Origin of the sequence: Lactiplantibacillus paraxiangfangensis, from assembly GCF_036246185.1 — a bacterium.
Lineage (GTDB): Bacteria > Bacillota > Bacilli > Lactobacillales > Lactobacillaceae > Lactiplantibacillus > Lactiplantibacillus paraxiangfangensis.
In genome coordinates, this window is record NZ_BTPW01000016.1 from 1 (window position 1) to 57671 (window position 57671).

56 protein-coding genes, 2 pseudogenes and 1 riboswitch (1 of these 59 running past the window's edge) are annotated in these 57671 nt (G+C 46.0%); of the genes and pseudogenes, 34 read left to right on the forward strand and 24 right to left on the reverse strand.

All coding sequences use genetic code 11. The features are described from left to right. From AAA939_RS09690 to AAA939_RS09700, 3 genes are all read right to left on the reverse strand, one after another. A partial coding sequence (locus AAA939_RS09690) for a transposase family protein (protein WP_338230860.1) occupies positions 1 to 337 on the reverse strand: 337 nt, incomplete at its 3' end. 196 nt (positions 338 to 533) lie between these two features. Beyond that, positions 534 to 731, reverse strand: coding sequence for an LBP_cg2779 family protein (locus AAA939_RS09695; RefSeq protein ID WP_057705508.1), 198 nt, complete (start codon positions 729 to 731; stop codon positions 534 to 536). A gap of 120 nt (positions 732 to 851) precedes the next feature. Next, positions 852 to 2501, reverse strand: coding sequence for a phosphoenolpyruvate carboxykinase (ATP) (locus tag AAA939_RS09700; protein ID WP_338230861.1), 1650 nt, complete (start codon positions 2499 to 2501; stop codon positions 852 to 854). A 378-nt stretch (positions 2502 to 2879) separates the two neighbouring features. Here AAA939_RS09700 and AAA939_RS09705 point away from each other — a divergent pair, with 378 nt between their 5' ends. The 3 genes from AAA939_RS09705 (at position 2880) to AAA939_RS09715 (ending at position 5506) form a co-directional block, all read left to right on the forward strand. Continuing rightward, complete coding sequence (locus AAA939_RS09705; RefSeq protein ID WP_338207814.1) at positions 2880 to 3548, forward strand: TetR/AcrR family transcriptional regulator; 669 nt, start codon at positions 2880 to 2882, stop codon at positions 3546 to 3548. Positions 3549 to 3717: 169 nt separating this feature from the next. Further along, on the forward strand, positions 3718 to 4215 hold the full coding sequence (locus AAA939_RS09710) for a MarR family winged helix-turn-helix transcriptional regulator (protein ID WP_338225868.1): 498 nt from the start codon (positions 3718 to 3720) through the stop codon (positions 4213 to 4215). Positions 4216 to 4390: 175 nt separating this feature from the next. After that, positions 4391 to 5506 carry a DUF4767 domain-containing protein gene (locus tag AAA939_RS09715; protein WP_338207816.1) on the forward strand — a complete coding sequence of 372 codons (1116 nt, stop codon included), beginning with the start codon at positions 4391 to 4393 and terminating at the stop codon, positions 5504 to 5506. A 140-nt stretch (positions 5507 to 5646) separates the two neighbouring features. Here the strand turns inward: AAA939_RS09715 and AAA939_RS09720 are convergent, their stop codons facing one another. After that, positions 5647 to 6618, reverse strand: coding sequence for a DUF1002 domain-containing protein (locus AAA939_RS09720; protein WP_338207817.1), 972 nt, complete (start codon positions 6616 to 6618; stop codon positions 5647 to 5649). 178 nt (positions 6619 to 6796) lie between these two features. On the opposite strand from AAA939_RS09720, the gene AAA939_RS09725 reads away from it, so the two are divergent. The 4 genes from AAA939_RS09725 (at position 6797) to AAA939_RS09740 (ending at position 9206) form a co-directional block, all read left to right on the forward strand. Continuing rightward, positions 6797 to 7120: a hypothetical protein gene (locus tag AAA939_RS09725; protein WP_338207818.1), complete on the forward strand. Its 324-nt coding sequence runs from the start codon at positions 6797 to 6799 to the stop codon at positions 7118 to 7120. Positions 7121 to 7138: 18 nt separating this feature from the next. Next, positions 7139 to 7708 carry a TetR/AcrR family transcriptional regulator gene (locus tag AAA939_RS09730; RefSeq protein ID WP_338207819.1) on the forward strand — a complete coding sequence of 190 codons (570 nt, stop codon included), beginning with the start codon at positions 7139 to 7141 and terminating at the stop codon, positions 7706 to 7708. A gap of 2 nt (positions 7709 to 7710) precedes the next feature. After that, positions 7711 to 8229 (forward strand): O-acetyl-ADP-ribose deacetylase, encoded by a 519-nt coding sequence (locus AAA939_RS09735; protein WP_338207820.1) that lies wholly within the window; start codon positions 7711 to 7713, stop codon positions 8227 to 8229. A 143-nt stretch (positions 8230 to 8372) separates the two neighbouring features. Next, positions 8373 to 9206 carry an undecaprenyl-diphosphate phosphatase gene (locus AAA939_RS09740; protein WP_338207821.1) on the forward strand — a complete coding sequence of 278 codons (834 nt, stop codon included), beginning with the start codon at positions 8373 to 8375 and terminating at the stop codon, positions 9204 to 9206. 92 nt (positions 9207 to 9298) lie between these two features. On the opposite strand, the gene AAA939_RS09745 is transcribed toward AAA939_RS09740, so the two are convergent. The 3 genes from AAA939_RS09745 to AAA939_RS09755 form a co-directional block, all read right to left on the reverse strand. After that, positions 9299 to 15751, reverse strand: a complete 6453-nt coding sequence (locus AAA939_RS09745) for a BspA family leucine-rich repeat surface protein (protein WP_338230862.1) — start codon at positions 15749 to 15751, stop codon at positions 9299 to 9301. Between the two features lie 511 nt (positions 15752 to 16262). Continuing rightward, positions 16263 to 16727 (reverse strand): threonine/serine exporter family protein, encoded by a 465-nt coding sequence (locus tag AAA939_RS09750; protein ID WP_338207823.1) that lies wholly within the window; start codon positions 16725 to 16727, stop codon positions 16263 to 16265. Between the two features lie 12 nt (positions 16728 to 16739). Beyond that, entirely contained in the window at positions 16740 to 17474 is a 735-nt protein-coding gene (locus tag AAA939_RS09755; RefSeq protein ID WP_420914909.1) for a threonine/serine exporter family protein, read from the reverse strand. 208 nt (positions 17475 to 17682) lie between these two features. On the opposite strand from AAA939_RS09755, the gene AAA939_RS09760 reads away from it, so the two are divergent. Further along, positions 17683 to 18543, forward strand: a complete 861-nt coding sequence (locus AAA939_RS09760; RefSeq protein WP_338207825.1) for an aldo/keto reductase — start codon at positions 17683 to 17685, stop codon at positions 18541 to 18543. 573 nt (positions 18544 to 19116) lie between these two features. Here the strand turns inward: AAA939_RS09760 and AAA939_RS09765 are convergent. Continuing rightward, positions 19117 to 20667 (reverse strand): bifunctional metallophosphatase/5'-nucleotidase, encoded by a 1551-nt coding sequence (locus AAA939_RS09765; protein WP_338207826.1) that lies wholly within the window; start codon positions 20665 to 20667, stop codon positions 19117 to 19119. Positions 20668 to 20907: 240 nt separating this feature from the next. Here AAA939_RS09765 and AAA939_RS09770 point away from each other — a divergent pair. Next, positions 20908 to 23503: pseudogene (locus tag AAA939_RS09770) on the forward strand (cation-translocating P-type ATPase). Between the two features lie 235 nt (positions 23504 to 23738). Here AAA939_RS09770 and AAA939_RS09775 read toward each other — a convergent pair. The 4 genes and pseudogenes from AAA939_RS09775 to AAA939_RS09785 form a co-directional block, all read right to left on the reverse strand. Beyond that, positions 23739 to 24410 carry a Fic family protein gene (locus AAA939_RS09775; protein ID WP_338207828.1) on the reverse strand — a complete coding sequence of 224 codons (672 nt, stop codon included), beginning with the start codon at positions 24408 to 24410 and terminating at the stop codon, positions 23739 to 23741. Between the two features lie 82 nt (positions 24411 to 24492). Beyond that, positions 24493 to 24810 (reverse strand): AbrB/MazE/SpoVT family DNA-binding domain-containing protein, encoded by a 318-nt coding sequence (locus tag AAA939_RS09780; protein ID WP_338207829.1) that lies wholly within the window; start codon positions 24808 to 24810, stop codon positions 24493 to 24495. Between the two features lie 38 nt (positions 24811 to 24848). Further along, positions 24849 to 25052, reverse strand: a pseudogene (locus AAA939_RS15255) (IS982 family transposase); the annotation flags it as partial. Between the two features lie 55 nt (positions 25053 to 25107). Further along, entirely contained in the window at positions 25108 to 25581 is a 474-nt protein-coding gene (locus tag AAA939_RS09785) for a nucleoside 2-deoxyribosyltransferase (protein ID WP_338207830.1), read from the reverse strand. Between the two features lie 203 nt (positions 25582 to 25784). Between AAA939_RS09785 and AAA939_RS09790 the strand changes: the two genes are divergently transcribed. Further along, positions 25785 to 26240, forward strand: a complete 456-nt coding sequence (locus AAA939_RS09790; protein WP_338207831.1) for a DUF1836 domain-containing protein — start codon at positions 25785 to 25787, stop codon at positions 26238 to 26240. Between the two features lie 26 nt (positions 26241 to 26266). Then, positions 26267 to 27205, forward strand: a complete 939-nt coding sequence (locus AAA939_RS09795; protein WP_338207832.1) for an alpha/beta hydrolase — start codon at positions 26267 to 26269, stop codon at positions 27203 to 27205. A gap of 68 nt (positions 27206 to 27273) precedes the next feature. Here AAA939_RS09795 and AAA939_RS09800 read toward each other — a convergent pair whose 3' ends face one another. After that, positions 27274 to 28509, reverse strand: a complete 1236-nt coding sequence (locus AAA939_RS09800) for an MFS transporter (protein ID WP_338207833.1) — start codon at positions 28507 to 28509, stop codon at positions 27274 to 27276. 127 nt (positions 28510 to 28636) lie between these two features. Between AAA939_RS09800 and AAA939_RS09805 the strand changes: the two genes are divergently transcribed. Both AAA939_RS09805 and AAA939_RS09810 read left to right on the forward strand, forming a co-directional pair. After that, on the forward strand, positions 28637 to 30004 hold the full coding sequence (locus AAA939_RS09805) for a cytosine permease (RefSeq protein ID WP_338207878.1): 1368 nt from the start codon (positions 28637 to 28639) through the stop codon (positions 30002 to 30004). Between the two features lie 48 nt (positions 30005 to 30052). Continuing rightward, entirely contained in the window at positions 30053 to 30439 is a 387-nt protein-coding gene (locus tag AAA939_RS09810) for a DUF1398 family protein (protein ID WP_338207834.1), read from the forward strand. Positions 30440 to 30822: 383 nt separating this feature from the next. Here AAA939_RS09810 and AAA939_RS09815 read toward each other — a convergent pair whose 3' ends face one another. Then, positions 30823 to 31413: an NAD(P)H-dependent oxidoreductase gene (locus AAA939_RS09815; RefSeq protein WP_338207835.1), complete on the reverse strand. Its 591-nt coding sequence runs from the start codon at positions 31411 to 31413 to the stop codon at positions 30823 to 30825. Between the two features lie 99 nt (positions 31414 to 31512). Here AAA939_RS09815 and AAA939_RS09820 point away from each other — a divergent pair, with 99 nt between their 5' ends. Next, positions 31513 to 32076 carry a Crp/Fnr family transcriptional regulator gene (locus AAA939_RS09820; protein WP_338207836.1) on the forward strand — a complete coding sequence of 188 codons (564 nt, stop codon included), beginning with the start codon at positions 31513 to 31515 and terminating at the stop codon, positions 32074 to 32076. 100 nt (positions 32077 to 32176) lie between these two features. Here the strand turns inward: AAA939_RS09820 and AAA939_RS09825 are convergent, their stop codons facing one another. The 5 genes from AAA939_RS09825 to AAA939_RS09845 form a co-directional block, all read right to left on the reverse strand. Then, the gene (locus AAA939_RS09825) at positions 32177 to 32950 is read right to left on the reverse strand and encodes a CPBP family intramembrane glutamic endopeptidase (protein ID WP_338207838.1); all 774 of its coding nucleotides are present in this window, start codon (positions 32948 to 32950) and stop codon (positions 32177 to 32179) included. A 161-nt stretch (positions 32951 to 33111) separates the two neighbouring features. After that, complete coding sequence (locus AAA939_RS09830) at positions 33112 to 33405, reverse strand: hypothetical protein (RefSeq protein ID WP_057705483.1); 294 nt, start codon at positions 33403 to 33405, stop codon at positions 33112 to 33114. A 10-nt stretch (positions 33406 to 33415) separates the two neighbouring features. Next, positions 33416 to 33607 (reverse strand): hypothetical protein, encoded by a 192-nt coding sequence (locus tag AAA939_RS09835; RefSeq protein WP_338207840.1) that lies wholly within the window; start codon positions 33605 to 33607, stop codon positions 33416 to 33418. A 140-nt stretch (positions 33608 to 33747) separates the two neighbouring features. Beyond that, positions 33748 to 35190 carry a DHA2 family efflux MFS transporter permease subunit gene (locus AAA939_RS09840; RefSeq protein WP_338207841.1) on the reverse strand — a complete coding sequence of 481 codons (1443 nt, stop codon included), beginning with the start codon at positions 35188 to 35190 and terminating at the stop codon, positions 33748 to 33750. Between the two features lie 114 nt (positions 35191 to 35304). Further along, positions 35305 to 35721, reverse strand: a complete 417-nt coding sequence (locus AAA939_RS09845) for a zinc ribbon domain-containing protein (protein ID WP_338230863.1) — start codon at positions 35719 to 35721, stop codon at positions 35305 to 35307. Positions 35722 to 35858: 137 nt separating this feature from the next. On the opposite strand from AAA939_RS09845, the gene AAA939_RS09850 reads away from it, so the two are divergent. The 8 genes from AAA939_RS09850 to AAA939_RS09885 all read left to right on the forward strand — a co-directional run bounded on the left by AAA939_RS09850 (position 35859) and on the right by AAA939_RS09885 (position 44308). Beyond that, entirely contained in the window at positions 35859 to 36134 is a 276-nt protein-coding gene (locus AAA939_RS09850; protein WP_338207843.1) for a hypothetical protein, read from the forward strand. 223 nt (positions 36135 to 36357) lie between these two features. Further along, entirely contained in the window at positions 36358 to 36786 is a 429-nt protein-coding gene (locus AAA939_RS09855; RefSeq protein WP_338207844.1) for a CopY/TcrY family copper transport repressor, read from the forward strand. A gap of 216 nt (positions 36787 to 37002) precedes the next feature. Continuing rightward, positions 37003 to 39030 carry a heavy metal translocating P-type ATPase gene (locus tag AAA939_RS09860; protein ID WP_338207880.1) on the forward strand — a complete coding sequence of 676 codons (2028 nt, stop codon included), beginning with the start codon at positions 37003 to 37005 and terminating at the stop codon, positions 39028 to 39030. A gap of 747 nt (positions 39031 to 39777) precedes the next feature. Next, the gene (locus AAA939_RS09865) at positions 39778 to 40764 is read left to right on the forward strand and encodes a choloylglycine hydrolase family protein (RefSeq protein ID WP_338207845.1); all 987 of its coding nucleotides are present in this window, start codon (positions 39778 to 39780) and stop codon (positions 40762 to 40764) included. Between the two features lie 299 nt (positions 40765 to 41063). Then, the gene (locus AAA939_RS09870) at positions 41064 to 41741 is read left to right on the forward strand and encodes a VIT1/CCC1 transporter family protein (protein ID WP_338207846.1); all 678 of its coding nucleotides are present in this window, start codon (positions 41064 to 41066) and stop codon (positions 41739 to 41741) included. A 27-nt stretch (positions 41742 to 41768) separates the two neighbouring features. Continuing rightward, positions 41769 to 42467 (forward strand): VIT1/CCC1 transporter family protein, encoded by a 699-nt coding sequence (locus AAA939_RS09875; RefSeq protein WP_338207847.1) that lies wholly within the window; start codon positions 41769 to 41771, stop codon positions 42465 to 42467. Positions 42468 to 42625: 158 nt separating this feature from the next. Further along, positions 42626 to 43534, forward strand: a complete 909-nt coding sequence (locus AAA939_RS09880; RefSeq protein ID WP_338230867.1) for a DMT family transporter — start codon at positions 42626 to 42628, stop codon at positions 43532 to 43534. Positions 43535 to 43687: 153 nt separating this feature from the next. Further along, positions 43688 to 44308 (forward strand): uracil-DNA glycosylase, encoded by a 621-nt coding sequence (locus AAA939_RS09885; RefSeq protein WP_338230864.1) that lies wholly within the window; start codon positions 43688 to 43690, stop codon positions 44306 to 44308. A 73-nt stretch (positions 44309 to 44381) separates the two neighbouring features. On the opposite strand, the gene AAA939_RS09890 is transcribed toward AAA939_RS09885, so the two are convergent. Then, positions 44382 to 44840 (reverse strand): GNAT family N-acetyltransferase, encoded by a 459-nt coding sequence (locus AAA939_RS09890; RefSeq protein ID WP_338207849.1) that lies wholly within the window; start codon positions 44838 to 44840, stop codon positions 44382 to 44384. A gap of 215 nt (positions 44841 to 45055) precedes the next feature. Then, positions 45056 to 45694, reverse strand: a complete 639-nt coding sequence (locus AAA939_RS09895) for an SDR family oxidoreductase (protein ID WP_338207850.1) — start codon at positions 45692 to 45694, stop codon at positions 45056 to 45058. A gap of 167 nt (positions 45695 to 45861) precedes the next feature. On the opposite strand from AAA939_RS09895, the gene AAA939_RS09900 reads away from it, so the two are divergent. From AAA939_RS09900 to AAA939_RS09930, 7 genes are all read left to right on the forward strand, one after another. Further along, on the forward strand, positions 45862 to 46005 hold the full coding sequence (locus AAA939_RS09900) for a hypothetical protein (protein WP_003642964.1): 144 nt from the start codon (positions 45862 to 45864) through the stop codon (positions 46003 to 46005). Positions 46006 to 46144: 139 nt separating this feature from the next. Beyond that, entirely contained in the window at positions 46145 to 46483 is a 339-nt protein-coding gene (locus AAA939_RS09905; RefSeq protein WP_338207851.1) for a hypothetical protein, read from the forward strand. A gap of 100 nt (positions 46484 to 46583) precedes the next feature. Then, positions 46584 to 47027, forward strand: coding sequence for an Hsp20/alpha crystallin family protein (locus AAA939_RS09910; RefSeq protein WP_057705471.1), 444 nt, complete (start codon positions 46584 to 46586; stop codon positions 47025 to 47027). A gap of 229 nt (positions 47028 to 47256) precedes the next feature. Further along, positions 47257 to 47763, forward strand: a complete 507-nt coding sequence (locus AAA939_RS09915; protein ID WP_338207852.1) for a putative immunity protein — start codon at positions 47257 to 47259, stop codon at positions 47761 to 47763. Between the two features lie 33 nt (positions 47764 to 47796). Then, positions 47797 to 48165 carry a hypothetical protein gene (locus tag AAA939_RS09920; RefSeq protein ID WP_338207853.1) on the forward strand — a complete coding sequence of 123 codons (369 nt, stop codon included), beginning with the start codon at positions 47797 to 47799 and terminating at the stop codon, positions 48163 to 48165. A 70-nt stretch (positions 48166 to 48235) separates the two neighbouring features. Continuing rightward, the gene (gene mutY, locus AAA939_RS09925) at positions 48236 to 49336 is read left to right on the forward strand and encodes an A/G-specific adenine glycosylase (protein WP_338230865.1); all 1101 of its coding nucleotides are present in this window, start codon (positions 48236 to 48238) and stop codon (positions 49334 to 49336) included. Between the two features lie 90 nt (positions 49337 to 49426). Further along, entirely contained in the window at positions 49427 to 49750 is a 324-nt protein-coding gene (locus AAA939_RS09930) for a hypothetical protein (RefSeq protein WP_338207855.1), read from the forward strand. Between the two features lie 125 nt (positions 49751 to 49875). Here AAA939_RS09930 and AAA939_RS09935 read toward each other — a convergent pair whose 3' ends face one another. Further along, positions 49876 to 50514: a DNA-3-methyladenine glycosylase gene (locus AAA939_RS09935; RefSeq protein WP_338207856.1), complete on the reverse strand. Its 639-nt coding sequence runs from the start codon at positions 50512 to 50514 to the stop codon at positions 49876 to 49878. 39 nt (positions 50515 to 50553) lie between these two features. Between AAA939_RS09935 and AAA939_RS09940 the strand changes: the two genes are divergently transcribed. Beyond that, positions 50554 to 50928, forward strand: a complete 375-nt coding sequence (locus AAA939_RS09940; protein WP_338207857.1) for a DUF488 domain-containing protein — start codon at positions 50554 to 50556, stop codon at positions 50926 to 50928. A 211-nt stretch (positions 50929 to 51139) separates the two neighbouring features. After that, positions 51140 to 51544, forward strand: a complete 405-nt coding sequence (locus tag AAA939_RS09945; RefSeq protein ID WP_338207858.1) for a Spx/MgsR family RNA polymerase-binding regulatory protein — start codon at positions 51140 to 51142, stop codon at positions 51542 to 51544. A gap of 121 nt (positions 51545 to 51665) precedes the next feature. On the opposite strand, the gene AAA939_RS09950 is transcribed toward AAA939_RS09945, so the two are convergent. Then, positions 51666 to 52166, reverse strand: a complete 501-nt coding sequence (locus tag AAA939_RS09950) for a phosphatidylglycerophosphatase A family protein (RefSeq protein ID WP_057705459.1) — start codon at positions 52164 to 52166, stop codon at positions 51666 to 51668. Between the two features lie 217 nt (positions 52167 to 52383). Between AAA939_RS09950 and AAA939_RS09955 the strand changes: the two genes are divergently transcribed. After that, a complete protein-coding gene (locus AAA939_RS09955) occupies positions 52384 to 53280 on the forward strand; it encodes an alpha/beta hydrolase (protein WP_338230866.1) in 897 nt (298 codons plus the stop codon). Between the two features lie 671 nt (positions 53281 to 53951). Continuing rightward, positions 53952 to 55394: a Na+/H+ antiporter NhaC gene (gene nhaC / locus AAA939_RS09960; protein ID WP_338207860.1), complete on the forward strand. Its 1443-nt coding sequence runs from the start codon at positions 53952 to 53954 to the stop codon at positions 55392 to 55394. A 101-nt stretch (positions 55395 to 55495) separates the two neighbouring features. Here the strand turns inward: nhaC and AAA939_RS09965 are convergent, their stop codons facing one another. Beyond that, complete coding sequence (locus tag AAA939_RS09965) at positions 55496 to 56593, reverse strand: SIS domain-containing protein (RefSeq protein ID WP_420914907.1); 1098 nt, start codon at positions 56591 to 56593, stop codon at positions 55496 to 55498. Between the two features lie 153 nt (positions 56594 to 56746). Continuing rightward, positions 56747 to 56845, forward strand: a riboswitch (purine riboswitch). A gap of 69 nt (positions 56846 to 56914) precedes the next feature. On the opposite strand from AAA939_RS09965, the gene ade reads away from it, so the two are divergent. Then, positions 56915 to 57671, forward strand: the start of a protein-coding gene (ade, locus tag AAA939_RS09970) for an adenine deaminase (RefSeq protein WP_338207861.1). The gene runs 923 nt beyond the window's last position; 757 of the gene's 1680 nt are visible here — the first part of the coding sequence; its start codon is at positions 56915 to 56917; the stop codon falls past the right edge of the window.

Consider the following 57671-nt stretch of genomic DNA (forward strand, 5'->3'; position numbering starts at 1 on the left):
AGATAATCATTTGCTTCGTATCTTCTGATATCTGGCAATGCGGTTTAACTAATGATGTTTGTGCGCTAAAAGTATGCTTACAGGATTTACACCGATAACGTTGCTTACGCAATTTTAAAATAATTGGCCGTTCTTTGACTGGGGGCATTCTGACATTAATTAGATTAGTCCCAAAACGTACTACTTCTGGCTGGCCACAAAGTGGGCAGTTCTCTAAAGGATAGGTCAGTTTGGCGTGAACAACCTGTTTGCTTGGATCACTACTATCAATATCAGTACAAATAATATTTGGGTCTTTAATTTGAAGAGTATCTTCGATAAAATGGTTTTGGGACATCTTTTCTCACTTGCCTTTACTTTTACTTTGGTCGGTGCTAGTGGTGCATTGAGGAGATTTGTCCTTTTTATTTTACACAAAAACTGGGTGTTGATGGAAATCCATCAACACCCAATATTCTAGAGCCAAAATAATTCATGATACAAAACACCCCGCAGTTCAGCTGCGGGGTGTTTGTTTGTAAATAATTTAAAGGTTAAGCTTTAGCCTTACTGTTTATGAATTTCTTCAATAATTGTAGCTCTTCTTGTGTTGGTGTTACTTCACCGGATTTAATGTTGTGAATCCGTTCAACTGATAGTTGACTGCCAAAGGCCAGATCATTATCCGTGAAGTGGTGATCACGTTCAAACGCAATGATCTTTTCTGATAATTGACTTAATGGTAGTTCCATGCTCCTCACCCCGATTGTTAGAATTCGTAAAAGTTCAGTGCTCTGTAACTGATACTTTTATTATAACCTTAATTCATTTAAAACGGGGAATGAATGCCATCCGAGTTATGGTTTTACAAATTATTGAAGCAGTTGCTTGTGCAATTTCATCAAAACATCTGTGATTTCGTGTGGTAGTTGGTCGTTATTACTATGCTGATATTGATCGACGAAATTAGCCCGAATAGCTAAGCGCGCAGCGACTAATTTACGATAATCGCGATTGTCGTAGTCAACGGGAAAATCGGCCAACTTCAAGTTTTGCATGTGGTCTAAACCGGCAAAGGATTCCCACTCAGTGCTTTCATTGACGATTGCTTCCAAGGCGCCCAAGGTGATTTCCTTAGGAATCTTTTTATCGCCGAAGAAACCGGTGTTAAGGAGGTAACAATCAAGGTGCCGTTCTTCTAGTAAGGCTTTGAAATCGTGATAGTCTTCCGAAAGTGGGTAGACCCTAAATGGATTGGCAAATGGTTCAATGACTAGGGCGTCACGATCCACGTCGCCGATGATGTTTTCAGCGGTACTCCGCTTAGTGGCCAAAGTTACCCCGAACGTTGCGGCTAAGACCGGATCGTCCACTTTGATAACGGGTGGCAGGCTGTCGTCCTTCATAATCCAAAAGATGGCGTTAATTGGGGCATTTTCCTTATCAACCCGATTAGTGGAAGCGTAACGCGATTTGATGGTCCGGCCATTCCCGTTACGGAGGTCTTCAGTAACGAGAACTTTGCGGTTGTTGGCATCCAGCGTTACCCCAACGTTTTGAACGGTCATGAAATACTTAGTTTCGTTCGAAGTCATCGGGTAATCGTTGGTTTTATCAAAGTAAGACGGTTCCAAAGCAACGGAACGACCAGTCTTTCGGTTAATCACGAACGCATCGTCGTGTAAAACGGTGATGTCATACTTATAACCGTGTTTAGCGTGGGTCAGGGTCGATTTACCAGAACCCGACAGTCCAAACATTGCGAAGACTTGGTCCTGTTTGTCTTTAAAGTGGAAGGCTTTTAGGCCACCGTGGCAAGAAACGTAGCCGTGGCGGTGCGCAATTGACCAAGCGAGGGTCAACGTTGATTTTTTGAGCTCGCCAAAATAGGACATGCCTAAAATGGCCGCAACGTTATGTTTGGGATCGAAGATGGCTAAGCCGTCCGGGTAATCGGGATCGTGGTACGTGGGGTCAGCGTAGATATAAATGTCGCCTTCAGGATACGCCACGGAATCGGCAAACATCTTCTTGTAGGCATCTGTCAGCGGCTGAAAGTTCAGCATGTAAGAGAGCAGGTTGTTGGCAAATCCTTCAGGAACGGCTAAGTGTGCCCGGACGATGAAGTCTTCGTCAAGACCGACAAAAACGTCGGTTTTAATGAACTGTTGTTGCCGACTGGCATAGATGGCTTGTCGCAGACGACCCGCCATGTCGGCTTCGTCCACCCCAGCGTTGCCGAGAATGCGGCGAGCTTGGGCCGTACGACCAACCACTTTACCGGTGTTGGCGACGAGCATCTTAGCGTCTTCAGGCAGGCCTAAATCAGTTGGCCGATAGATCGGTAAGTCGGTTTTGACCGTACCGGGGTCCTGAGTCGCTAACTCGTAGGCGGTGGCGACGTCAGTAATGTGGGTCATGTTGTTTCCATAGAATGCCGTTTCAACCGTGGAACGAATTTGTGAAAAAATGGGGTTGCTACGGCCGATATCGGCTAGTGGGTATGAATTATCAGTGCTCATAGTAAGTGCCTCCCTGTCTCAGTTGATAGATTAATCTTATCACAAAAAAGCAGATGTGAAAGCGCTTTATTTATTATTATAGAAGACATTTGTTATGATCTAAAACCCGAAAAATCGCAAGTGGAAAACAGTTATTGACCAGTCAAAGATATGAATTTGAAAGATTGTGCAAAAGGTATTATATAATAATTTTATATCAATAATAAATTAAATTTTACGACAGCCCTTAAATAGTACTTGCGTTGAAAGCTATATTAGTATAGTTTATTTAGTGGACGTAATTATAAGGGTCATTTGATTTCTAATAACCAAATCGAAGATGATTGGGACTTGTTACGGCGGTGATAAGTGCTAATCATGATTGGAGATGTGCCATTCATGCCACGAAAACGGAATACGCAGCGGCGAATGGAAATTGTGAACGCTGCATTTCGATTATTTGCCGAGCAAGGCTACGATAATGTTCAGATGAAGGATATTGCAGATGAGTGTGATATCAGTAAATCACTGCTACAGCACTATTTTCCTAAGAAAATTGTCTTGCTAAGTACCATGCTGAATGAATTAATGCTTAGCGCGTTTGTTTACGGAAATGAGCAGCTGACGGCACTTTCAGCTGAACAACGGACCATGATCCAAATGGGATTTTTACTGCGGATGCTGGATGAGAACCCGACCATCGAACATTTTATTAAAGATGTGTTTGAAAGTCCGGAGCTGACGACCGAAATTGTCTTGGTGACCTTGGATTGGCTCGAAGCCATCGGGGTTGACGGTGAGACCTTGACGATTCGTTACGCCACCAATTTTGCCGTATCTGGTGGGATGGCTGTGTTCTTTAAGCGTAAGCTGCTTAGAGCTAGTGTCGAGGGGATTGCAGAGAATATTGATCACGCGTTCTACCTATTATTAGGTGAGGATTCACAAAAGATTAATCAGATCTACTTGAGTACGGCTAAGTATTGTACGGATCGGTATTATCAAGCGTTTATTACCAATTTACACGAACATTCCACGATTAATTTACGTGCTGAAATACAAATTTAATATTAAAAGTAACCTTAAAAACTTGTATTCCTTAAAATATACTAGTACACTTTAAAGCGGGGAAATGATAAACGACGCTTACTAATTTTTTAGAAAAAGCTATGGGGCGAATTATGAAGGGTTTGTTTGAGTAATAATTCGACTTTTAGATTGAAAGGGAGACTTGAAAATGAATGACGATATGGAATTTTTTAACCGATTTAGCCATATGTATTTACATGGCTTTAAAAACTTGTCGGATATGTTTGCAGAGCCAGCTACAGAACACGGGATTACGTTAGACGAATTTTACATCTTATACGATATTGCAGAAGCTAAGGGTAAAATTCGTTTGATGGATATCGCTGAAAGTCATGGCGTAACTCGGTCAGCTATCTCACGGTTAATTGGCCGCTTATTACGCAAAGACTACTTATACCAAGAAGCCGAAGATCATGATCGGCGTAACAAGGTATTGAAGTTAACGCCAGAAGGGGCACGGGTTGAACACGAAGTCTTTACTGAACTGTTACAACGGAACCGTGAATGGCGTCAGTCTTTCAATTTAGCTAAGCAGTACCAAACATTAGACTTAGTTGATGAATTCATGGACAAGTTTGTTAACGAAAACGCTAGCAAACAAACCAAGAAGACGACTTATACAGACATTAAACGCGCAGAAGCGTAATGCATTTAAAATGGCTCAGCAATTTGTTGCTGGGCCATTTTTTTAGATTGGGGGTACCGGTTGGATCACAGTAGTGAACACGGTGACCAAATTAGGTTCAATCAAAATTGAATTGCTAATTTTAAAGTGTTTTAATAAAAATGTAAATCAATCTATTTAAAAGGGGTTCACAAAAATGCGGAAGGGTATCATTATTGCGGTCAGTGTCTTAAGCGGTTTACTGGCGGCTTGTAGCAATCAGGGGAGCACGTCGTCACAGCCTAAGTCCAGTTCATCATCGAAGGTGGCCAAAAGTAAGTCGTCGTCCGTTGGTAAGCTAGCTGCGCGACCATCAGTATCGAACGAGCACAGCACAAGCCAGAAGAGCGGTCCTTGGAACGATGAGAAGAGCCAACAATTGTCTTCCTTCATGGATAGCTGGGGGACGACGATGAAGCAAGAGTACGACAGCTACGGTCCGAATAATAATACGGACTTTTATGGGTTGAAGTATCCGGCGCAATTTAAAAAGGATAATTTAATGGCTAATAACCAGGCTGCGACTTTTGCTTGGTCCGATAATGGGAAGGGCCCGGTCGATTACGAAGTTGTGGCGATCTATTCGGACTCAGAACATGAAAATTCAATGGGCTCACACCTCTACCTGTTTACTTTGCATAAGGGGGAGCCAGTGGTTTTGATCACTGAACAAAACCAGGGTAATGAAGAAAATAAAGTTTACTTTAAAACTACAGAAAATACGGATTTAGCCGACGGGTTCAGCAAAATCGTGAATGGTCAGTCAGCAACGACGTCGACTAAGAGTCAGAAGACGACAACTAAGGACAGTAGCAGTGATAGTAACAAGCCAAAGCCGTACGACATCAGTTCAGCAATGCAGGGAACCTGGTACTCAGTTGATGACAAGGGTAAGATGACCAAGACAACCTTTACGGCACACACGATTACATTTCCAGGTGCGGGTGATAAGCCATATACGAGTACTTGGTATATGGATGATGACAGTGATCCCGATGATCGGTCTAACGTTCATAACGACTGGGATCGGGTTGGCGGCGTGTATAATCGCGACGGCATCGAGCTGATCAACGTGCGTGGTTGGAATCAGAGCGCTGGTGCCGGTTCGTATTATGGTGTTAAGCAAGAGACCGTTAATGGTAAGTCAACGGACGTATTAATTAGTGCTGGGGGTGCGGACGTCTTGTGTTACATGACATCTTACCGTACGGCGGCGATGGCAAAACAGCAAGGAACCAAAAAGTTTGATGATATTACCTATGATGAAGATTAGACTTATCTAGAATTGATAGGATTTTTTTGAGCCTTAAAAAATTTGTACTATGAAAAACAGACGTACAGCCAAAAATTTGGTTGTACGTCTATTTTCAGTTATAAGGGCCTTTTAGGTCACAGCCCTTTATTAAGGATCAATTACCCAAAGATGGATTTAAAAATCGAACTGAAGAAGTTCACAATTGCGTCCCAAATCTTTTGGAGTAAGTTTTGATTTTCCTTGGTATTGAGTTTACTGAAAACACCCTTAGCGTTAGACTGGATGTTTTTCATGAGGGAGCTCGCTTGGTTCTTGAAACTCGATGAATCTAACGCACCCGAGTCTCTGACCTTAACTAGTAAATTAATAATTTGGGTCTTTTGATTGTTAGTAATGACATTAGTTAAGTTATTATTGGTGATTTGTTGGTTAACAATCGTTGTAATTTCGTTTTTAGTGACGTTGCTACCCTTTTTAGCCATTTCTTGCTTGGCGCCAGCCACCGCGTTGTTTAACTGCGCATCGGTATAGCCGTCTTTGTTCTTGTTGTCCTTCGTAATTCCACTCAGTGTCCCCAATTCGTCTTGGGCGGCACTGACTTGCTTGGCGTTTAAACTATTGCCGTTCTTAGCATAGGCGGCGTAAATTCCGGCAAGGGCACCCGAACCATCAATCGGTGTAGCGGACGTGATGTAAATGTTGGCATCCGCAATCCCCGCGGTTAACGCCGCGTTCTTATATTGATCAGCCGTAATGGTCGTGATGTTGTTACTCCCATTGTAGTCGAGAATTTTAACGTTGATTCCTGAACCAGAACTGGTCTTTTCAATCATTGCACTGGACCAAACACCCGAACTACTCGTGAAACTTTCACCGGCTGGGTTCAAGTATTTGACCAAGGTGTCCCCGTTGACCGTTAAAGTTTGGTAGTTGTCGGCATTACTTAAAGCACTCGTTAACGTCTTGATGGTGCCTGTTTTTTGACTACTGGTTAAGCTACTTCCCAGCGTGACAATCGGTTCGTCGCTGGTATCGTCGGCGTGTGCCATGGCCTGCCAGCTGCCTAAACTAAATACTAGGGTGGCGAGTAACGCGACCCATTTAAAGTTAAAACTAATTCGTTTCGCCATGATAATTTCCTCCGCATCTTAACTAATGCGACTTAATTATAGCAGATTCACCCAACGTCTTTTGAGTCGGGCAACGAAATTTGAGAGACTTCTAACCTTTTTAAGTTATCTTTATCATTTGCGAGTGGTGGGTGGGTTCGCTATACTCGGATTAAAAGGGATGAAGAGGGGTTTAATAATGACCAATAATCGCGTAATTAATAGTTTAAGCTATCTGAGTATTATCTTTTTACCCGTGCTGTTTCCACTAATCGTATGGCTACTGACGGGTAACAATCCGGACGCACACCGGGCTGCGGGTAAAGCGTTCTGGTTGCATTTATTACCCGTAGTGATGGGCATCATCTTTGTGATCATTCTCGGTGTGACGGGGATGGTCATGAATAACTTTGTCAATAGCGGTTGGTTAGCCGTTGTCTTAATGGCGGTCCTAGCCATTGCCGCGTTAGGCAGTTACTTATGGTCAATAGTGCGTGGAATTCAGTATTTAATTGCAGACTAAGTGATTGGAGGAATTTGAATGGCATCAGTAGAAACGACCGCTAAAACGGCGATGATGGTTCAATTTTGGCAAGCGGGTTACGGTCAAACGACGGTCGCCGATTTGGTGACGGCTAGCGGCTTATCGCGCTCGCAATTTTACCGGCAGTATCATAGTAAGGCGGTGGCGTTACGCCAATGCTTACAGTTATACCAAACGACTTTGGATGCGCAACTCACGCAGTTGATCGAACGGGACCGGGCGCGTCAGACGCCATTATTTGCCGTGTTAGCGGACTGCTTATTGATGCCTTTTCAAAGTGAACAGTGGCCAGCAGGCTGTCTGATGGTTAATCTAATGGCCGAAGTGGGGGCACGGGATGCGGTAGTGGCCGCGCAACTCCAAACGGTTTATACGAATTTACAATCGCGCTTAGCCGGTCTATTGGTGCCGCGGGCCAACCAGTTACCAGCCACGGCGGCCGAGGTAGCGGCGAGCTTGATGCAGGTTCGGAGTGGTCTCCAGCTGCTAGCCAAACAAAATCCGGGTGCCGCCCAACTGAAGCGCCAGGCGCAAATGAGTGTCCGGCTAATTTTAGGGGAGGCTTAATCATGGTGACGATTAAAATTATTCATGGCGACATTACCAAAGTTGCGGTGGATGCCATCGTTAACGCGGCGAATACGAGTTTGCTAGGTGGTGGTGGTGTGGATGGCGCCATTCATCGTGCGGCTGGTCCCGAGTTACTTGAGGCTTGCCGCGCTCTCCATGGTTGTGAAACGGGTGAAGCGAAGCTGACGAAGGGCTATCAGTTGCCTGCCAAGTACGTGGTGCATACGCCCGGTCCCATTTGGCGGGGTGGTCAGCATAACGAGGTGCCGCTGCTGGCGAATAGTTACCGGAACAGTTTGAATGTCGCGGCTGCCCAAGGGTGTCAAACGGTGGCGTTTCCATCGATCAGTACCGGGATTTATCGGTTTCCACTAGCGATTGCCGCTCCCTTAGCCTTGCAAACGTTGCAGCAGACGGCCACAAGTACCGCAAAAAGTGTTACGTTGATTGAGATTGTTTGTTTTGATGATCAAACTCAAGACGCCTTTGAATCAGCGTTGGCAGCGCTACCTAAGTAATCTTTACGAAAAAGATACCCTTGAATGCTATTATCTCAGATAGTCGCTTGCTATAATGTGAATAAGCTGACAGTCAAAATGACTGCCAATTTAATCTGCGCGGTTTTAGTGAACCGGGCCTTTAAAAAGAAAGGAATTCGCTTGTGTTAGATATTTTTAAAGCGGTAATCTTGGGGATTGTTGAAGGGATTACTGAATTCTTACCAATTAGTTCGACGGGTCACTTGGTGTTAGTTGATGAATTCATCAAGATGCAACAGTCCACGCAATTTACGGACATGTTCAACGTGGTGATTCAATTAGGGGCCATCATGGCGGTCGTTGTCTTGTACTTCCATAAGTTGAATCCGTTGTCACCGCGCAAAGATCGTACTGAAAAGCGCGATACGTGGGTGTTATGGAGTAAAGTGATCCTTGCCGTGATTCCATCGGTGATCGTTGGGTTACCATTGAATGACTGGATGGATGCACATTTAATGAACTGGGAAGTGGTCTCCGCTGCCTTGATCGTTTATGGGATCCTCTTCATCGTGATTGAAAACCACAACAAGGCGTTAACACCACGGTTCGCTGATTTGAAGACGTTACCTTTTACGACGGCTTTATTCATTGGGTGTTTCCAACTCTTATCATTGGTACCGGGGACGTCACGTTCTGGGGCAACCATTTTAGGGGCCATCTTGATTGGAACGTCACGGTACGTTGCGACTGAATTCTCCTTCTTCATGGCGATTCCAACGATGTTTGGGGCGTCACTCTTGAAGTTAGTGAAATTCTTCGCCCACGGGGGTTCCTTAGCCGGCCTACAAGGCGTGGTCTTAGCCGTTGGGGTCATCGTCTCCTTCGTTGTGGCCTACTTAGCCATTCGTTTCTTACTGGATTACATCAAGAAGAACGACTTCAAGATCTTCGGTTGGTACCGAATCGTCCTTGGGGTAATTGTGATTGCTTACTTTGCCGTAAAGACTTTGATTTAGTATTAATATTTGAAAAAATAGCTATTAACTAAAGAATCCCGTGAATGAACAACCTAAATTGGTTGCTTATTCACGGGATTTTTTAGTCTAACTTATTTGTTTTGACGGCGGGTTCCAGCAAGGCTGACCAAGCTTGTTAAGCTAATGATCAGAGCGCCAACAACGGTCCAACCGTTGCCTGACCGTTCGTCGGTCTGTGGCAAGGTTGTTGCCGAGTTGTGTGCCGGTTTCTGGTCCGTCGTGTTCTGGTTCACGTGATCGGTAGTAGCATGAACGGTCAAACCGTTATGCGACGACTTGGTGGCCTGTGGCGAGGCAGTCGCTGGTTTATTCGCCAGTTTCTGGGTCGTTGCGGGGTTTACGTGGTCAGTATCAGATTGAACAGTCGAGCCGTTATCAGACTTCTTAACATTCTGCGGCAAGGTTGTTGCCGGTTTGTTAACTGTATTCTGGTGCACATCGTCGGCAGTAGGCTGGTCCGTCGAACCGCTAGTCGCTGGTTTATTCACCGGTAGTTGGGCCGTGTTTCCAGGAGTCGGGTTACCGGTATTCGGCTTAGTTGTTGCGGTCGGCGTTCCAGGTTTCACGGTGTGAGGATTGTCGGGGGTAGTCGTCGGGTGATCGCCGGTTCCTGGCTTATTGGTCGTTCCGCCAGTGATGGAATTTTGACCGGTGACCGTAACGAGCGCAATCGTTGTGATGAGGTTGCCCGCGGCGTCCGTGTAGTGATAAATAGCCTGATAATTGCCAGCGTGGCTTGTATCCACGTTGTTGGTGACCGTAACTGACGCTAGCGCAACGGTTTTGCCGGTTGCATCCGTCGCACTGACGAAACTATTGGCCGCTGTCCAGGTTTGGCCAACTTTCAGCGTTAGGTTTTTAACGACGATGTCAGCTTTAGTGGCAACGACGTGAACGAGGGCTGGCTTGGTGATTTGGTGGCCAAACGCGTCGGTATAGCGGTAGCGGACCATATACGTGCCGATTTGATGTGTGTTGACATCTTCAGCGCCCGTAACGGTGATGGCATTAAAGCTAACTGCGTTTCCATACGCGTCGGTGGCGCTCACAAAGTTATCACTTGGTTGCCACGTTGCGTTGACGCCGACCGTGATAGTTTGGTCAGTCACGTCAAGGGATGTTTGGGCAGCTAAGACGGTCACGGTTGATGCTTGTTGCGCCGCGTTGCCGTAACAATCTTGATAGCGGTAGGTCACCGTGTACTGGCCAGCTTGGTCGGTGTTGACGTTGCCCGTAACCGTGACACCAGTTAATGGTACGTTTTGACCCGTTGTATCGGTAGCGCTGATAAAGCCAGCTGCCGGTGTCCAGGTTTGCCCCTGCATGAGGGTGACGTCCTTGGCTTGGACTGTGGCTTTAGAGGCGACAACGGTGACCTTAATGGTTGCTGTTGCCGTCATGCCGTATTGGTCCGTGTAGGTATACGTGACATTTTTAGTACCAGGTTGACTAGAATCAACGGTCTCGCCGCTGACAGTCAATTGCTTAAAGGCGAGTGGCTGACCATCGGCACCGAGGGATTGGTCGACGGCCGATTCGGGTTGCCAAGGCTGATTTTGGGTCAAAGTGACGTCATGGGCAGTAATGGCGGTGCCATCAACAACCACCATGTGCGTCGTCGTTGCATCGTTACCGAATTCGTCGGTGAACTGATAGGTGACGTAATAGCTACCAGCTATAGTAGTATCAACGTTGTCGGTGACGGTAGCAGCATCTCTAGCAACCGTTTTTCCAGTAAAGTCGGTGATTTGATCCAGGTTGTCACTAGCTTGCCAAGGCGTGCCCACTTTGATGACACTGTCGTGACCAGTGACGCTAACTTTAGACCCAATCACGGTTAGCGTTGCTTTGGCCGTAACGGGTTTACCGATTGCGTCGACGTACGTGTAAACCAATTGATAAGTCCCGGGTTTAGTCGTGGTTGGGGTAACTGAATTGTCGCTGTCATCCGTAGCGGTAACGACGATCAGACCGTCAGCGGGTAAGTCATCCCCAAAAATATCGGTGGCTTGATCAAGGTTGGTTGCAATCGTCCAAGTGTTGGCTGGTGTCTGGTTGACGATGGCGTTTTTCGTTGTCAGGGTCGTCTTATCGGTTTGCCAAACGTAGGTATCGGCCATGGTTGCACCGTCGTATTTAGCCATTAAGTCCTTGGAAGTATAAATTTGTTTAGCCGTGTTGACCCAGTGACCATCATACTGGTCATTGTCTGGCACGTCGTTGAGGTCGATGTTGGTGTCGGTACCGGTTAACCGGGCATTTTGTCCTAAAACTAACGTACTCAAAACGGGAGTGTTCGTTAGCATTGGCGCAACCGTGGTCAAGGCACACATGTCAAAGCTGGAAATATCTAAGTCGGTTAGGGATTTATCGCTAGTGAACATGTTCCCCATGTCGGTAACTTTGCTAGTATCCCAATTAGTAAAGGCAAGCTTGGTTAACGCATAATCGCGACTGAACATTTCATAAGTATTCGTTAGGTTTGGCGTATGCCAATTAGCGACGTCCAGCGTTTTAACTGAAAAGTCATCATCAAACATGTCACCGGCATCTGTCAGCTGACTAGGATTCCAATTAGCCACATCTAATGTTTCTAGGGCATGATCATCAGCAAACATGGCATAGGCGTTTTGAAGATTGCTTAGTTGCCAGTTGGCGGTGTTTAAAGTACTTAAGACGTTATCTCCATCGAACATCGCGAAGCCGTTTTGTAAGTTTGCCAAGTTCCAATTAGTGACGTCTAAAGCCGTTAATTTGACGTCTTCGTAGAACATGTTGACACCGTTCGTCAGTTGATCTAAGTGCCAATTTTGAGTTGGCAGGCTGGTTAGACTGCTCATCGTACTGAACATCGCGAAGCCGTCTTGTAAGTTTGCCAAGTTCCAATTAGTGACGTCTAAAGCCGTTAATTTGGCGTCTTCGTAGAACATGTCGCCACCGTTTGTTAGTTGATCCAAGTGCCAATTTTGAGTTGGCAAGCTGGTTAGACTGTTCATCGTACTGAACATCCCATCGGCAAGCTGGAGTTTCCGTAGATCCCAATTGGTTGTATCTAGCGTGGTCAGTCCGGTTGCTTCGTAGAACATGCCCCCAGCGTCAACGAGGTTTTGAAAGCCCCAGTTAGCGACGTCAAGGGTCGTTAGGGCGCCGTCTTGGAAAAACATGTCACGGGCATTGGTCAAATTATCAAGCTGCCAGTTCGTGGTATCTAAGTGCGCGAGTTGATAATTTTGATAAAACATTTCGTGCATATTTTGGACGTTTGGCACTTGCCAGTTAGCCGCGTTCAACGATGTCAATGCGGTGTCGTAAACAAACATGTAAGACATATCAGTGACACCGTCTGCTTGGAGACCACTTAGATCAGCCGTTGTTAAACTAGGGAAGTTGGAGAAAAAGCTACCCAAGCTCGTGATGGCGCTACTAATTTTCCAGTTCGTTAAGCTTAGCGTTATTAAACTATTCAGTTGCGCAAAGCTTTGGTCCATCGTGGTGAGATTCATTAAGCTCCAGTTGTTGGCGCTCAGGGTCGTTAATTTATCATCGTTGTTGAACAGGTAACTGATATCGGTTAAATGACTCGTGTCCCAATCATTAACGCTGAGCGTCTGTAAATTTGAAAACGCGGCGAATAATGACTTGATACTCGTGATGCCAGTACCTAGCTGCCAATTATTGGCGATGACCGTTGCTAACTGGGCATCACCGGTTAGCCAGAATCCCAGGTCAGTTAAACTCTTTAAGTTCCAGTTATTGACGTTTAAAGTGACTAACTTGGACATCCCGTAAAGCATGCCGTAGATGGTCGTGACGTTTTGCATGTCCCAATTGTCTAAGTCTAACGTGGTTAAACCGGTTGCACCGTAGAACATCTGCGACATATCTGTCACGTTACCGGTGTTCCATTTGGCGACATCTAAGGATTTTACGCTGGCGATACCGTCAAACATCTGTGACATGGTCGTGACCTTACTCGTATCCCAATTAGCGACATCGAGCGCGGTCAGGGCACCGTCGTGGTAAAACAGGTTGCTTGCGTCTGTAAGTGCTAGTGTTTGCCACTTAGAAACGTCGAGTGTTTTGAGTGCCGCCATTGAACTGAACATCCCATCGGCTAATTGAAGCTTGCTCATATCCCAATTAGTAACGGTTAAGTTGGTCAAGGCACTTGCGTTATAAAACATGGCACCGGCATCGGTTAAACGACTAGTATTCCAGTCGGAGACGTCTAGATCGGTTAGGGCACTGTCATCGGTAAACATGTTCCGCATCGTTGTGACGTGGCTTGTTTGCCAGCCGACAGTCTTAACGGTCGTTAAACTAGTATCTTCCGCGAACATTGAAGACATATCCTGATTGTTTTCTAGATTCCAGTTGTTTAAGTCGACAGTGGTTAATTGCGGATCTTTAAAAAACATTGATTTGGTACTGGTAACACCTTCAGCCGTCCAGCCACTTAAATCCACAGTTTTAAGGCTGGATAATTTACTAAATAAGCCACTGAAATCAGTAATGACGTTGTTCAGTTTCCAGTTCTGGGCGGTGAGTGTTGTTAAATTATTGAGACCAGCAAAGCTAGGCGCCATGGTAGTGACGTTACTGAGGTCCCAGTTATTAAGACTTAATGTTGTGAGGCTTGAATCGCCATTGAAGATGTCATTCAAATTGGTGACGTTACTGGTGTCCCAATCATTGAGGTTTAACGCTGTCAAGGCTTTGTCATTGGTGAACATACTATTCATGGTAGTGACGTTGCTTGTTTTCCAGTTTGCGAGGTCGAGTTGAGTTAAGCTGGTATCACCAGAAAAGGTCTGGGTGAAGTCGGTCGCACTATCGGTTTTCCAATTACTAAGATCTAGCGTGGCTAATTTCTGATCATTTTTGAAGGTCTCGTTAAAGCTGTTAACGTTACTGGTGTCCCAATCGTTGAGATTTAACGATGTCAAGGCCTTGTCGTTGGCGAACATACTATTCATCCTTGTGACGTGGCTCGTTTTCCAACCTGAGAGATTTAATTGAGTTAATACAGTATCACCGGAAAAGGTCCCATAGAAGTCGGTCGCACTATCGGTTTTCCAATTGCTAATATCTAGCGTGGCTAGACTCCGGTCATTTTGGAAGACTTCGCTGAAGCTGTTAACGTTACTGGTATCCCAACTAGCAACATCCAGGTTAGTTAAGGCGGAATCTCCGTAAAAAGCCCAAGTTAAGTTGGTGACGTTAGTCGTATTCCAAGTATGCAGGTCGAGGTTGGTTAGAGAAGAGTTGTTCATGAAGATGGCACCGAAATTCGTGACCTTACTCGTATCTAGTCCAGCGGCGTTAACGGCAACTAGGTTAGTGTCGCCGTCAAACATGTATTGCATTTGCGTCACGTGACTAGTTTTAAAACTGGTCACGTCGATGTTAGTCAATTGCGTGTTATTTTGAAACATGCAACCCATTGACGTCGTGTTGCTAGTATCCAACTGGTCTAAATTGACATACTTAGTGACGTTCGTTAAGCCGGCAAAGAGGTAGGCTGAACTGGTTGGGGCCGTTACCGCACCGTCGATGGAAACGGCGGTAATTTGGCTGGCATAGGCGTCCCATTTGCTGTGTTCGGCACCCGAGGCGTCCAGGGTGCCTGCATTGATATGTAAAACGCCCGCGCTGTCAATAGTCCACGCACTCGTCCCGTCCGTCCCACTGGCGATATCGGCGGCTAACGCAGCGGTCCGTAACAATGCGGCGCGTGAATTAGTTACTTTTTGTTCCAGATTGGCAGCCGCACCAACGGCAACGTTACTTGCCAAAAGGTTGAGGCTCGTGCTGGCTAAGTTTTGAGAAAGTTGATCAGTAGGATTCGTTGAGGTGACCGTGGTAGTTGCGGTGGCTAGCTCGTTAGTTGCGACGTTTTGCGTGGGGGTAGCTGCTTGACTGGTTGCGGGTGTTTGCGCCTGACTAGTCAAGTTAGATGGGGCGGTCGCTACGGACATTGGCACCGTTGACGTGGCCTGACTGTCGGTGTCGGTTGCGGTCGATTGGGTACTTACCGTGCTAGCACTACTGCTGGTCTGAGCTGCCGAACTGGTCGCGCTACTGTCAGTATCTAAACTGTGGTTATCAGTTGCACTTGATTGTAAAGCGGCTGCGCTGGTACTGGTTGCATTGCTAGCTGTACTTACACTGTTTTGATCAGTTGCGCTGGATTGCGAAGTAGCCGTGCTACTAGCCGTACTTGATTGTGAGACAGTGGTACTGGTTGAATTAGCTTTAGTCGTTGATGTTTGACTGGCGCTAGTTGCTGACTGGCTAGTACTTAAAGTGACCGTGTTGTTATTGAGACTGCTAGTAGCGGCAACGTCAGTGCTATCACTACTGCTGCTAGTATTGGCATTATTGCTATCCGCATGAGCCAGTAGGTTGCTTTGCCAACCAGTTACAAGGAGAACGCCGGCGAAGAGCCAAATACGGCCTTTTTTATACATTTTGTAATGTGTTTTTTTCATGGTGAGTCCGTTTTTTGTATGATTCAATTCCATGATAAAGTTGCTCCCTTGCCCGTATTGAAATTGGTCGGATAAAGTAAATATGAGCCAATCTGCACTATCAATTAAATAATATATTCATATAATTAAGCCGCTACTCATTATTAGTCTACCCCCTTAAATGGTATGAAACAAACTCAAAAGTACCGGCAGACGGGGGATGAAGATGGCTATGAAATATACAAACTAAGGGGAACGTGGGGTAATTTTCGGTTGTTGAATTGAGCCTATCAACCTAGGAATTATTAATAATTATTATGATGGATTATAAAAGAAAGTGATTTTTGAACAGGAAACACGTCATGAGGTTAAACTTGTGGAAAAAATGGGGCTAGATCATTACCGGTATTAATATTAATTATATGAGGACCACGCAATAATAATAAAAGTTGCCCAGCATTGATTATTGAGCACGTTGATTAATAGAGGCGATTTATTTTATAAAAAGTTAGTCGGCGGATTCACTATCTAAAGTGGCTCCGCCGACTATTTGATTTTATTGAATTTAATGAACTAGCCGCCATGCAATCCGGTTGATAAATTCAGCGATTAAGAAACCAATTGCAATGACCCCGGCGATGATGACGACCTGCGCAAGGTATTCTGAAGCAACGTGGGGGTGACCCGTCACGAGGTTACGAACGACCCGGTAAGACTGTCCTCCAGGAACCAATGGAACTAGGCTAGGAATGTTAAAAATAATCATGGGCATGTGCTTATAATGTGCCGCGAGCCCACTAGCAACCCCGATAACTACCGCGGCGATCAGATTACCGACGGCTAGTTTGACGTTGATACTAGTTGGTAATAAGAAATATAAAAATTCGTAGGTCAACCAACCCGCAGCGCCGACCCAACCACTGAGATTGAGGGCGCGCCGGGGAATGTTCAAGAGAACCCCGAAGCCGGCCGTTGCGAAGTAGGCTAAAACGAATTGGAGGATCCCAGTTGTTAAAATCCAGTGTCTCATAATGGTGTCCCCCTAATAGAAAAATGACGTCAAGGCGATGCCGACCCCGATTGCACACGCGGATAAAATTGCTTCGACGGCACGGGCGGGACCACTGAGTAAGTTGCCCGTCATCGTGTCACGGACGGCGTTGGTAATTGCGACCCCGGGGACTAATGGCATGACTGCACCAATAATAATGGCGTCGGGATGGTAACTTCCGGGGGCGACGTGTTCACCAATCAACGTGATTAGGCCAATAATTAACGCACCCATAAATTCACTTAAGAAGCGAATTGATCCGAGTCGGTTGACCCAATAGTAGGTGGAAAAGCCGAGGGTACCGGCGAGGGCGCACGTCACTAAATCAGCCGGGGTGGCGTGTCCGGTAAAGGCGACCATTAGTGGCACGCTAACGACCGCTGAAGCAATTAATAGCCAGCTGAAAGGGAACGTGGGCACGGCTTGATTGACTTGGTCTAACTGGGCGGCAAATTGCGTTAGGTCGATATCGTGGGCGGCAAACCGGCGTGACAAGGTGTTGACCTGATCCACTTTTTCAAGGTCCATGCCCCGACGATGAATGGCGCGCACTTGGCTGGTCGCCGCTTCCGGTAAGGAGACCGTAATGCCGGTCAACAAGACAAAAATTTGAGCGTCGGGGTACCCGGCATTGGTTGCGATGCGTTGCATGGTATCTTCCACTCGTTCAATTTCGGCACCGTTTTCGAGTAAAATGGCACCTGCCAGCAGTGTGGCTTGCAACATTATGTTCGTTTGTTCCACGTTCTGCGGCCTCCCCGGTAAATAAAGTGTTATTCAATCAGATAAAACTATTTTCTCACGAAATCGGACCATCGTCACTAATATTAGAACAGATTGTTTGACGGCGCCCCCTAGTTTCAGGGTAGAATTAACTTAACGAAGCACTGAAAACGAGTCGCTGTTTTTAGCGCTACTTTTAGGAGGCACTTTGATGACTGCTTTAACAAAACTCACCGATACGTATAGTTTAAATAACGGAACAAAGATTCCCATTGTTGGCTTTGGAACTTGGCAAACGCCCGACGGTAAAGTCGCATACGATTCCGTGCTGGCTGCTTTAAAGGCCGGCTACCGGCACATCGATACGGCCGCAGCTTATGGTAACGAAGACAGCGTTGGTAAGGCCATCGCCGATAGTGGTGTTGCCCGTGAAGACCTGTTCGTCACGACTAAACTTTGGAATGCGGACCACGGTTACGAAGCTGCCAAGGCGGCTTTGGAAACTTCTTTGAAGAAGTTAGGGTTAGACTACGTGGACTTATACTTGATTCACTGGCCAAATCCAGCTGCTATGCGCGACAATTGGGAACAATTAAACGCAGACACTTGGCGGGCCATGGAAGAAGCTTACGCTGATCGCAAAGCACGTGCAATTGGGGTTTCTAACTTCCGGCCAAAGCACTTGGATGCCTTGTTAAAGACGGCCAAAGTGATCCCTGCAGTTAACCAAATCTTCTTGAATCCTAGCGATACGGAAGACGAAGTGGTTGCTTATAACCGTGAACACGGGATTTTATCCGAAGCTTACAGTCCACTTGGTACTGGGAAGATTTTTGGTATTCCAGAATTGAAGACGATTGCTGATAAGTACCATAAGAGTGTTGCACAGGTCGTTTTACGTTGGTCCTTACAACACGGATTTTTACCATTACCAAAATCAGTACATGCTGATCGCATTGCGCAAAATACAGAATTGTTTGACTTCGAGTTAACCGATGCTGATATGAAGACGATTGACGGGATGCATGGCGTAGCTGGCTTAGCAAATGATCCAGATACGGTAAACTTCTAAATTTTAAAATCAACTAATCGGTGGTAAACGCCGGTCTAAAAAAGGGACTAATTTTGAGCTTGACGAATCCGTCAGGCTTAAAATTAGTCTCTTTAGTATTTGAAAATTTAGAATTGCTTTTAACACCGTAGCAGTAGTTATTCCTAAATTAGCCGCTCCGTCGGGTAGCCCTGGTGTGCTATGGGGGACGGTCCCAGCCGAAAAACGGTCTGGCACCTCAATTCAAAGCCGATAACCCGCGTCTTTGAATTGCCCCGCAAGATTAGCAGGAAAAAGCCCTGCTAATCTTGCCGACACAGCACACTAGGACTACCCGACTGTGCTAAAAATAACCTTACTATTGTTATTACTGTCGGATAATCGGAGGTTGTCACTGATAGCATCGGTCGTGAAGGTGGCTTTTGACCGACCGGTGAATTTCCGGTCTTAGGCCACGGACGGTCCGGGGCAATTGTGTTCTTTGCAATTGTTCCGGACGAGGGCCAAGACAGTTTCTCAGGCTTGACCCGGTCCCACGACCGCATACTATCAGTGACGACCGGACTGGGTCATCAATAAACCACCATTTAAGAATTAGTACTTAACGTTAAAGTTGGTCGGCTGGTTTGCCGTCACAACCGGGTGCTCAGCGAAGTAATCCGCAATGAGTACCGTCATGTCGGTTGGCAATTGGTGATCAATTTTAGCCGTCCCATACATGGGGTAGTTCCCGCCACCACCAGCGCGGTAATGATTTAACGTGACGGTCAGCGGTTGGTCATCCGTGACGGGTTGGCCGTGATAGCTTAATTGAACGAGTCGTTGTCCGATGGGATGAGTGAGGTCAAAAGTATAGTCGATCCCACTGTAAATATCGTAGACGTAGTGTCGTAATTTAGGCTTTAAAAATTCAGGGTTAACGATGACCCGGCCGTTTTTCAACAGAAAATAACTGGCACAGCGTTCGAGCGCGCGCTTCAAGTCAGCGCCCGTGATATTTTCAACGGCAAGTTTATTTGGATAAACGTAACTATTCATGACTTCGCGCATGGTCACGTGTTGCCGTAACCCGGGAACGTCATCGTTAAAAAGGGCGGTGGCCGCAATATCGGTTCCAGTGGCAGCCATCTCGACGCGGTTGATAAAGTCGATGTACGGGTGATTATGCAGGCGGGCGTCTAAGTGATTATGTACCAGCATATCGCCGTTAATTTGACCTAATGGCGTGTCTAACCAGTTTTCCATTCGTTCGTTAATTGGTGAAACGAGTGCCATTAGGTCAGCGTTTGGTTGGGTCTCTTTGACACTGAGAACGTTAGGTTCGCGCCGAATAATTTGGCGTTGTTCATTCATGTCTAAGGTGATGACGCCGACGTTAGCGCCCTTCATTCCTGGTTGGGTGACGGGTACACCGTTGATCGTCACGGCCAGTTTGCGATGTTGGTGTCCCGTGATCATGGCATCGATTCCGGGGACTTCTGACAGCAAAGCTGAACCCCGGTTTTCACCGTTGAGCCGTTCCGTGGGGGCGTTTGTTTGGGGATCACGTTCTAAGCCACCGTGGTAAGCCACGACGACAACGTCTGCAAGTTCGTGCAGTTTTGGAACCCACCGTTTTGCACACTCAACGACGTCTTCAAAGTGTAGTCCAGCAATGTTTTTAGGCTGTTCCCACCGACTGACGAATTGAGTGGTTAGCCCTAAAATGGCAACCTTAACGCCCGCCCGTTCGAGAATCGTGTAGGGTTGTGAGAAAAGCGTTCGTTGTTGATCGTCGTGAATGTTAGCGGTCAGCATGGGATAATGCCGACTGGATTCACACAGGTCGAGGTAATCGAGCCCGTAGTTGAATTCGTGATTACCGAGGACCCCAGCAGCGACGTGGTTACAATTCGCCAATTGCGAATACAGTGGGGCGAGAGCCCGGTGTCGCCGTGCGATAAAGTAAGTTAGTGGTGATCCCTGAACGTAATCACCGTTGTCGATAACGATTGGCCACACTTGGTTGTCGTCTTGCTGGGTCAGTTGCGCAATTAAAGTGGCAGCCCGACTGAGACTGAAGGGCGCGACGTGATCACGCCGGCTATAATCCGTCGGTGCTAAGTAACCGTGCACGTCACTTGTTGAGATTAATTTAATTTGCATGCACCCGGCCTCCAATTAGTATTTGATTACTATTATAACAATATTCATCACATTTAACTTATTTCTGAACATAAACCATAGAATTTTTCCTAGAAAAAGGCTTGGTGAAGGGTTCGCTTGCGCGTTACGGGTGTACGGATTCAAATATTATTCATAGTTTGGGCTCAAAACGGGTAAATGTATCCGGTATCATTAGATGATGGATATTGTAACGATAATCGAATTACGGAGGAGAATGCTATGAATTTTGACAAGACGACGTTCAAACAGACCCCCGATTCCGGTTTAACGACCGCGGAAATCGCGTCACGGACGACTCAATTCGGCCCTAACGAATTAGTCGCCGCACGACCGGTTTCACTGTGGCGTAAAATTTGGCAACATATGAGTGACGTGTCCTCACTAGTGTTACTCTTTGCGGTTGGCCTAGCGACCTATTTAGCTCTTGCCCAAAATGGCGGGTGGACGAAAACCATTGTTATTGGCGCCATTTTAGTGATCAACGTCGCAATTGGCTTGTATCAGGAAGCTTCCGCCGAGAAGTCCTTAGCCGCATTAAAATCAATGAGTCTCCCGACCGCCAATGTTCGGCGAAACGGCACGATTCAGACGATTGCGGCTACTGAAATTGTGCCGGGGGATTTAGTGGTACTAAAGGCTGGGGATCAAGTCCCTGCCGATGCACTCGTTTTAACGGGGACGAACTTAGCGATTGATGAAGCCGTGTTGACCGGTGAAAGCGTGCCGGTTGAAAAGATTGCTTACGCTGCTGATGGAAGTCACTGAAGAACAACAAGTCTACGCGGGGACCGCTGTGACTGCCGGGACGGGCTTGATTCAAGTCCTGACTACCGGGATGGGGACTGAATTAGGCCAAATTGCGGGACTCTTAAATAAGACTAAACAACGGGCAACACCACTTCAAGGCCGGTTAAATCGACTATCGAGTTGGCTAACTAGTTTTGCCGTTTTAGGCGGCGTGATTATTTTTGCCCTCAGTGTCTGGGTACAGAATCAAGGCATCGGTGACAGCTTAATGATTGGCGTATCGTTAGCTGTCGCGGCCGTTCCTGAAACGTTGCCAATTATAGTGACAATTAGCCTCTCACACGGTGTGCGGCGGATGGCTGACCGCAACGCGATTATGCGGCGGGTCAGTGCGGTAGAAACGATTGGTAGTGTGGATGTCATTGCTTCGGATAAAACCGGCACACTGACTCAAAATCAAATGACGATTACAAAGTATTGGACGCCTAAAAGTGGGACGGCAAAGGCGAGTGACCAGCTTTCACCAGCTGGAACGACGTTAATGAAATACTTGGGATTAGCGACGAATGCCGAAATTACGCGGGTCGATGGTGAAGAACAGGTCATCGGGGATGCGACTGAGTTAGCCGCAGTCCGCTGGATGGCAGCGCATCAAATGACGCGTCAGGCTTTAGAAACTGAGACCCCGCGGCTTGCGGAGGACCCGTTTGACTCGACTAAAAAGATGATGACGACGGTTCACCAGTTAGCGGATGACCGGCAACTGGTCATTGTAAAGGGGGCGTGGGACCGGCTCCCATTTAGAGCAGATACGCCTGGATTACGAGCGGGTCAACAAGCCCACGATGCCTTTGGCCGCGCCGCGTTACGGGTTCTAGCGGTTGGCTATAAGATCGTGCCAAGCACGGTGGCAAGTGATGATTGGGATAACCTGAATCGTGACTTGGACTTAGCGGGACTCGTTGGGCTGATTGATCCACCGCGTCCTGAAGTTATTCCCGCTATTCAAGCTGCGAAGCAGGCTGGTATTATGCCGGTCATGATTACGGGGGACCATCTAGTCACGGCCAGTGCCATCGCGGAAGAAATTGGCATTTTAACGGCGCCGTTTAAGGCCATTAGTGGTGAACAGCTACGGGCCCTTTCAGATGATGAATTGCGGGCGCAAATTGACCAGATTGCCGTGTATGCACGGGTATCACCAAGCGACAAGATTCGAATCGTCCAAGCGTGGCAAAGCCTTGGTAAGACGGTTGCGATGACTGGGGATGGCGTTAATGATGCGCCGGCACTGAAAGCCGCCGACGTTGGGATTGCCATGGGTATTACCGGGACGGAAGTTTCTAAAGAAGCGGCCGACATGGTCTTGACTGATGATAATTTTGCGACCATCATTGCGGCCGTTAAAGAGGGCCGGACGGTTTATCAAAATATCATCAAAGCCGTTGAGTTCTTAGTTGGGGTTAACTTTGCCCAAATCTTCTTGATGGTCGGGGCTGTCCTGTTTGGTTGGGGCGCGCCACTACTAGCGGAACAGTTACTGATTGTTAACGTGCTAGCTGACGGGATTCCAGGATTCTTTATCAGCCAAGAACCGGGTGAACCGTTGGCGATGCAACAGCCACCGGTAGCGAATGATGAAAGCATTTTAGCGCGTGGCTTAGGGTCACGACTAGCCGTCCGGGCCGTAACGTTCACGATTTTAACGTTAGGCATTTACGCCATTGGCCGGTTTGGCTTAGCCGCTAACCAAGCGTCAATTGGGATGACGATGGTCTTCTTAGTATTAGCACTCGGTTCAATGATCGATATTTACGCGATTAAGGATCGGCGACCAATGAGCTGGGCAACGTTCAAACGTAACCCACTATTGAATCGGGGCCTGATCGTGGGAATCTTAGTGGTACTAGCCATCGCCATTGTGCCACCACTGCGGGAGTTCTTCAGCCTCGCAGTGCTTCCATGGTCTGCTTGGGTGATTGCGCTAACTGGCGTCTTCATCCCAACCATCGTCTTGGAAATTAATAAACGTTGGCAACGAGTCGCACAATTGGAAGTTGCTGAATAGATTGGTATGCAAAAAAGGGTATCTCAGAAATGAGAGGCTGCTGAAAAAGTAATCTGATTCTAGAAAGTGCCACCTAATGTTTTACACGTTTAGGTGGCGCTTTCTTTTTGACGTAATTAGGTATCGAGGTGATTAGGATGCTTCAGAAACAGACTTGTAAAAAGATGATTTAGTAAATTTCTAATACAAAAAGGACGTTGCTAATCGTAGCTGCGTCTAGTCAATGAAGTATCATTTAAAATTTTAATCCATAAATACAATTCTGATAAAGCCAATCCATTAATTCGTGCGGCTTGTTAGTCGTATAGAAGTGACTAAGTAACGTGTTAAAAGTTGGTAGCTGGTCTTCGCTGACGTTAAATAGACCAATGCCAGTACTAATTGCTAAGTAATTGACTGTCAAAAATGCCGTTCGTTTGTTTCCATCCCAGTAGAATTGGCTTCGCATCATGGTTAGTAATAGCTTCAAAAGCTTGTCAGTCATGGATTTAGAGGTATCATCGGTTGGCGATAAAATTTGTTGAATCGTTGTCGTGATTTTCTCAGTGCTTAAAATTGGCGGGACGTAGTCGGTTCCACCAATGCTGACGTTTTCGGTTCGAAAGTTGCCGGGATCAAGTGAATCGGCTGCGGCAACTTTCACATTAATTTTATTGCTGATTTCGATGGTATACGGTTGTGCATTAGCAATGACGAATTGCCAGGCACGTTTTAAAGTAACGATTGTCACGACATCATCAGTTGAAACGCCAGCGACACTCATACCATCAACGATGGTTTGGGTTTGTGGCAAGGTCGTTTGGGTACCTTCGAATTTTGAGTTGTCATGGATTAAATTCACGAGGCTTTTATGCGCAAAAAATTTGGCTTGTTTAATAGTCATTTGGTATTTGTCTGGATAAGTCATTACTAAAATACCCCCTTGAAATCTAGTATAGCTAAAAAACAGCCTTAGCTATTTAGCTGAAGACTGCATTAGGATATGTTCGCTAATCGTCGTCTTCTTCTTTCATCCAGGCGGCGAAGTTTGGAGATTTTTCAGCATTTACGGTGCCGTCTTCGTTGAATTGGACGACTTCAGTTGGAATGTCTTTTAGTATTTTGTCCCAGGTTAGACTATCTTCTGGTTTGCTGATTTCGAGCTGGATATTTCCGTTAGCAGCGTCTTGGATGAACTTAATTTTGTCGCCGTGAGTGAGACCATTCGCTTGTCGGAATTTTTTAGGCAAAGTGATTTGTCCTTTGCTGGTGATTGTTGCTTCGTAAACGATTTTATCATCCTGACTTGATTTGATAGTTTTAGCCATAATAATACCTCCATAATATAGTTCCTTACGCTTGGTGCTAGTTGATTTATGGTATCTACTAACAAGCATTGTTCTAGTCTTGTCTGAAATTCTTTTGCGGAGTGTGCACGGTTCTTTTCTGGATTAAAAAGACTAACCTAACGTGAAAATACACGCTCTATTTGGCGTCGATTCTATTTAATAAGCGTCGCAATATGCCCCGTACGATGCACATTGCGACGCTTATGAGTCCAAAAGTTGATGACACAAGCAATAAATTTTTATTGGCCTAGATATTGATACAACAGTGATTAACCCTTAAAATACGGGCCGTTTAGCGGGTTTGGAACGTAAGTCGTCACAATCATAAGTGGCGAGTTCTTTTAAGCCGTTTTTGCTGGCATCGAAGTAAGCTGTTAGTCCTTGTGAGATCATTAGGTTAAGGTCCTTGTCGGCATCAAATTGAACGATCAGCACGGGCGTCTTTTCAGCGACCGCCGCACCGACTTCAAACATGGTACCAGAATCTGGTTCGTTGGTGGCGCTGGTCATATCAAAATCAAGAATTGCGACCACGACGTCCGCCCGGTGGACCTGACGCATATCGGAAGCGTAGACGTATTGCTGCCAAGCACGACTGCCGAATGGTTCTTCTTCAAATTGGTGTTCTTCAGGAATGAAGATACCGTCGGAGTTGACGGTGGGGTTGGCTTTTAACGCAGCTTTAACTTGTTCAATGCGTTGTTTTTGCGCGTCGTCAAAAAAAGGAGCTGCTAAATAAACGTTATTCATGGGAAGTTTCCTTTCTGGACTGCAGTAATTAAGATTGTAACCGTATTTTATCCGAAAAGGGGCTAGGGTTTCAAGTCATCTCATGCTTTACTTGAAAATTAAATAGATTATAATTCTACATAACATAATTTATACATTAGTATTCCTTGAATTTGAACCTAGATTAAGGTAAATTAAAGCATGTCTTTTGGAGGATTTTTTTTATGACTGATCAGAATCAATTAGTAACGTTTCAGCTTGTCCGCTGGAACGATTTACCAACCATGCCACTTTATATTGACCAGTTATTACAGTTGGTCAATCAGATGATGGTGCCGTTAGACTTACCACTGGTGACTAAGACGATGGTCAATAGTTACGTTAAGCAACACCTTTTTAGTCGGCCAGCGGGGCGGCGCTACACCCGTAACCACGTGGTAGCCGTCTTAGCTGTTTCCATTTTAAAAACGGACTTTGCGTTGTCTAAAATTGGACCAACGATTTTAGCGATTCGTGATACCCGCCAAGTGAAGCTCAGGTATCAGCAGTTCAGCCACGCATTTGAAGGAACTTTGCGGGGAACGGCATTGGAACAGCCAACAGATTCGACGGAACGAACGATTCAACTGGCGGCACGGACGGTCGGTACCCACTTGCTAACGCTTCAAACATTAGGCTAAGTTTACATAGAGGGGATTTGAAAGGAATGACAACCCGTAAGAAATGGTTAATTGCGGTCATCGCAGCCTGTACGGTCGTCACACTGGGCGTTGCGGGTGGTAGTTTTTATTTATACCACTTTGCATTTGAACCCACGCCTAAAGTCTTGCACCATAGTTCCAAAAAGAGTCATCAAACGCTACACAAAAATCAAGCTTGGTTAAAACGGGTCGCTAAGCAGACGTGGCACGAAACGTCGGCGACCGACCATTTAAAGCTGGTGGCGGACTATATTCCGGCAGCAACTAAAACCAGCAAGACAATCGTAATCGCGCACGGTTACATGGGAAATAAGGAACAGATGGCCAGTTATATTCGGTTGTGGCACCGGCAAGGCTACAACGTGCTGGCACCAGATGACCGGGGTAACGGGCAGAGCGAAGGAAATTACTACGGTTTTGGCTGGCCGGACCGTTTGGACTACGTGAAGTGGACGAAACAGGTTATTCGTCGTAACGGGACCGATAGTCAAATTGGTTTATTTGGGGTTTCCATGGGTGGTGCCACGGTCATGATGATGAGTGGTGAAAAGCTACCATCACAAGTTAAGGCCATTATCGAAGATTGTGGTTATACCAGTGTCAGTGATGAACTAGGGTATGAATTGAAACAGTTATACAACTTACCAAAGTTCCCATTACTGTATACCGCCAGCTGGGTGGCACGGGCCAAAGCGCATTTTAACTTTTTAGAAGCCAGCTCGGTTGCGCAGCTAAAGAAGAATCGGTTACCAATCTTCTTTATTCACGGGGGCAGCGATAAGTTTGTGCCTACGAAGATGGTTTACGAAAATTACCGGGCAACCTCGGTTCCAGATAAGCAATTATGGGTCGTGCCAAACGCGGCGCACGCGGAATCTTTGACCCTGAACCCGGAACTGTACGAAAAGCGGGTCGCAGCGTTCATGGCTAAATACATGCAATAATAAAATTGGATAATTAAAATAGCGGATCTTCACCACACGACAGATAGGGTGAAAATCCGCTATTTAGATTACGCTTTTTTGGCAAATGGATGACGCATACTAGGAATAAAAATCAGCACGACAATAAAGTTTAGTAGGAGTGACAAAGCGGTGAAGATGAAGACACCACTGTAGTCAAACCAGTTTGAGATGACCCCACCGAGTAGCGAGCCGAGCATACTGCCCATCGCTTGAAAGGATTGGTTCCAGCTGAAAATCGTTCCCGTTAAGTGTTGTGGCGTGTTTTTCGACAACAGAGTTTGCACCGTTGGGAAAAGTGCCCCGTCTGAGATGCCAATCATGAAACGCAGTAGGCCTAGTGTCCAAATGCTTGAGACGAATCCTTGTGGGAAATACATCAGAATAGCAAAGACGAATCCAAAGACTAAAATTCGGTCAGTCCCACGGGTATCACCGAGTTGACCCAGGCGTGGGGCGGATAATAACGTTGAAATCCCGGGCAATGCGGCTAAAATACCGGCGACAACGGTGATTGGACCGACGTTGTGCATCAATTGTTGAACGTAGAGACTGATAATTGGGGTAATCGAGTTATTCCCCATTTGAATAATCATGGTTGAGACTAAAAGGGTAATGATTAGCGTGGGATTCTTGAACTGGCTTAAGAGACTGCCAGTTTTTTGAGTCGTGGCCGCTGGGTTGGGCTGGTAATGTTCGTGGACCAGTGTGAGGCTCAAAACGAAGACAATCAGTAATAAGATCCCAGTAATAATAAACGTGAGGCGAATGGAAAAGACTTGTGCTAAGATCCCGCCAAGAATTGGGCCAATCAAGTTACCGGAAACGTAGCCGGTCGTTAAAATACCGATTGCGGTCCCGCTGCTTTCCTTTGGTGTTTCGGTCGCGATTAAGGCGCTAGCGTTGGGGATGTACCCGGCGCACAGCCCTTGGAGGAACCGGAGCAGGATAAGAATCCAGACGTTATGAACGAAGCCCATCAAGCCAATGACCACGGCCATTCCTAGTGAGGAACGGAGGAGCATTAATTTACGTCCCCGCCGGTCTGCTAGTTTCCCCCACAGCGGTGAAACGATGGCAATCACAAAGAAAGTCACGGCGTACGTTAAACCACTGTACATGGTGAGTTGACCCTTAGTGAAATCACCCATTTGTCCAACGTACAGCGATAAGAACGGCATGACTTCAGAAAAGCCCATTCCCGCAATAAATGTTCCTAGCCAGAGAACGGCTAAGTTTCGTCGCCAGCCTTCGATTTGCCCCTTCAAACGTGCCACTTCCTTCATCAGTTTAATCTGATTTTATCTTACGGCGAATGAATGGGTTATGCAATGGACGAGCGGGTAAAATCAACTTGACCATTCTCCCTAATGAAAATACAATGGGAAGCATTGTGTGGAAAGGGTGACCGGTGTGCATCAGGAATCAAAGTATCAAATTGAAGTGGTGGCGCAAAAACACCGTCATATGTCGAATTGGGACATGTTTGCCACGTGGATTGGCGCGAATGCTAACAACGGGACGTGGTACGTTGGCGGAGTGTTAGCGGCCTGTGGTTTGCTAACTGCGTTGAAAGTTATTATTGCTTCTTCTACCCTATCTTACTTATGTTTATCGTTAGTTGGATTTATGGGTTACAAGACGGGTGCGGCAACGATGAGTCTGATTCGTGGCGCATTCGGGATTCGCGGCAGTTACGTGCCGTCGTTCGTTAACTTAACGCAGTACGTTGGGTGGACCGCAGTGAATACGTTTATTGCGGCGACATCGGTCAGCTACTTGCTGCACGACTTAGTGGGGTGGCCCGTTTATGGTCATCCGGGTGGTGCTAAGGGGATAATCATTGGGATTATTGTGATGAGCGTCTTGCACCTACTGAGTGTGTCGGTTGGACAGCGCTCAGTTCAGATGATTGAGCGAATTGGAATTATTTTAGTCATTCTGTTCGTTTTATGGGAAACGGTCGTGGTATTTAAGACCGTTACGATTCACGACATGCTCAACTGGCATGCGCCAGCCCGTTTTCACATGACTGCGGGTGCCGGGATGGATACGTTAGCGGCGTTTAACCTTGCCTGGGTGACCGCTGGGGCTGACTTTACTCGGTTTACGGGTAAACGCTCGGGTGCAACGCGGATGCCGTTCTTAGGCGCGTTTACTGGGGTATTCTGGTTTGCCTTTATTGGACTGGCAGCGACCATCAGTATTGCAATTACTGCCGGAACTTACGATCCCAATAACTCTGATCCAAGTACGATTGCCAGTCGGTTAGGCTTAGGGGTGCTGGCGTTACTAGTTATCGTGTTAACGAGTATGACGGCTAACGCGGTCAATCTGCTAGCCGCGGGTTCCGCACTGTCAAATATCTTTCCGAAGATTCGGTTGCGGCCAGCACTGTGGGCCGTAACGATTGTGGCGACCCTCGTCACCTTGATTCCATTAGTAATGGGTAGCTTCCTAGCGGCTTTTACGGTTTTCTTGGATTATATCGGGATGGTCTTAGGACCAATGATCAGTGTGATGCTCGTCGATTATTATTGGCGCCATCATCAGCATTACGATGTGAACGAACTGGCCAGTTCTAAGGGGCAATATTGGTATTTCCACGGCTTTAACCTCATCGCGCTGATTTGTTGGGGACTTGGTGTCGTGCTCTATATCGCTATCAAGCATATCGCTTTTGTAGCGAACTTTACTGGTGCGACCTTTATCGATATGATCTTAATTGGGCTGATTTACATGGGCCTCATGCGGATTTTCTATCCGTTACCAGCCAAATAAGCTAATTTGGATTACAATGGTGATGTAAGTAAAATTTGAAGGGGTGTCATGATGTTTAAATTAACTGAAATTGATGAAATGCTCAGTGACTTAGGTGACCACGCGGACTTTGCAACGATTGCCAAAAAGGAATCTGACCTTGGTGTTCAACATTTTCAATACGACGTACTGACTGGTTCTACCGCGTACTTCGGTGAAAATGGCTATATCGTAGAACGCCGGACCAACGGCTTAAATACCTCAGTGGCGCGTGAAGAAGACGCCGCCACGGTTGAAAAGGTGGCAACCAGTTATGTTGCCGGCAAATTGAGCTTAGCCGACGCCGTTAAGCAATTAGCTGCTGCGGGTTGCCAAGCATGGACGGCCAACCTGAAACGCCAAATCATCGACTTTAGCGGTGATGAAGGCAAAATCATGGCAGCCATTAAGTATTAATTAACTACGCAAAGTACCGAGTAAATCCCGTCATTACGACTGAGGTTTGCTCGGTTTTTTTGATTGTTTAGTTAAACGTTGAAAGGTTGCTTCGTCAGGCAGAACCAGTGTGCTATGGGGGACGGCTTCAGCCGAAATACGGTCTGAAGCCTCGATTCAAAGCCGATAACTCGCGTCTTTGAATCGCCCCGCAAGATTAGCGTAAAAAGCACCCGCTAATCTTGCCGACACAGCACACTGGTTCTGCCTGACTTCGCTAAATTCAACTTTGTTGTTATGAACTCAGTAACTTTGGCATAGCTAGAAAGTGTTGCTAAGCGTGCCTGTCCCACGACTAGATGGTATCAGTGGCAACCGGACTAGGTTATAAAAGACTGGGACTTTTATAATTTGAAATCACGTAAGATTGCCTGCCGTTGTGTGAGCGTCTTTTTTTCTACTTGGGCAAAGTTGTGCCACTTGAAGTGCCAAAGCCGCGTTTTCAGGAAAGTCCCGCGGAACAGTAGCTTGGCAAGTGGGGCGCCGAAAATTAAGCGGTAGGCCCAGTTGGGCGTACTCATCGTTGTAATGATGTCAATTTTGGGTTGTTTGACGAGCGTGGTTTTCATGGATTTGGCATCGTACAGTTGCCCTTTAGCGTAAACCTTGTCTAAAAATCCCTTGGTCACCGCGGGCATGACTTCCCACCAGACGGGGAACATGAAGATAATCCGGTCGGCATCACGCAGTCGCTGTTGGTAGTCCGCAACTTGGGGATTGGTCGGTAAGCCACGGCGCCAGTTGGTCAATTCTTCGGCAGACATGACGGGGTTGAAGTGATCAGCGTGCAGGTCGATCAAATCAACATTGTCGCCCGCTTGAGTCAATTTAGTCATTACCGTTTTCAATAAAGCGGCTAAAAATGAACGGTGGTGGGGGACGTTGTCACCGGCAGTGGCGGTATAGGGATGGTCAAAAATAATCACAGTTTTCATTAGTTAAAACTTCTTTCGTTAGTTAATAATGGTAGTATAGTGGCAAATAACTAACGCGGCCTTAACATATGTTAAGTGGCTCGCAGAAGGTGGTTGACGATGGGGTTAACGGACTATTTAGCACAACAATTTCCAGTCATCAATGCACACTGGGACGCGGTACAAAGTCGGTTTACGGCGAAAAAAGTGCCCGCTGGAACAACGCTACTCGCGGAAGGCGATGTGGCGACTAATTTATATTTCATTTTAAACGGCGCGGCGCGCTTAAGTCATAGTAACGATGACCGCGAGATTACGTTGCAGTTCTTTTTTGAAAATCAGATTGTGGCTTCGTTTGAAAGCTTCTATCTCAATCAACCGAGTGGCTTTGCCTTAACCTGTTTTGAAGATAGCGACTTATTGGTCCTCAGCAAAACAGATTTTGATTGGTTGCGCCGGACCTATCCAGAACTCGAGCCAGAAGTGACGCAATTTGTGTGCGAACGGTTCATCACGTATCGCAATATATTCTTCAACCAGCTTGAGCAGTCACCCGTTGAACGCTACCAAAATCTTGTGGAAAATGAACCAGAAATTCTGGACCGCGTTCCGTTACACTTGGTGGCGTCTTACTTAGGCATCACCCCAGTTTCATTAAGTCGCATTCGCGCGCGGTTGAAATAAGTTCGTGGCGGAGCGACTAAGACAGAAAAAGTTAGCGTTATAAGACCAAATTTGGTTTTATAACGCTAACTTTTTCTGCTTAACTTGATTGCTGATTAATCTAATCAGCGAATTGTTTGTTGAGATTAAGATGACGAGTTTGCCAATAAACAAAGCCCGCGACGATAATAAATAGGATGATGGCAATTGCTGATATTCCCAATGAAACTGTCCCTGGAATGTCTAGGCCAGTGCGATTTTGGGTATGGTTCATGAACGAAGCAATCATATTAATATCGCTAAACGTATGGATCAAAATTGGCAAAATGAGATTTTTAGTCTTGAGATAAACGCCGCAGAGTAATAGTCCCGTTATGGCGGCCAGTAGCATTTGTGGCAGGACGTAGCTTAAGTTCAGCCCGGTGAGGTTAATGAGGTGCATACTACCAAAGGCTAAACTGTCGAGGATAATGACCAGTAGTGTTCTTCCTGGTAGGGCCTTGGCTAATAGTGGCAGTAAAACGCCGCGGTAAATGTATTCTTCCGTAATTCCAATTAATAGGATATAGCCGGCGTAAAAGAAAATCATGGGATTGAAAGTCAGTTGACCTAACTTCAGAACACTAGGAATTTTAGGCGCGAGTAAGATGATGATGGCCGGTAAACAAGCTAAGGCCTGTTTCCAGCCGTGCTGGGCGTGCCACCAATTGATGGGCATCTTGAATAGATAGTGGTTAAGGCCCCCGATGACAACCAAGATGACTAAATCTTGAACGATGCCAGAATAAGTGACAGAGACGACTCGACTAGTGAGCAAAGGAACTAGCAAAAACAATCCCGGAACTAAAATAATTAACAAAATAGCGAACCATGCATTATGGCGCGACTGTGACATGATAACATCCCCCTTAGACTAACTTTATGTAGTCTTAAAATAAGTTTATCACTAGTTCAAAAATCTTGACGGTAATTTTAGAGCACGCAATCCTTTTAGTTGATTAAAAAAATATCGGTACCAGCGACTGAACGAGTCGCTGGTACCGATATTGATTGTAATTAGTATCCTGCCTGGTGATATTGGTGGCTTAACCGCCGTTCAGTGCTAAATAGTGAGAGCGGATTGAGCTTGCGTAATTGGCTGGAATCATAGCGCATGATCAATTGCTCGGGACTACTAGCGGTGACACTTTGAACACCGTTCAGACCTTGAATGGCCGTCTGAACAGATTGTTGAAGGTCGGGGTGGTTAGGCCAAACCGGTGAAGTCAGTAATACCATGCCGTGTTCGGGATGCTGTAAGCTAATGTGATATTTATCGAGATAGCGTTGAAAAATTTCTTCAGGATTCATTTTGCTCCTCCTATAAGCTAGTCCATAGCGGAATAGCGGTCCAGATGAAGAAACCGGCTAACCCGGCCATGAGGAGACCGCCAACCAGCCAACCGCTACCAATCCGTTTTTTGACTTGGTGATAATAATAACCAGCTAAGATCCAGCAGAGAATGGCGAGAACCACGCTGGTACCGATAATAAGGTCAATAGTCATTTCCATAAACTTTGATACGCCTCCGTTAAGCTTCACTTTGATTGTGGGGGAGAAATCAGAAAAAAGCAATCATTATCGGCGAGAGAAAAAGGGACTCAGAAATCCAAAATTTCCGAGTCCCTTTTTCCAATCGATAGTTAGTATTTCTAATTGTTATCTACGGGTTGACCAGCTGATTCAGCATCATGTGCTAATGGATCTTCAGCAGGTTCCTTCTGGTTTGTGACCATCATGGATAGGCAGAAACCTAATACGGATAGGGCCAACGTGAACCAAAAGCCGTAGTGAACGCCGTGGACGAACGCCGTGGCGCCACCGGCATTGCTAGTACTCTGTCCAATACCTAACAGGCTGGTTGCAATGGCGGTCGCCAATGCACCTAAAATCTGTTGTAAGGTATTCAAAATGGTACTACCGTCAGCTGCAACGGGTCCGCGCAAAGCGTTTAAACCGTAAGTTTGGGCTGGTGACATTGCTAACGGTGCCCCAATCATTAAGAGGACGTGGGCAAGAACGACGTACCAGTATGCGGTATGTGTTGAGACAAAAATTAACATTAAAGCCCCAACAAAGGTGATTGCAAAGCCAATCCGGGTCAGGTATTTGGCCCCGTAATCATCGAATAAGCGACCAGCAGTAGCGGATACGATCGCGTTAACGATCCCACCGGGTAACAGTAAGACCCCGGTTAAAGCGACCGGAACCATCAATCCTTTTTGCCAGTACATGGGTAGGAGGTACATCGAAGACATGATAATCCCAAAGTCAGTCATGACTAAGGCTGTCCCGACACTGAACTTTTTAAAACCAAAGGCACGGAGATTTAAAATAGGCGCGTCTAAGTGTAATTGGCGATAAGTGTAGAAGGCTAAGCAGACGATTCCGACTACGAGCGCACCGATGACAAGTGGGTTACCCCAACCTTTATCCCCGGCTAAACTGGCACCGACAACGAGTCCACCAAAACCAAGTGAAGATAAAATAATTGAAAGAACGTCGACTTTAGGTTTAGTTAACTCAGAAACGTTTTGCATGAAAAAGATTGTAATAATTAAAGCAATCGCTAATAATGGCACAAATAACCAGAAAATCCATTGCCATGAGAGCGCTCCTAAAATGATGCCGGCAAGGGTTGGCCCAATGGCGGGTGCAAACATGATGACTAAACCGACTAATCCCATGGCGGAGCCCCGTTTTTCGGGTGGATAGATGGCAAGTAAAACGATGAAAATCAGTGGTAATAATAGGCCAGTGGCAATCCCTTGGATCATCCGGCCGATTAAAAGTTGAGCAAAACTACTAGATAACGCTGAGATCACGGCCCCAACCATAAAGTCGCTTAAAGCGAAGATGATGATCTGGCGAGTTGTGAAATGTTTCGTTAGCATACTGGATAGTGGAAGCACGATTCCGACCATTAAGAGGTAGCCAGTGACTAGCCACTGGATGGTCCCAGTATTGACGTGCAATTGTTGTTCTAGTTGGGGGAGGGCAATGTTTAGCGCGGTTTCGCTAAGCATCGCAACGAATCCTCCAAGTAGTAATCCGATCATAATAAGGGTCGGATTGGATGATGATTTTGATTTCATACAAATAAACGCTCCTTTGTCTATGCAGTAGGCACAATAGGTCACTGTAACAGAAAAAGGTGCGCTTCGTAAGTAATTTCTGAAAAAAGCTTAAAGATTTCTGAAATTTGGGCTTTAAGTGCGGGCTTCAAACCGGTGCCCGCACTTGGGACAAGTCACCCGCACATGGCCGTGGTGGCGCGGAATGCGAATGCGCTGATGGCATTCTTCGCAACGAAAGAATCGGTAACGCCAGTGCTGCACAATCTGGTACTTCAATTTAGTCAGTGGTCGAATTAGCGGGAGCCAAATCCGCTCAAACCCGCGATTGATGGCAACTTGAAAATAGATTTTTTTGGAAAATAAACGCCAGTAATTCAGAACAATCAATAAAATGGCGATGGGCGTTAGCCAGATGGAACGACTGAAGAGGCTGATCACAATTAAGAGCAACGCCAAATCGGTGAGAAACCGGTTGAGGGTGTCATTTGGGCCATAACGCCCCCGCATAAATTGTTGGACACGTTGAATGAATTTAGAACTAGGTTTCATATATCTCAGGCCTCCGTTTTAAAGTAATGGAATATCCTAACATACTTTGACCATTGAAACAATTCACGACAAAAAAAGCCGTTAAAGCATGAGAACGGTGTATACTAATAACTATTCTAACGAGTGGGGGAACCAAAATGGCAGTACATGCAAAAATCACACAAACCCAGGTTTTAGACGCGATTAGTCGAGCCGCGTTAACGCTTGATTTGAAAGACCCCGTACAAACGGGGCTTCAACAACTATTAAATGAATTTCGACGGACTTTATTGCAAACTAATGGTCAATCAGCAACGACCGTGTTGTACCAAAGTAGGATTACGAGCTATTTGTTACAACACCCTGCAGATTACCCAGCAACGGTCGCCAAGTTGACGACGTTACTCGGAGAATTTACGCATTCGGTTGCCTAATTTTAATAAGCGTGCGGATGATTACACATAATAATGTAATCATTTTTGTCGTTGGTTTGGTAAATAACCTAATGTAAGCAATCGAAGCAAGAATTGAATATTAGTCTATTTATATTTTGAAAAATTTGACTTATGCTTAAGTTAACGATTAGGGAAATTAATTGCTTTTTTGTGTTTACGACTGTAAACTGTATTTAAAATATATGGAAAGGTGGCGTAACCGATGGAAACTCAAACCAGAATTGATATCAGTGATGCAGAATGGGAAGTTATGCGGGTCGCTTGGACCTTAGGCAGCGTTACGAGTAGTCAGATGTCTGAAATCATGGCAGATAAGATGGGGTGGAAGTCGGCCACCGTTAAAACCTTGTTGGGTCGATTGATCAAAAAAGGTGCGCTCCGGGCGGAAAAAAACGGTCGCGCATTTACTTATTACCCGACGGTTGAAGAACAGCCGTCGATGGATGAAGCGGTGAATACGCTCTTTAGCCACCTGTGTCAGATGCGGGTCGGTCAGACGCTGACGGACGTGATTAAGAACTTAACACTCAGTCAGCAAGATATTGCGGAGATGCAAGAGGCGTTGGCGGCTAAAGCCGAAACGGCCCCTGAAGAAGTCGATTGCGATTGCGTCCCGGGCGCAAAGTGTTAACCACTAATTAACCTATTAAGATGATTAGTTTATTGAATAATGATGGCACCACGGTTGAAACCCGTGGTGTTTTTTTCTGTCCAAAAGGTTTCAAATGCGAAAGCTTGACTTTTTTCGTTTACGGTTGTAAACTTTGACCATGAATTACAAATGTAAACCCAAAAAAGGCAAAGGGAGGTCATCCTTATGAAGATGGAGAAAACAGGCGACATGGCAATGGATGGCATGGATTCGAAAAAGATGAATATGAACATGGATGACATGGATATGGGCAATGGCCAAATGATGCACATGGGTAACCTGAAGTTAAAGTTCTGGGTCTCACTGGTACTCACGATTCCAATTATTGTGATGAGCCCAATGATGGGGGTACGGCTACCGTTTCAGTTTACCTTCCAGCCATGGTCCGATTACTTGGTCGCCGTTTTGGGTACGATCCTCTTCGTTTACGGCGGACAACCATTCTTTAGTGGTGCGAAAGCGGAACTTGCTAACCACAAGCCAGCGATGATGACCTTAATTTCAATGGGGATTAGCGTGGCTTACGTCTACAGTATTTACGCGGTGATTGCTAACGATATGTTACACGTCACGCCGATGGTGACCGACTTCTTCTGGGAACTCGCAACCTTAATCGACATTATGTTATTAGGGCACTGGATTGAAATGAATACCGTGATGAACGCGGGCTCTGCCGTTGATCACTTAGCAAAACTATTACCAAGTACCGCTCATAAAGTTGTGGACGGTGAAGTTCAAGACGTGACGGTTGCCCAGTTAGCTAAGGGCGATCAAGTTCAAGTTCGGGCCGGTGAAAAAATTCCGGCTGATGGTCAAATCGTCAGTGGTGCAACTAGCGTTAATGAAGCGATGGTTACTGGTGAAGCACGGCTAGTTGAAAAGAAAGCCAAAGATCAAGTAGTTGGTGGCTCCGTTAACGGTGAAGGAACCTTTGAAATGACCGTTACTGGGACCGGTGAAGATGGCTACTTGGCACAAGTTATGAAGTTGGTGAGTGATGCGCAAGCCGCAAAATCCTCACAGGAAAATATGGCTGACCGGGTTGCGGGACTGCTTTTCTACGCAGCGTTGACGGTTTCAATCGTGGCATTTGTCACGTGGCTATTAGTGGGTAACTTGGCCTTAGCACTTTCCATTGCGGTGACGGTGCTGGTGATTGCCTGCCCCCACGCTTTAGGATTAGCGATTCCATTAGTTGTTGCACGGAGTACCGCGATTGCGGCCGGCCACGGACTGTTGATCCGTAACCGGGATGCCATGGAACAAGTCAAAAAGTTAAACTATGCGTTAATGGATAAAACCGGGACGCTTACGGCAGGTAACTTTAAGGTTGCGGACTATCAAAGTAGTGATGCAGCACTTAAAGCTGACGACGTTTTGAAAATTATGGCTAGCTTGGAAACGGGGTCCAGTCACCCGTTAGCAGTCGGAATTTTAACGGCAGCGAAGGCTCACAAGTTGGCACTGGTTAGTGCGGATGATGTTCATCAAATTACTGGGGTCGGTTTGAGTGGCCAAGTGGATGGTCGGACGTATCAGATTGTTTCCGCAGCCTACCTTGATCGGCAAAAACTGACCTATGACCAGACTGCTTTTGAACGCCTTGCAAGTGCGGGTAATTCGGTTAGCTACCTGATGGCCGATGACCAAGTGCTCGGCTACGTCGCACAAGGGGATCAAATTAAACCAGAATCTAAAAACTTAATTGATAGCCTCAAAGCACAACACATTACACCAGTTATGCTAACTGGGGATAACCTGCAGAGTGCGCAAGTGGTTGCTAAGCAACTTGGGATTACTGAAGTTCACGCCAGCTTATTGCCAGAAGACAAGGCCAAGCTCGTTAAACAGTACCAGTCAGATGGTAGTCACGTCATGATGATCGGTGACGGTGTTAACGATGCGCCTAGCTTGGCTCAAGCAGAAGTCGGGGTAGCGATTGGTTCTGGGACCGACGTCGCAATTGATTCTGCGGACGTCGTACTGGTTAAGAGTAATCCGAATGACGTTGTGGACTTCTTAGACTTAGCACGGCAGACCACGCGGAAGATGACCCAAAACCTCTGGTGGGGTGCTGGTTACAATGTCATCACCATTCCGTTGGCCGCTGGTATTTTGGCGCCAATCGGCTTCCTATTGAACCCAATGTTTGGTGCGGTTGTGATGTCATTAAGTACCATCATCGTGGCAATCAATGCCATGACACTCCACCTTAAAAATTAAGGCGACGCGACGGAAGGCAACCCCCAATTTTGACTTACGCTGCACGCTGGTGACACTGAATAATTGAATCAAACCCACAAAGGCCTACGATACCGTTTTACGGTTGTCGTAGGCCTTTGTGCTTATTATAGAAGGTTGAGAGACTAGAACTGTTATTAATACTGTAGTAGTAGATCGCTCCGACGGGTAGAATTGGGTGCTATGGGGGACGGCCCCAGCCAAAGTGCGGTCTGGACCCTCAATTTAAAGCCGATAGCCCACGTCTTTGAATTGCCCCGCAATATCAGTCAGCATAAAACGCTATCTGATATTGCCGACACAGCGCACCAATCCTACCCGTCTGTGCTAAATATAACTTTTCTGTTATTGATGTGCTAAATTTATTGAATGCTCGGAGGTTGGCGCTGATAGCATCAGTCGTGAAGGTGGTCTTAGGCCGGTGAATTTTCCGGCCTTAAACCACGGACGGTCCTGAACAATTGCGGTTTTTGCAATCGTTCAGGGCGAGGGGCTAGACCGCTTCCCAGGCTAGCCCTGGTTCCACGACCGCATGTTATTAGCGCCAACCGGATTAGTTCAAAAGGGCTTGATTTTTATTAGCTTGAACTTCACCTTTCAACTTGAAGGCCATAAATGAAAATAATAATGAGCAGCTAAACTGACGTGAGTAAAATAAATTTCATGAAAACGGTTTTAATTGGAATTAGATGATAAAATAGAGTTACTTAATTCGAGGATGTGAGAGCGATGTGTACAAGTTTAACGTATCAGACAACGATGGGTGATCAATTTTTGGCCCGGACAATGGATTTTGGGTTTGAACTCGGAGGTCGTCCCGTTGCAATTCCACGGGACCATCATTTTACCGGTGCGGCTAGCGATGACGGGTTCGATGCACCGTATAGTTTTGTTGGAACTGGGCGTAATTTAAATGGCTACGTGCTGATCGACGGGGTCAATGAATACGGCGTCAGCGCGGCCGCTCTGTACTTTGCGGGTCAGGCTCACTATAATGACCAGCCAACTGACGGCGCCATTAACCTTGCGCCCCACGACGTGCTGATGTGGATCTTAGGTAACGTTAAGAGCACGGCGGAACTGGGCCAACGCTTAAGCGAAATCAATATCGTCAATGCGGCAGCACCGCTACTTAACGTGGTCGTCCCACTACATTGGATCATTAGTGACCGCGATGGTGCAACCTATGTCTTGGAACCTGAAGAAGACGGTTTGCACTATTTAGAGAATCCGGTTGGCGTTATGACGAATACTCCAGATTTTGAATGGCATATGAAAAACCTGAGCAATTACGTTGCGTTACAACCAACGCCACACCCAGATCGCCAATACGGTGATGCCACGGTCAAAGCGTTTGGCCCTGGTTCGGGTGCGCTTGGGATGCCGGGTGATTACACGTCCGTTTCTCGGTTTGTTCGGACTGTTTACATGCGTCAGAACACAACTGCGGTAGATACCGATGCCCAGGCGGTCAACGCGTTATCACACATGTTGAACTCCGTTGAAATTCCTAAGGGTGTCAAGATCAAGGCGGATGGTAGTGCGGATTATACGCAGTACCGTGCTTACATGAGTATGGATGAACCCGCATTTTACATCCAACCTTATGGGGACCAAACGATTACGCGGGTAGCGTTGACCGATGATTTGATGAATACAGATCAACCAACGGAATTTGCTTTAAGTGAGACGCAGCAGTTTAACGCCGTTAACTAGAGGTTTTTAAAAATAGGGCTATGCCGCTTAATTGTGGCTGGTCACTTAATAAACGATGTTTCAGGAAGCGTAAAACTTTCGAAGCATCGTTTTTTAGTGCGTTTTATGACTGAATTTACTGATGATTCGATTTGTCTCGACTAACATTAAGGTTGAATTGATGTTACACTAGATTATGGTTTAGGCAAGCATAACTTTAATTGTTGATGAATTAAAACTAGGACTTGCATTTATTTTCGAAAAGATATAATATCTACTAAGTAATAATGATTATAAAGTAGACGAAGGGGCATCGCCATATGAAAAAGAAAATGACTTTAGCGCAGCGGGTCAACATTTTACGTGCCAGTGTTATGGGCGCAAATGATGGTATTTTATCCGTTGCCGGAATTGTTGTAGGGGTCGCTGGGGCGACTACGAATAGTTTTTCAATTTTAATTTCCGGGTTAGCGGGCATGTTAGCCGGAACGATTTCAATGGCAATGGGCGAGTACGTCTCCGTCAATACGCAAAAAGATTCGCAAAAAATGGCGATTGCGCATCAGAAACAGGCGCTGGCTGAAAATTATGAGGGTGAATCCGACTGGGTCGCCCAAAAATACGTCGATCAAGGCATCAGTGAACCGTTAGCGCGTAAAGCGACGCGTGAAATGATGAGTGAAGACGCGCTAGTTACGACGGTCCGTGAGCATTATGGCTTTAATCCGAGTGAGTTTATCAGTCCATATGCGGCGGGGATCGCGTCCATGATTTCGTTTCCGACCGGGTCAATTTTGCCATTAGTCTCAATTACCTTTTTTCCACCCCAAATTAAAGTGGTTGCAACGGTCATTTCAGTGGCCATCGCGTTAGCAATTACCGGGTACGTCGCAGCTATTTTGGGGAATGCGAACCGGCGTCACGGTATTTTTCGTAACGTCGTTTCCGGGCTGTTGACGATGCTGGTCACGTACTTTATTGGCCACTTATTTGCCTGAGTAGATTAGGTCAAGGGGAGTGAAAATATGCAGATTTCAAAAGTAAAACCTAAAAAGGCTAAGCAGACAATGGACGAAAAGTTGAATTCATTGCGGGCGGGTGTCCTTGGTTCCAACGATGGTATTTTGACCGTTGTCGGGGTGCTATTCAGTGTTGCAGCGGCGACGACCAACCAGTTTACGATTTTTATTGCTGGGCTGTCCGACTTGCTAGCCTGCGCTTTTTCAATGGCATCCGGGGAGTACGCCTCAGTTAGCACGCAAAAGGATACCGAAAAAGCGGTCGTTGAACGGGAACGTCAGCTACTTAAGACGGACTATGACAGTGAATTAGCGGCGGTTAAACGGCACTACATGGTGCTTGGTGTGACGGAAGAGACGTCGTTGGAGATTGCGAAGGATTTATTATCCAAGAAACCGTTGGAAACGGTGGTTAGTGTGAAGTACGACATGGAATTGGGCCATTATATGAACCCCTGGGACGCCGCGTTTGCTTCATTATTTTCAGCATCGGCTGGTGGTGTCTTTCCGTTAGTCGCAATGACGTTTGCCCCCGCTGGTTTTCAATGGCCAGCGACAATTATTGCGGTGTCCGTCGCGGTTGCGTTGACGGGTTACTTATCCGCGTTGTTAGGCAAAGGAAACGTGAAAACGGCGGTTATTCGAAACGTGATTGTCGGTATTATTACGATGTTTATTCACTTTTACGTCGGTAAATTATTCTAAAAATAAATATCAATTTTCTAATGAAGACGTTGGTGCCAAATGCTGGTAATGACGTTTTTTTTATATGTAAAATTGGCATGGAATTATCAGTGAGTTTTAATTATACCCCGGTATAATATTGCCATTAATTAAATTGGGGTAATGAAGATTTGAAAAATATCACAACTAGCCGCTACATGAAGGGCATTATGTGGGCCATGTTGGCTTCAACACTATGGGGAATTTCAGGTACGGTGATGCAATTCGTCTCCCAAAACCAAGCAATTCCGGCCGACTGGTTTTTATCCGTGCGGACGTTGTCTGCCGGCATAATCCTGCTTGCAATTGGATTTTTTCAGCAGGGGACGAAGATTTTTAACGTTTTTAAATCCTGGGCATCCGTAGGCCAATTAGTTGCATACGCCACCGTGGGCTTAATGGCGAATATGTACACGTTCTACATTAGTATTGAACGCGGGACTGCGGCGGCAGCCACGATTTTGCAATACTTGAGTCCGTTGTTCATCGTTTTAGGAACATTGGTCTTCAAGCGTGAATTACCAATGCGTACTGACTTGATTGCATTTGGAATTTCGTTACTAGGGGTCTTTCTAGCCATTACGAAGGGCAACATCCACGAATTAGCAATTCCAATGGATGCGCTAGTGTGGGGAATTCTTTCCGGGGTGACCGCTGCGTTGTACGTCGTGTTACCACGGCACATTGTGGCTGAAAACTCGCCGGTGGTGGTCTTAGGTTGGGGGACGCTGATTGCGGGTATTCTGTTCAACTTATACCATCCGGTTTGGGTTGGAGCACCGAAGATTACACCGACGCTAGTGATTTCAATTGGCGCAATCGTGTTAATCGGGACCATCTTTGCGTTTGGTTCCTTGTTGCACAGTCTGCAATACGCGCCTTCCGCGGTGGTTAGCATTGTGGATGCGGTTCAACCCGTCGTAACGTTTATCCTCAGTATTATTTTCTTAGGATTATCCGTGTCATGGGTCGAAATTTTGGGCTCTGTCTTGGTGATCGTTGCGATTTATGTTTTGCAACGCTACCGGAGTGATCCTGAAAGTGTTTAAGTCAATTTTAAAAAGAATTAGCGCACTGTGAAAAATTACTTCACAGTGTTTTTGTTTGCAGTGGTTTGAATAAGCGCATCATTATTGCTTACTGCGATTCTTTGCTAGAATGACGGTAAGTATTGAATGGAGATGAGTAAGGTGGCAACGTTATTGACAGCAAAACAGCAAGCTCAAGGCCGCGCACTACTAACGCAATTTGAGCATTTGGAAGGCTTTGTTCCTGGTGAAGGAAGCTTGACGCCCACGCTGGTGATGGTTTCGGAAGCGCCGGGAAGAACTGAAGCACAGGTGGGCCACCCGTTTCAAGGACCAGCTGGAACGGAATTAGATCGGTGGCTAAGCCAGCTCAATTTAACCCGTGATCAGATTTACTTAACTGGCGCCGTCCGTTCACGGCCCTATTCGATTGGGAAAACGGGACAGAAGCGCGATCGGCGGCCCAATCGCATGGAAGTAGAAGCGAGTGCCCCGTTATTGGATGCAGAATTGGCGGCGTTACGAGGCTCAATCATCGTGCCACTTGGAAACACGGGGCTTCAACGGTTGCTGGGTAACAAGTATAAGATTAGTGCCGTGCATGGTCAGCTACTGACGTTACCGATTCGTTATTGGAATGTGGACCAGCACCGCTTTGATTTAACGGCAAGCCACTACACGTTATTTCCACTTTATCATCCGTCGTATTCGAAACGGTTCAAGAAGTATCAACCAGTTGTCGATCAGGATTTACGGCAACTGGCAGCATATTTACAAGGGCAACAAGCAGATTAAAAAATAAAAATGGCTAACTAGGCTGATAATTTATCAGTTTAGTTAGCCATTAATTTTAATGATGAATTGAGCACTACGCTAACACCAGCCGACGTACGGGTGCTTGCATCTTGATGACCTCGGCGCCGAGGTCGGTATAAGGGTCCCCGGCAGCGGTTAGTCCAAATTTTTCGTAAAATTTCTGAACGTGCGTCTGCGCGTCGATCTCGATCGTGGCGTCGTGATAATGGACTTTCAAGATTGCCATGACGTGGTTCATTAATTTTTTGCCGAGACCGGTCCCGCGATAACTACTGTCAGTCGTAATACGACCGAAGGAAACGACGCCATCGTGTTCATAAATTCGGGCGTAAGCGACGAGCTTTCCTTGATCATAAGCAAAAATATGCCGAGCATCAAAGTCAGCGTCGTCAGGGTCTTGGTAGGAACGGGCCTGTTCTTTGACGAACGTCTTAGCGCGGAGCTGATAAATATCGTGCAGTTGCGTGGTCGTTAGACCGTTAAATTTCTTTACGTACCATTTTAAGTTCAAAGTAAAATCCTCCTTGAAAACTGGGCAAAAATAGCCCGGTCATTTTCAAATTGAGTCTACAATTTAACACCGTGATTTTTGAGCGTCAACCTGAAAGGTCCACGAATTTAAAACCTTGATTTAATAGGGTTAAAAATGAAAAAGCCATTAAAAAAAGCGGCCCTGATTTTAGTCAGTAGGCCGCTTTAAACAAATTTATTTATATAGAAATCGATTTAATACCAAGCAGGTTTGTCGCCGTCGGTATTAGGCTTGTTAACCCCGAGTGAGGTCCGAACACTGTCCGTTGGTGTCTTAGCAAGCTTAACAACTAGCGCCGCAATGCTCTTCCGTGAAACTTCGGTACCCTTGAAAGGTTCGCCCTTTTGGGTCGTTTCGTAGTCGATTTCATCGTGGTTGGTCAACCAAGCGGGACGAATAATCGTGTAATCTAAATCAGAATCTTCGAGGACCTTAGCGGCATCGAAGTAACGGGTAAGGTAACTGCCAAGGGTCGCGTTGTTCCATTCCCCAAACTTGCCAGGAACTTCATTGTAAATCCCTAAAGTTGAAATCCAAATCACTCGCTTCAGATTGGTAGCGTGCATGGCGTTGACGACGGTCTCAGCCTGAGCCTTAATATTTTGGCCAGCGAGGTTAGCGTAAACCACGTCTTGACCAGCCATTGCTTCGGTCAACTTTGCTTGGTCCGTGACGTCGCCATCAATAATGGTGACCCGGTCGGATTTGAGGTCGCTAACGCGTTGCGCATTGCGTAAGTAAAGTGTGAGTTCGAAATCGTCATCTGCTAAAAATTGCTGTTCGGCTAAACGGGCAATTTGGCCCGCAGCGCCTAAAATTAATACTTTTTTCATGATTGATCCCTCCTGAACATCTTAACTGTAAATCTAACAATTACAGAATGCAAGCAAGGGGTTTCAAAAAATTAACGCAAATTTGTGCCACTTTTTGAAATTAGACCTATAATAGGGATTGTAACGAAGAATGTCTTCGCTACCCCAAGATAAAAGAGGCGATAATCATGGCACAAAAGCTTAGCAAGGAACAAAAAAAGGCTATGATTCAAAAAGCTGAAGAAGAACGTGCAAAGCACCCAAAGAAGAAGAGCGGCGTTTCCGGTTTTGAAACGATCGACGAAGATGCTAAGAAATTATCCAATAACTAATTTCAAACACACTTTTAAAGCGAGACTAACTGTCGGTAACGATGGCTAGTCTTTTTTGTTTACACTAGTTTTGCTGGGCCACTTTTGCTTTTGGTAACGCTTGCAGTATAATAATGATAAATCGATGGGGGTGGTGTCGATGGATCAATTTACAACTTTTATTGCGCAGCTAGATCAAGTTCTGGCAACACAACCGACGACTACGCATGAAATGGTGTACGTCCCGGTTACCTTCAGTTTTGCTAGTCACCGACTACACGTTGAGATTAGGATGTTACAAACGTCGTTTAACCAGGGTGACAATGCGTTTGGCGTAGCTGATATTTTAGACCGTATTCGGATGTTAGTTGGGGTAGAGCTCGCTGATCAGCCCCATGATCAGTGGCCGCTGACAATAACGACGAAAAATCGAACCATTACGCCTTACAAGGTCGTGCGGGTGATTCCCGTGGATATGCAAACGTACCGCGTAGAATAATAGCTAATTTAGCACTCACTGTTAGGGAGCGCTAAATTGTTGCATTTGATTATCAAGTGACTATCATAAAGATGTAAACAAGTTGAAAGGGTGATTGCACATGGCTAATGATATGATGAATTGGCACAATGATTTATTCGATCGTTTTAACGATTTAACAAAGATGGATGACCTAGTCAATGGGTTGGGGCGTTCCTTCATGAACGTGACAAGCAATGGCTCGGTATTAAAAACCGATATTAAAGAAAATGACGAACAGTATACGATGAAAGTCGACGTTCCGGGAATCGATAAGAAGGACATCGCTTTGAAATACCGCGACGGCACGTTATCGATTGCGGTTAAGCGTGATAGCATTAGTGATGAAAGTGATCACGATGGCAATATTATCGCGAGTGAACGCCAATCCGGTCGTTTCGGCCGTCAGTACTCGTTACCAGACGTGGATGTTGACAAGATTGAAGCACGGTATGAACACGGGGTCTTATCATTGACCTTGCCAAAGAAGGCCGCAGCGGATACGCATCACATTGAAATTCAATAGTGTTTGTAAGGGCCGGCAATTGGGTGCGAGGCACCTGGTTACCGGTTTTTTATACCCTGAGCAGTAAGTGATCAGATACAAAAAAATTACAGAAATTTACAAGTTTTGATGGCGCAAAGTTTGACGATTTCTGTTACAATCTGTAGTTACCAGCACATAATTAGCTGGACGGGCTCGAAAGAGTGAGCCCGGATCGTTGTAGGATTTATGAAGAAAGTAGGAATGCGTGATGACGGAAGGTTTTAGACCGAGTCACCCTAAAATATCGATTGACGATGACCCTGGAATACGGGCCCAAATCGAAGCCTTGACGGGTGAACTCTCACAACAGCAATTGGCAAAATGGGCGTTGATTATCGCTAAAAAAGCATTATATTACGTGGATGATCAACAGCGCTACGATCGGCAACTTCGGTTAGCCATCGATGCCAATGAACTATGGCAAGTTAATTTGGTTAGTGTCTATCAGGTACGGCAAGCCTTGGCTAGGGTATCGGCGTTGAACTCGAATAGTACGAGTTCAATCGGTGCGGCGGCCATTGATTGCATTCGCTGGGCAGTTGCGTCGGCGGATGCGGACGAAAATGCACTGCGGGCCTCCGATCAGGCGGTTAAACTGATTAACCTAACGAAGCCCAATGATGCGGCGGCTATCACGGCTGAACGGCAGTGGCAGTATGACCAGTTGGCTGGGTTAGCCCAGAACATTCAACAGGGTTTGCGGCATATGTTATAATTCTCACAGATACAAGTTAGGTGGGGATTTTACATGGCAGAAGAAGGACATGCAAAAGCTAAAGTGGAGTTACTACGTCAGTACCAAGAAATTGTTTCGAAATATTTAAACAATATTACGGAAACGGTAGATGTTGGGGCGCATTTTAAATTAAAAAACGAGCCAGGATTTAACTACTTTGTTGATTACTTATTCTTAGCGAACGTTTGTTATCAAGCAAGTTTAGATATTTTAAATAATGAAGATCAAAAGTACCCTGAAACGAATGACCGTTTAGCGACAGTCATCCTAAAATACCCGGAATACTTGACGTTAGCGGTTTTTAACGCTGATTTTCAAGATGAAAGTGTGACCGACCATTACGAAAAAACGTTGGTCGATCTTGCGGGTACCTTAGATTAGGTCGCTGAAACAATTGACGCCACGGACTCCAATTGGAGTTGCGTGGCGTTTTTAGAAGGAGAATTTTTAAATGATAGAATGGAACGCCGCCACGATTAAAGATTTTCAACACACGCTTTTGGACTGGTATGACCAGGAAGGGCGGGATTTACCGTGGCGTCACGACCACGAACCTTATCACATCTGGGTCTCTGAAATTATGCTGCAACAGACTCAGGTTCAAACGGTGATTCCGTACTACGAGCGCTTCATGGACTGGTTTCCGACGGTGGCCGACTTGGCAAACGCGCCAGAAGCGCGCCTCTTAAAGGCGTGGGAAGGGTTGGGCTACTATTCCCGGGTCCGTAATATGCAACGCTGTGCGCAGCAGTTATTAGCCGATTACGATGGGCAGTGGCCCCAGACGGCTGCGGGGTTAGAAGCCCTCGTTGGAATTGGCCCGTACACGGCTGGAGCAATCGCCAGCATCGCGTTCAATCAACCGGTTCCGGCCGTTGATGGGAATGCCTACCGGGTCTTTAGCCGCTTGTTAAAGATCGATGACGACATTGCTAAGCCGCAGACTCGCCAAGTTTTTGAGCAGGCCATCAGCCGAATTATGCCGCACGATCGGCCTGGCGATTTCAACCAGGCCATTATGGATCTTGGGTCCAGTTATATGACAGCGCGACAACCAGATACGGCGCATTCGCCTGTCAAACGTTTTAACCAAGCCTACTTAGACGGTCAGGAATTAGATTATCCGGTCAAAACTAAAAAGCCACGGCCGAAACCGGTGGCGTACGTTGCGGTGTTAGCGCAAATGGGGGATCAGTGGTTAATGACCCAGCGCCCAAGTACCGGGATGCTAGGGAATTTATGGACCGTTCCATTGATTAAAGTGGACGACTTGGATTTAGACGAGGATGCATCAACCGCCGACTTGTTGGCTGCTGTGACGGCCTATTTCAAACGGGAGTACCGGCTAGTCCTCACCGCCAAAATGTTGAAGCTGCGTCCAGTCACCCATACGTTTACGCATCAAAAGTGGACCATTCAACTGATCGGTGGGCAAGTTCAACCGGCCGACCTCGCCTACTTTGCCGGACAAGGTGTTTTGCCCGACGAATTGGACCAGTTACCAATGCCTAAGGTCCAGGAGAAAATTTTTAAGCGGGCGAACGTTCACTAGACGGGTTAACCGGTAGCATTTAGCCTGCCTGCTTGTAAGCGGTGTGGTAAAATATAGCAAACTTAAGAAATTAACGGAGGACGGATTGAAATGTTAAACATATTTGACATTGTAAAGCTAACCAAAATCGATCATAAGGAAATTGATAGTAACCAGATCGTCGTGACGGACGGCAACGGCAAGCCCAACGCAATCTTAACGGAACTACTCAATGACGTGGTCAGCAACATGCGTATCTTCGTTGATATGAATGAAGTGTACTCCGTTGATGACTTGATGCGCGAATTGGGCGAACACACGCCACTTCCATCAGATGTTTTGGAAGAATACGAAAAGGTTTTACGCGAACCAATCTATAACATCAACTTTGTACCTAAACGGGGCCAAGTTGAAGTCATTGTCGGTGAGGGCTAGTTCTCGCAGTTTGTTTACGAACGGCTAGGGCGACCGAATTTTAATACTTAAATAAAATGAAAACCGCTTCCCAGGAATCTAAAAATTTCTGAGAAGCGGTTTTTTTTGACGTTAACAGTCACTAGTTAGGCTTGCCACCCGTGATCTTCACGCCAGTCACGCTTGCGGCTATCACTGATGTAAGGATTGCCAGCCACGATGAAACGAAGGGGGAGTTGACCACTAGCCGCGTCAGGGTTGACGCCGACGCGGGGAACGGCCTGGATATGAGCGGGCTTACGGGATTCTACCAGACTAATTGAAAATGGACTGTCATCAATTAAACGGAGATTATCCTTTTGGTTGGTGATTCCCAGCGCTTGAGCTAATTTTCCGGGGCCGTTGGTAACTTGTACCCCACTCTTTCCACGGTTCACAATCATTTGGTCTATGTCGTGAGTGGGCTCGATTGCCCGAATTAAAACCCCTTCCGGGACGTCCTTTGGCTGGGTGACGACGTCGAACAGGAGGTTAGCACGTAGTTGGTATATGTAAAGCGTGCCGGCTTCGCGATAGAGGGGCTCGGTGAATTTACTGCGCCGACCGTTGTACGCGTGCGCCGCAGTATCATGAGTGCCCAGGTAAGCCTCGGTCTCAACGATGAGCCCACCGGTCAAATGATGGTCAGTGCGATATAATAAAGTAGTCCCCAAGAGGGATTGGGCAATTTCAGTAGTGGGACGGCCGTCAAAGAAGTCGGCCGTTGCAAATGATGTTGTTGTCAAAATAGATTCCTCGAATTCTGAAAGATTGAAGATGGCAAAATGTTATTGAAACTTGAACGAATTTACACAAAACCGGTTGATTTGGAAGGTTACCGTTTGTTAGTTGATCGTCTATGGCCACGTGGTATATCCAAGGTCAACGCGCATTTGGATGATTGGGTCAAAGCAATCGGTCCATCAACGGAGCTACGAAAATGGTTTAATCACGACGTAGCTAAGTACCCAGAGTTTGTTCAAAAGTATCGCGAAGAATTGGATGAAAACCCAATTACAGCGGACTTTATCAAGCAAGTCGCCGGCCAATTAGAACAGTCTAATGTTATCTTATTATACGGTGCTAAGGATGAACAACACAATCAAGCTATTGTACTCCGAGATTATTTGTTGGCAAGTGGTCAATTACCAACCGAATAAAAAACAAAAAATATCATAATTGGTATAGATTAAATCCGTATATCGTCAATAATAAACTGCGGTCATCAAATTAATTTATTTATTTCCCTGAAAACGGTAGCATTTTCCCTTAACTTTTGCTATGATTATGTTGTTAATTAATGACGTCAACTATTACAGTGCACAATAATGGGGGTTGCATTGTTAGGTAAGCAAGATTGGGGATAATATTATGATTAACTTATGTGTGTTACCAAGTACCGCAAGTTGTCGCAAAGCCCATCGTTGGTTGTTAGAACATCGAATCCCGTTCCACGAACGGAATATGAATGCTCAACCATTGACGGAAACCGAAATCAAGCACCTGTTGCAGTATACGTATGATGGAATTGATGATTTAATTAGTACAAAGTCCAATGCTTATCATCAGCTCAGCAAAACGACACCGATTGAGGATATGCCGTTGAGTGAAGCCGTTAAAGTGTTGAGTGAAACACCACAGTTGTTGAGACGACCAATTATCTTTGATGATCATCGGTTACTATGTGGCTTCAACCAAGACGAGATCCGGATGTTTATTCCACGGGATCAACGCGTCTTGAAAATGCAAGCGATGGCTAAACATCAGCTCGCTTAAAACTTCTGGCTTTAGAGTTGCTGCCGGAGTTTTGGGGAAAACCAAAAAATAAAATAAAACGTCTACCTGTCGCTGAAAACTGATGCGCACAGGTAGGCGTTTTGTTTTATTTTTTGTCAATCTATGCGTATTTATGCGCAATCTTAGCAGCGACGGCCGCTGCAATCGCGCCAACGAGGTCATCAATGAACGTATTAACGACACCTGATTTATCTTCGTCGAGTTTTTTGATGATGCCTTCCTTAACTTTGTCGACGTAACCGTAATTCGTCACACCAATAGTGCCGTAAATATTGGCCATGTTGAGTGCGAGGCCTTCGTCAACGCCGAACACGCCGGCATCGTTGGCGACAATTGATTGAAGCGGTTCTTTGAGTTGTCCTTCAGTGGCTAGGCGGTCCAGTTCTAAGGCCACCATCGCGTTATTTAACAGTTCGCGCTTATGGAGAACTTCCTTAGTTTCAGCTTCACATTCCGCCACCGTGAGCTGGGGAACGTACTTTATTTGTAAATTATAGGTGATTTCTGCAATTTCTTTATAGGTAATACCCTTATGAGCTAAAGCATGGCTAACAAATTCGTACGCCGCTTTATCCGGATACTTGAATGTTTGATCGTCCAACGCTGTCCCTCCGTGAGTCAAAGTCACGGCTAGTTCAATCAACTAACCATCATTCTAATTATAGTGGTCTTGGTGGGAAAAGAATATTAATACGATTTTAGGATCGAAAATAATTAAGTGTCACGATTTAAATGAAAAAGGCCAAAACGATTAATTGTTATTTTCAATCAAACGGGTAAAATGAATCATGTTAGACATAATGAAGGGTACGGTTAGTTTGGTAAAACGAGTTCGAATAGTCATTCAATTTTTGCTCCTCGCTTTCGTGATTGGTGCAACCGTGGTACTGATTGGTGCCGGTGGCGGGAGTACTAAGATTACAAAAGTGACGAGTCAATTAGTCCCCCAGCGTGCGAAAACGTTGCGTAACCAGTATCAGAAATCTGATACGGCGACCGTGTTTTTACACGGCTATAATGGTGGGGCGTATTCTACAAATTATTTAATTAATAAGGCAGAAAAAGCCGGTGCGGCGCAAAAGGCATTGGTCGTGCACGTTTATAAAAATGGCGTCATGGGCTTTAAAGGCTACTGGGAAAAATCAATGAAAAACCCGATGGTCCAAATTGTCTTTCAAGATAGCCACGCTTCACAAAAAACACAGGTTTACTGGTTGCACCAGGTATTGGTTCAGCTTAAGTCTAAGTATGGCGTAACCCGGTACAACGCGGTGGGCCACTCACTCGGTTCGAACGATATTGTGAACCAAGCGCTAAAGTATGGGCATGATCACCGCTTGCCGACGTTGAACAAGGTCGTCACGATTGCCGGACCGTTTGATGGACTGACGGGGTATTTAAACGCAGAAACGGAAGGGCGCGTTAAGCAGCTTGCTGCTAAGCCGGTTCGGTTTACGCGCCATTTTTCGGAAATGCTAAAGTATCGCAATAATTTCCCTAAGAACGTTCAATTGCTCAACGTGGTCGGGGATACCAATAACGGTTATAACAACGACGGCTACGTTGGGGTGGCGTCTGCACGATCGGTCAGCTACCTATTGCGGGATCGACTTGCGGGCTACCACGAAGAATTTTATAGTGGGGCGCACGCGGCCCACTGTGCGTTAAATCAAAATCCGAAGGTCGCACAATCAATGATTGAATTTCTTTGGTAATTTAAGAGTGGGACGAAAGGCGGTTAGTTTGTGAGCATTAACGTGGCATCAGTGATTATTCCTGGGCTTGGAATGATTGCTGGTGTCGGGTTAAGCGGAGCAAATTGCCTTTCATCCCACGTTTCAACCATCATAATGGGAAAACCCGTTCAGAAATATTCGATATTTCTGAACGGGTTTTTGGGCTTTATCGGACTCTTTTGATGGTCTTAAATCAGTTTATGGCAAAAAGATTAAAATAATGACTTGACGATTAGAAATGATGATGGTATTGTTAGACACAAGTTAATAAACGAACGTTAAACGTTACATCAAGTAGGTGCAATTCTGAGTGTCAGGAAGTCGGTGGTTGCTGCGAACCGATCAGGAATTGTAGTTGAAATACGGTAACCGAGTTTCAGTTGGACGGGTAATAACTAGAACCGTTATCTTCTAGTGAGTGGCGTATTGGATCAGTGGACCCAAACGCAACCTGGGTGGTACCGCGACTAGTCTAATCGTCCCTGTTGTTCTTAATGAACAGCGGGGGCGATTTTTTTATTGGAATGCGATTAAAAATGATGAGAGAAGAGGATGACGAGGATGGAAATGAAGCGATGCGGCGGACTTGCTCGATATTAGTACTGAATGAAGTTGTTTGATACTTATTCAGTCAAAAGAGGAGTTTTAATATGAAAAAAACAAAAGATACGGAAAACACACCTAAAGTTAGCACGTTAGAAGCAGCAATCGTCTTGTTAGTTGTTTTAGGAATTATGAGTTTAGGTGTCATTGGGTTCCACTTATCACCACAAGTGCCGGTCCTATTAGCAATGGGCGTTGTCACTGCTTGGGCGATGTTTCGGGGCTTTCCTTGGCCAGCCGTTAACGCCGGCATCAAGGAAGGTATCGATAAGGGGATTGTTCCCATCTTTATTTTCATTCTAATCGGTGCGATGATCTCAACTTGGATCGCCGCTGGGACCATTCCAACTTTAATGGTTATTGGTTTCAAACTAATTAACATCCAGTGGTTCTTACCATCCGTCTTCATCGTTTGTACCTTAGTCGGAACGGCTGTTGGGAGTGCCTTTACGGTAACTTCAACGGTCGGGATCGCCTTCTTCGGAATGGGCGTGACCATGAACTTGAATCCAGCCCTCGTTGCCGGTGCCATTATTAGTGGTGGAATTTTTGGCGACAAGCTATCCCCATTATCTGAAACGAATAACTTAGCTTCCGCCGTCGTTGACACGGACCTGTTCGCCCACATCAAGCATATTATGTGGAGTACCGTTCCAGCCGGCGCAATTTCATTAATCTTATTTGCCATTTTAGGTCATAATAACGCCAGCACCAGCTTAGCTAAAATCAATCAAACGGTTGCCGTTTTGAACGGTAACTTCAACGTTTCTGCCCTGGCCTTATTACCAATCATCTTAGTCTTTGTCTGTGCCGCATTTAAAATGCCAGCCATTCCAACCATGTTACTGAACATCTTTGTCTCTGCTGGTTTGATTTTATTTGAACAACCAAAGATTACGATGACTAAGTTAACCGCAATTATTAATACTGGATTTGTTTCTAAGACTGGTAACACGAGCGTTGACACCTTACTTTCACGGGGTGGCATTGTCAGCATGATGAGCATGGTCGCCTTGATTATTGTCACGTTATCCCTTGGGGGGTTACTCGTTAAATTTGGTTTAATCAACCAAGTCATGGCACCAATTGCCAAGCATTTAAATAGTGATGGTAAACTTATTCTAGCCGGAATTTTAACTTGTATCGGTGTTAACGTCTTTGTCGGTGAACAGTTCCTATCCATTATTTTACCAGGACGGGCCTTTCGAAAAGCCTTCAATGATGGTGGCTTAGCTGGCCAAGCCTTAGGACGGGTCTTAGAAGATGGCGGGACCGTCATCAACTACTTAGTTCCTTGGGGTGTTGGTGGTGTGTTCTTAGCCACGACGTTAGGCGTTCCAACGGTTGACTACTTACCATTCGCCTTCTTCAGCCTACTTTGCCCAGTTATTTCCGTTATCAGTGGCTTTACCGGTATCGGGATTGCACACCTTGGCCAAGAAAAATCTGCTAAAGCCAAGAAGGGTGTTCAAGCCGCAGAAATCAATTAATTGATCATAATATATCGAAAAATCCGTTCAGAAATATCCACTATTTCTGAACGGATTTTTTAGTTTGGTACTAGCTTTTTGGGCCATTAAATAGCCAATGGTTACTTTTCAGCGATTTTGATTTGGTCATGGAAATCTGTAAAAATCGGATGATTTAGGTTGATTCCTTTTGATTTTGCAATGAACCAGGCCAACACTTGGAACGGAATGATGGCAAGTAGTGGCGCTTTGTAAGGGTCTTCTACGGCTGTTAGTTGTAACGTCTGTTCATCCTTTGAAGTGGGTGTTTCCCCGGTTAAACTGATGGTATAAATGTGGGGCGTCAGCCGGGATTCATAGTCTTTGACCGCTTGTAGTTGCGCCATGACGGTGGGATCAGTCGTGAGCTCAACGTAAAATTGACGGTGGGCTTCATGGGCCCCCAAATAACCGCCCTTAGTAAATTGGGCCAGGGTGTACCCGCGTGATGGCACCCGCATGATTTCCGTGAACTTGGTTTGCATCTCGGCCAACGTCCCATCTAAAACGCTAGCGCCAATCGCCGTGAATTCCGGTGCGTTAGTGAAGTCGATCGTAAATTTACGGTAGAAGTCGTTGGCCTGCTGAACGGTATAGTTCATCTTTTCAATAATGAGGCTAAAGTCATCGAGTTCTTGGTTGGCTTCCAACTCAGTTAAACGCCCCTGATTGGCGGCACTACGCAGGCCAAGTAACATGAGGGTCAAAACGATAGCTTGAAAACTCAGTGTGATGTAAGGAATTGTTTCTTTCCCAGTCAGTAGGTCACAAGTGGCGTCACACTGGCCAGCTAACTCGGAATCTGGTTGGGCCGTTACGGCAATTGTGTAGGCCTGACTTGCCGCGTGGGCCTTTTTAAGGGCGGCCAAGGTTGTTTCATCGTCACCGGTCAAGGAGACCGCAACGATGACATCAACGTCTTGATCGGCGGTTTCATAAGTGAGGTACTGGTCGGTGGCCAGCACGTTCACGTGGATGCCCGCAATCTTTTGCATGTACAGCCGGGCGGTGTTAGCGGCATTGCGACTGGACGCCGTTGCCAAGATTAACCAGTGTTGTGACCGGGGGACGTTTGCCAAGGCCCGTGTGATTTGTTCAGGATACGCAGCAACAATGTTACCCAGCACCGACTGTTCCCGGCGAATATAGGACAACATGGTTGGATTGTTCATCATCATCATAAAAAATCAGCTCCTATTATAGCTATTTAATTATCATTATTTATATACTTTAATTTTAGCCTAATCAGGGGCGGGTGAGAACATTAATCGCCAAAATGGTAGTAGAAATTGAAGTTGCATTTATAAAAAAATTCTGGTAAGGTAAGCGACAACTTAAAACCAAAACAAATTGCCTATATAATGCCGTGATAAGGATGGCGAGTTTCTACCCAGCACCGTAAATGCTGGACTATAAGCGAATTGAGTCGACGGGGTCCGTACAGCTGCTCTTTTTGCCGTACGGGCCCGTTTGCTTTCTCCAATAGGCAGAAGGAGAAAATAGTGATGAAAACAGTTGATATGGTCATTACCGGGGCGCAGGTCTTAAATACGTTTACCCGTGAATTTGAAGCAACGAGCTTATGGATCAAGGATGGGAAGGTCATCAGTAATTTAAAGGATGAACCGTACCACGCGCAACAAACGGTGGACGCTAGCGGCCAGTGGATCATTCCTGGGATGATCGACGCGCACGTCCATATGGAAAGCTCAATGGTGGCACCGAGTGAGTTGGGACAAGTCTTGTTACAACACGGTGTTACGGCCATTGCGACTGACCCGCACGAATTGGCGAACGTCGCTGGCGTGGCGGGTATCCAGTATTTGATTGATGATGCCAAACAGACCCCGTTAGACGTTTTCTTCATGTTACCGTCGTCGGTGCCATGTGTACCGTTTGATGATAATGGGGCCACTTTGCACGCCGCGGATTTGCGGCCATTATACGGTCAGCCGGGTGTTCACGGCTTAGCCGAAGTGATGGATTACGGTGCTGTTGAACGTGGGGATGCAGATATTACGGCGAAGATTCGCGATGCCTACGCGTATGGCTATCACGCTGATGGTCACGCGGCTGGCTTAAATCCACATCAACTCAATGTGATGGTCAATGCGGGCTTGGATACTGACCATGAATGTATGACGGTTACCGAGGCGCTGGACCGGGTTAAAGCTGGGATGTTCGTATTTTTGCGGGAAGGCACCGTTGAACGGGACGTTCTCGCAACGATGGGTGCAGTTAATGAAGCGAATGCTAGTC

Coding starts and splice junctions, on each gene's coding strand:
- AAA939_RS09695 (WP_057705508.1), bottom strand. CDS start 731: ATGGAACTACCATTAAGTCAATTATCAGAAAAGATCATTGCGTTTGAA.
- AAA939_RS09700 (WP_338230861.1), bottom strand. CDS start 2,501: ATGAGCACTGATAATTCATACCCACTAGCCGATATCGGCCGTAGCAAC.
- AAA939_RS09705 (WP_338207814.1), top strand. CDS start 2,880: ATGCCACGAAAACGGAATACGCAGCGGCGAATGGAAATTGTGAACGCT.
- AAA939_RS09710 (WP_338225868.1), top strand. CDS start 3,718: ATGAATGACGATATGGAATTTTTTAACCGATTTAGCCATATGTATTTA.
- AAA939_RS09715 (WP_338207816.1), top strand. CDS start 4,391: ATGCGGAAGGGTATCATTATTGCGGTCAGTGTCTTAAGCGGTTTACTG.
- AAA939_RS09720 (WP_338207817.1), bottom strand. CDS start 6,618: ATGGCGAAACGAATTAGTTTTAACTTTAAATGGGTCGCGTTACTCGCC.
- AAA939_RS09725 (WP_338207818.1), top strand. CDS start 6,797: ATGACCAATAATCGCGTAATTAATAGTTTAAGCTATCTGAGTATTATC.
- AAA939_RS09730 (WP_338207819.1), top strand. CDS start 7,139: ATGGCATCAGTAGAAACGACCGCTAAAACGGCGATGATGGTTCAATTT.
- AAA939_RS09735 (WP_338207820.1), top strand. CDS start 7,711: ATGGTGACGATTAAAATTATTCATGGCGACATTACCAAAGTTGCGGTG.
- AAA939_RS09745 (WP_338230862.1), bottom strand. CDS start 15,751: ATGGAATTGAATCATACAAAAAACGGACTCACCATGAAAAAAACACAT.
- AAA939_RS09750 (WP_338207823.1), bottom strand. CDS start 16,727: ATGAGACACTGGATTTTAACAACTGGGATCCTCCAATTCGTTTTAGCC.
- AAA939_RS09755 (WP_420914909.1), bottom strand. CDS start 17,474: ATGTTGCAAGCCACACTGCTGGCAGGTGCCATTTTACTCGAAAACGGT.
- AAA939_RS09760 (WP_338207825.1), top strand. CDS start 17,683: ATGACTGCTTTAACAAAACTCACCGATACGTATAGTTTAAATAACGGA.
- AAA939_RS09765 (WP_338207826.1), bottom strand. CDS start 20,667: ATGCAAATTAAATTAATCTCAACAAGTGACGTGCACGGTTACTTAGCA.
- AAA939_RS09775 (WP_338207828.1), bottom strand. CDS start 24,410: ATGACTTATCCAGACAAATACCAAATGACTATTAAACAAGCCAAATTT.
- AAA939_RS09780 (WP_338207829.1), bottom strand. CDS start 24,810: ATGGCTAAAACTATCAAATCAAGTCAGGATGATAAAATCGTTTACGAA.
- AAA939_RS09785 (WP_338207830.1), bottom strand. CDS start 25,581: ATGAATAACGTTTATTTAGCAGCTCCTTTTTTTGACGACGCGCAAAAA.
- AAA939_RS09790 (WP_338207831.1), top strand. CDS start 25,785: ATGACTGATCAGAATCAATTAGTAACGTTTCAGCTTGTCCGCTGGAAC.
- AAA939_RS09795 (WP_338207832.1), top strand. CDS start 26,267: ATGACAACCCGTAAGAAATGGTTAATTGCGGTCATCGCAGCCTGTACG.
- AAA939_RS09800 (WP_338207833.1), bottom strand. CDS start 28,509: ATGAAGGAAGTGGCACGTTTGAAGGGGCAAATCGAAGGCTGGCGACGA.
- AAA939_RS09810 (WP_338207834.1), top strand. CDS start 30,053: ATGATGTTTAAATTAACTGAAATTGATGAAATGCTCAGTGACTTAGGT.
- AAA939_RS09815 (WP_338207835.1), bottom strand. CDS start 31,413: ATGAAAACTGTGATTATTTTTGACCATCCCTATACCGCCACTGCCGGT.
- AAA939_RS09820 (WP_338207836.1), top strand. CDS start 31,513: ATGGGGTTAACGGACTATTTAGCACAACAATTTCCAGTCATCAATGCA.
- AAA939_RS09825 (WP_338207838.1), bottom strand. CDS start 32,950: ATGTCACAGTCGCGCCATAATGCATGGTTCGCTATTTTGTTAATTATT.
- AAA939_RS09830 (WP_057705483.1), bottom strand. CDS start 33,405: ATGAATCCTGAAGAAATTTTTCAACGCTATCTCGATAAATATCACATT.
- AAA939_RS09835 (WP_338207840.1), bottom strand. CDS start 33,607: ATGGAAATGACTATTGACCTTATTATCGGTACCAGCGTGGTTCTCGCC.
- AAA939_RS09840 (WP_338207841.1), bottom strand. CDS start 35,190: ATGAAATCAAAATCATCATCCAATCCGACCCTTATTATGATCGGATTA.
- AAA939_RS09845 (WP_338230863.1), bottom strand. CDS start 35,721: ATGAAACCTAGTTCTAAATTCATTCAACGTGTCCAACAATTTATGCGG.
- AAA939_RS09850 (WP_338207843.1), top strand. CDS start 35,859: ATGGCAGTACATGCAAAAATCACACAAACCCAGGTTTTAGACGCGATT.
- AAA939_RS09855 (WP_338207844.1), top strand. CDS start 36,358: ATGGAAACTCAAACCAGAATTGATATCAGTGATGCAGAATGGGAAGTT.
- AAA939_RS09860 (WP_338207880.1), top strand. CDS start 37,003: ATGGATGGCATGGATTCGAAAAAGATGAATATGAACATGGATGACATG.
- AAA939_RS09865 (WP_338207845.1), top strand. CDS start 39,778: ATGTGTACAAGTTTAACGTATCAGACAACGATGGGTGATCAATTTTTG.
- AAA939_RS09870 (WP_338207846.1), top strand. CDS start 41,064: ATGAAAAAGAAAATGACTTTAGCGCAGCGGGTCAACATTTTACGTGCC.
- AAA939_RS09875 (WP_338207847.1), top strand. CDS start 41,769: ATGCAGATTTCAAAAGTAAAACCTAAAAAGGCTAAGCAGACAATGGAC.
- AAA939_RS09895 (WP_338207850.1), bottom strand. CDS start 45,694: ATGAAAAAAGTATTAATTTTAGGCGCTGCGGGCCAAATTGCCCGTTTA.
- AAA939_RS09900 (WP_003642964.1), top strand. CDS start 45,862: ATGGCACAAAAGCTTAGCAAGGAACAAAAAAAGGCTATGATTCAAAAA.
- AAA939_RS09905 (WP_338207851.1), top strand. CDS start 46,145: ATGGATCAATTTACAACTTTTATTGCGCAGCTAGATCAAGTTCTGGCA.
- AAA939_RS09910 (WP_057705471.1), top strand. CDS start 46,584: ATGGCTAATGATATGATGAATTGGCACAATGATTTATTCGATCGTTTT.
- AAA939_RS09915 (WP_338207852.1), top strand. CDS start 47,257: ATGACGGAAGGTTTTAGACCGAGTCACCCTAAAATATCGATTGACGAT.
- AAA939_RS09920 (WP_338207853.1), top strand. CDS start 47,797: ATGGCAGAAGAAGGACATGCAAAAGCTAAAGTGGAGTTACTACGTCAG.
- mutY (WP_338230865.1), top strand. CDS start 48,236: ATGATAGAATGGAACGCCGCCACGATTAAAGATTTTCAACACACGCTT.
- AAA939_RS09930 (WP_338207855.1), top strand. CDS start 49,427: ATGTTAAACATATTTGACATTGTAAAGCTAACCAAAATCGATCATAAG.
- AAA939_RS09940 (WP_338207857.1), top strand. CDS start 50,554: ATGTTATTGAAACTTGAACGAATTTACACAAAACCGGTTGATTTGGAA.
- AAA939_RS09945 (WP_338207858.1), top strand. CDS start 51,140: ATGATTAACTTATGTGTGTTACCAAGTACCGCAAGTTGTCGCAAAGCC.
- nhaC (WP_338207860.1), top strand. CDS start 53,952: ATGAAAAAAACAAAAGATACGGAAAACACACCTAAAGTTAGCACGTTA.
- AAA939_RS09965 (WP_420914907.1), bottom strand. CDS start 56,593: ATGATGATGATGAACAATCCAACCATGTTGTCCTATATTCGCCGGGAA.